This window comes from Nonomuraea sp. B12E4 (assembly GCF_039871825.1).
In the GTDB taxonomy this organism is placed as follows: domain Bacteria; phylum Actinomycetota; class Actinomycetes; order Streptosporangiales; family Streptosporangiaceae; genus Nonomuraea.
Window position 1 is genome coordinate 452440 of record NZ_JBDPME010000002.1, and the last position, 57671, is coordinate 510110.

Below are 57671 nucleotides of genomic sequence, written 5' to 3' on the forward strand. Positions count from 1 at the left end.
AACTGGACCGGCAACGGCGCCGAGGTGCGCAGCACCGCCCAGAACACGCAGCTCTACCAGCTCATCGACGTGGCCGAGGACACCATCACGTTCGAGGCCCGCTACGCCAACGGCGAGCACCACGACGGGTTCCTCATCCGCAAGAACGACAAGGGCGAGCGCACCGTCAACGAGATCCGCACCGCCGAGAACACGGTGGGCGAGCAGGTCACCGTGGACAAGACCTCGGTGCGGCGGATGGAGCAGGTCAAGGTCTCGGCCTTCGGGTACGACCCGGGCGAGAAGGTGGCCGTCTGGTGGCGCGAGCAGGACGACGACGCCCGCCACGGTGGCCAAGGCGGCAGGAACGGCACGCTGATCGGCTACGAGAAGGCCGACGAGCTGGGCCGGATCGAGGAGAGCGTGCGCGTGCCGTCCTCCTCGAAGAGGGGCGACACGTACGTGGTCTACCTGGACAGCCGGCACCAGAAGATCACCAGCCCCGCCATCACCGTCACCAGGTAACCCGCTCACCGCGCCGAACGCCTGCGCAAGCAGCCCGGCGAGCCCGGGTCGGCGATCTGCGCGGTGCCGACGCGCCCTGACGGCGCGACCATGTGATCTGCCCGGGGGAGGCCGTGTCCACCCGCACGGTCTTCCCCGGGCTCTCGTACAGGAGCCACCTCGTGATCCTCCCCGTCATCGCACGCGCGTGCGTGCCCCTCGTCGCCGTCGCGCTGGCCGTCGCACCGGTGTCGGCCGCTGCGGCGCATCCGTTCGGGCCGCCGTCCACGGCCAGGATCGGCGCCGAGGGCTCTCGCGTGACCCTCGCCTGGCTGCCCGCCGAGGACGACTGGGTGTCGCTCGGCCGCTCGGTCGGCGCGTTCGAGAGCCCGGCCGCCGGCGTCGACACCACCCTGACCGGCGAGCAGAAGCTGGCCCGATCCGCCGCCGTACGCGACTACCTGCTGGACCGGATCGGGGTGGCCCAGGCCGGGCGGCCCTGCGCGCCCGAGCTGGAGCCGCTGGAACGGCTGGTCGCCGAGGGCGCCCGGTTCAGCTTCGAGTGCGCGCACCCCGTTATGGAGGTCGATGTCAGGATCGCCGCGCTGACGGACCTGCACGAGGCCTACCGCACCGTGCTCACCGCCGAGACGCCCGCCACGCCCGCGCAGACGGTCCTCACCGCGACGGCCGACACCCGGCGCGTGCGCTTCGACGCCACGGCGGCGGGCGGGGTGTCGCTCGCGGTGCCCGCCATCGCGCTGGTGGCCGCGCTCGGTGCGCTGGCCGCACTCCTGGTACGCCGGCGGCGGCACGCGGGCGCGCGCGGATGAACGGCTTCACCGGACCCGAGAACTACCTGGTCGCGCTGTTCGACGGGGCGGGCGTGTTCTGGCTCGCGCTGGTCGTGGCACTGGGGGTGGGCGCGCTGCACGCGGTCGCGCCGGGCCACGGCAAGAGCGTGACGGCGGCCTATCTGATCGGCATCCACGGCCGTTACCGCGACGCGGTTCGCCTGGGGGTGGTGGTCGCGCTCATGCACACGGTGTCGGTGCTCGCGCTCGCGCTGGCCTGGGTGGGCCTGACCAGCGCCGCCGTGGGCACCCAGGCGGTCACGGCGTGGCTGCAGGTGATCGCGGGCGCGGTCGTGATCGCCGTCGGAGCCCACCTGACCTACCGCCACCTCCGCCTCCACAAACCCCACGGGCACGGCGACAGTCACGGGCACGGGCACGGGCACGGGCATTCCCGTGATCAACCGGCTGATCCGTGGTCGCGGCGCGGGCTCACCGCGCTCGCGCTCTCCGGTGGGTTGGTCCCGTCGCCCTCGGCGTTCATCGTGCTCGTCAGCGGCCTGCTCACCGGGCGGGCGGTGGACGCCGTCGTGCTGGTGCTGGCGTTCGGTCTCGGGATGGCCGTCACCCTGACCGCCGTCGGGGTCGTGACCGTGCGCGGGGCCGCGCTGCTGAGCCGCCGTACCCCGGGGCTCCGGCTGGTGCGTGCGGCGGTGGCCTGGACACCCGCGCTGGCGGGCGTCGCCGTGACCATCGGCGGCTGCCTCTACCTGGCCACCGCCGTCACAGCACTGTCCGCGTGAGGGACGGCCACCTGAACCAGCCGCCCTGAACCAGCCGGCCTGGGCCAGCCCGAAAACAGTCGCCCGGAAACAGTCGCCCGGAAATCAGCCGCCGAAAAGTCGTGGAAAGTCGCGACCGCTGTGTCGATTCCGGCCGGCCCCATTGGCCGTACTCGTGAGGGCGCCGACCTCCGGCGCCCCGGAGAACGGAGGAATCGGGATGCGGAAGCTCATGGTGACCACCTTCCTGTCGCTGGACGGCGTCATGCGGGCCCCGGGCGGCCCCGACGAGGACCGCGACGGCGGGTTCGAGCACGGCGGCTGGAGCGCGCCGCACTTCGACGAGCGGCTCATGAAGGTGATGGAGACCCTGATCGAGCGGGGCGAGGCGCTGCTGCTCGGGCGCCGGACGTACGAGATCTTCGCCGGCTCCTGGCCGAACGCCAAGCCCGGCGACGCGATCGGCGCGAAGCTGAACAGCATGCCGAAGTACGTCGCCTCGCGCACGCTCGACAAGGTGACGTGGCAGAACTCGACGCTGCTCACCGGCGCCGTCCCCGAGGCGGTCGCCGAGCTCAAGCGGGGGGAGGGCGGCGAGATCCAGGTGCGCGGCAGCGGCGCCCTCGTCCAGACGCTCGTCGAGCGCGACCTGGTGGACGAGTTCCACCTGGTGGTCTGCCCGGTGCTGCTCGGCTCTGGCAAGCGGCTCTTCGGCGACGGCACGATCCCGGCCGGGCTGGAGCTCGTCGGCAGCACGGCGACAGGCACCGGAGTCGTCGGCGCGGGCGCGGCCGGCTGAGCCGCCGGGTGCGCGCGGCGACGCGCCCGCCCGTACGAGGGTCGTCGACATTCGCCGGACCGCAGTGTGAGCTGTGACGGTGGAGGTGGGGATGACCATGGGGGACGAAGACGAGAGCGACGTCTTCGACGTGATCGTGATGGGCGGGGGGCCGGTCGGGCTGACCGCCGCAAGGCGGGCCGCGCGCGGCGGGCTGTCGGTGGCATTGGTCGAGGAGCGCCTGACAGGCGGTGAGTGCCAGTACTACGCGTGCGTGCCGAGCAAGGCGCTGCTGCGGCCGGTGGAGCTGGCCGCCGAGGTGAGCCGGATGCCGGGGCTGGAGTAGCTCGCGTCGGTGACGTGCAGCCCGTCCTCCAGCCCGTCATCCCGCCCTCCTTGAGGCAATCTTGCCCAAAGTCGTCCATGTTCGTGATGTTCTGTTGGAAGGTGTCCTGTTTCGTGCTGTAGGCGTTCCGTTGCCCAGGCCCGGCCGCTCGATCTCGCGCTTCTCCCGCAGGCCGAGCGGCCGGTATCGGTCGGCTTGTCCCAGAGGCCGTCGAGCGTGCTGATCGGCACCCCGTTGTGCGAGGCCACGCAGATGCGTTCCAGAAAGGGACTTTCGTCACATTGTGGGATGTTTCGTGTTGTTAGGTGATAAACCGGGCAGCCTCACATGACGGGGGGAACAACATGTGTGGAATCTGCGGATGGGTGGACTTCGATCGGGACCTGCGCGAGGAGAGGGCGACGGCGCAGGCCATGACGGACACGATGGCCTGCCGAGGGCCCGACGACGAAGGGCTCTGGGCGGCGCCGCACGCCGCCATCGGCCATCGCAGGCTCGCCATCATCGACCTGGCGGGCGGCCGGCAGCCGATGATCGCCGATGACGACGGCGGCGGACCGGCCGTGCTGACCTACAGCGGCGAGGTCTACAACTTCCAGGAACTACGCGCGGAGCTGACCGGCCGCGGGCACCGCTTCCGGACCCACAGCGACACGGAGGTCGTCCTGCGCGCCTACGTCGAGTGGGGCGCCGACCTGGCGGAACACCTCAACGGCATGTACGCCTTCGCGATCTGGGACGCAGGCCGCGAGGAGCTGCTGCTGGTCCGCGACCGCATGGGCATCAAGCCGCTCTACTACTACCCGACCCCGCACGGCGTACTGTTCGGCTCGGAGCCCAAGGCGATCCTGGCCAACCCGCTCGCCCGCCGGGTGGTCGACGCCGACGGGCTGCGCGAGCTGCTGGCCTTCGTCAAGACTCCCGAGCACGGGATCTTCAAGGGCATGTACGAGGTCCGTCCCGGTCAGCTCGTCCAGGTCGGCCGTGACGGCATCCGCAAGCGCCGCTACTGGCAGTTGCGGTCCCACGAGCACGAGGACGACGCCGATACCACCGTCAAGACGGTGCGCGGCCTGCTGGACGACATCGTCGCCCGCCAGCTCATCAGCGACGTGCCGCTGTGCTCGCTGCTCTCCGGCGGCCTCGACTCCAGCATGATCACCGCACTGGCGGCCAAAGACCTGCGCGAGCAGCATCTCGGCACGGTCCGCTCGTTCTCCGTGGACTTCGTCGGCTACACCGAGCACTTCAAGCCCGACTTCACGCGTTCGACGCCCGACACGCCGTACGTCCACGACCTGGCCACCCACGTCGGCGCTGACCACAGCGACATCGTGCTCGACTCCAAGGAGCTGATGGACCCGGCCGTGCGCGCCGCCGTGCTACACGCCCGCGACCTGCCGATCGGCATCGGTGACATGGACAGCTCGCTTTACCTGCTGTTCAAGGCGATCAGGGAGCACTCCACGGTGGCGCTGTCCGGGGAGTCGGCCGACGAGGTCTTCGGCGGCTACCGGTGGTTCCACGACCCTGAGGCGGTCTCGGCCGACACGTTCCCGTGGCTCGTCGGCGAGAACTTCGCCGACCACACCGGGGCGGAGCTGCTGTTCACGGACGACGCCCAGCGCATGCTGGACATGTCCGGCTACCGGGGCCAGAGCTACCGCCAGGCGCTGGCCGAGGTGCCCACACTGGCCGGCGAGACGGGGCACCAGCGGCGCATGCGGGCGATCAGCTACTTCCACCTGACCCGGTTCGTGCAGATCCTGCTCGACCGCAAGGACCGGATGAGCATGGCCGTCGGGCTGGAGGTCCGGGTGCCGTTCTGCGACCACCGGCTGGTGGAGTACGTCTTCAACGCCCCCTGGGCGCTCAAGACCTTCGACGGGCGGGAGAAGAGCCTGCTGCGCGGGGCCGCCGCGGACCTGCTGCCCGACTCCGTCCTGCACCGGCTCAAGAGCCCGTACCCCTCCACCCAGGACCCGCTGTACGAGCAGGCCCTGCAAGCCGAGGCGCGCAAGCTGCTGGACAGCGGCGAGGCACCCTGCGCCGGTCTGATCGACCCGGCGCGGGCCCGCGCGGTGGTCGATCAACCGGTGGGCGCCACCAGCGCCCTGGCCTCCCGGGCCGCGCTGGAGCGGATGCTGCAACTCGACGCCTGGTTCCGGGATTACGGCGTGCAACTGGCCGCCTGACAGGGCTGGTTCGACCCTGGTCCGGTTGGCCCCCTGGCCGGGGTGGTCGCCCCAGTGTGCCGCCGTCGGAGGTCATGACATGATCCTGGACCGCTTCCAGCTCACCGGTGCCACCGCCACCGGCACGGCGGCCACCACGTAGGAGCGGCTCTGCCGTTCCAGCACCACGCAGGCGACGCCGGCCTGCCGGAGCAGGTTGGCCAGGGTCAGGCCGGCGGGGCCAGCAGCGGCAGCGGGCGGGCGTGCTGGAACACGCCGCCGCCCGCGCCTTCGCCGACCTGATGGCGGGCGGCTGAGCGGCCCGTACTTGCGGCACGCGCGCCGTCGTATGGATGTTGCTCATGCAGTCTTCCCCGGGCGATCAACTGTCGGATATGTCTTAGTCGTCCTGTTTCTCCACTCTTTTCGGTTGTTCCGGGCGGTCCACGTTCGGAGAAACGGCACAACCGAAACAGGGGCGGACGGACAGATGCGTACATGGCACAAGGTCGCGGTGATCGCGACGCTGGGTGGCGTGATCGCCGCGGCACAGGGAACGGCCACGGCGGAAGCCGGCCGCAACCAGGACCACGGCCGCAACCAGGACCACGGTCACGGTGGTGGCAAGCGGACCCTTGACCTGCAGGCCCATCGCGGCGGTATCGGGCTGACGGTGGAGTCCACGATCCCGGCCTTCACCAGGGCGCTCGAACTCGGCGTGAACACCCTGGAGCTGGACATCCAGATCACCGAGGACGGCCAGGCGGTCGTCACCCACGACCGGCAGATCGACGGCCACAAGTGCAAGGACACGGCCCCCGCCGTCGCCGGCGACCCCGAGTACCCCTACGTGGGCAAGTTCATCAACACGCTGAGCGTCAAGCAGATCAGGACCATGGACTGCGGCTCCCAGACGCTCCCGGAGTTCCCGCGCCAGCAGGCCGCCCCGGGCGCCCGCATGCCGCTGCTGACCGAGGTCTTCGACCTGGTCAAGCGTTCCCACGCGAACGACGTGATGATGAACATCGAGACCAAGGTCGAGGCGGGCGCGCCGCAGGAGACCGCGCCGCGCGAGCAGTTCGTGCAGGTCGCGGCCAAGGAGATCCGCAAGGCGGGGATGCTGCGGCAGGTCACCATCCAGAGCTTCGACTGGGGCGCCCTCATGCGGATGCACGAGGTCGAGCCCCGGCTGCCGCTGGTGGCGCTGACCAACCCGCAGTACGACGGCGTCCCGGGCACCGAGGTGTGGCTCGGCGGCCTCGACCTCGACGACTTCGGCGGCGACCCGCTGAAGGCGATCAAGTCCTTCGGTGCCAGCGCGTTCTCCCCGACGCCGGGAACCCCCGAGGCCGCCGGGGTGAACGACCCCGGCTACCGCCCGTACGTGACCAAGCAGCTCGTGGACGAGGCGCACAGCCTGGGCATCAAGGTCATTCCGTGGACCGCTGACGACGCGCCGACGATGAACGCGATGATCGACGCGGGCGTGGACGGCATCATCACCAACTACCCTGACGTGCTGCGCCAGGTCATGGACGCGCGCGGCTACCGGCTGCCCAAGCCCCACCACGTCAAGGGCGGCGGTCACGCCTGACGCCCGGCAGGCGCTGATCCCGGGTCACGTCTGACGCCCGCCGCAGGGCGCTGATCACGGGTCTCGCTGCCCCGCCACCAGGGCCTCGCCGGTCTCCGTGCGCCAGTAGAGCACGGAGCGGCCGGCCCGCCGGCGGCGTACGAGACCGGCGTCGAGCAGCACCTTGAGGTGCCGGCCCACCGACCCCAGCCCTTGACCGGTCAGCGCCACCAACTGGGTCGTGCTCATCGGGCTGTCCAGCAGAACGAGCACGGCCGCCCGGCCGCCCTGGCCCAGCTTCTCCGTCCTGGCGACGATGTCGGCCTCCAGGATCCGGCGGCGCCGCGGCCAGGTGGGCAGCACGGTCTCCCGCCACACCCAGTCGAGCAGGTCGGCGGCGCGTCCGGCCAGGTCGGGGCGGTCCAGCTCGGCGGGGAGCGGCCCGCCGAGGGAGACCTCCAGGTCGGCGTGGACGGTCTCCGGCGGCGTCGCGCGCACGTGCCGCAGCTCCTCCTCGAACGTCGTCTCGGCCGACGGCGCCGGGACGAGGAAGTCGGCGATCCAGTGCCCCGGCAGCGCGGCCCGGACGAGCCGGGTGGTGATCGGGTCGCCGGCCAGCCGCGCGCGGAAGGCGGGCAGGTGGGCGTCGAGCCAGGTCTGCTCGCCGGGATGGGCGGCGCTGCCCCTGCCGAGCAGCAGCAGGCCGGCGGTGGCCTCGGCGAGCGCGGAGATCGTGAAGCGGCCGCGGGCGAGCGTGTCCGCGTTGACCTGCCAGTAGCCCATGGTTTCGCCCCCGCGCGAAACTTTAACAGCCCGCCGCCGGGGCGGGTGAGACTCCCTCGCATGCGCACTTACGGGGATCTTTTCCGCACGCCGGAGTTCACGCCGCTGTTCGCCGTCGCCGCCGTCCAGACGACGGCCTCGACGGTGAGCGGGCTGGCCCTGGGCACGCTCGTCTATTCCGTGACGAACTCGCCGTTCCTGTCGGCGCTGAGCATGTTCGGGCCGTCCGTCGCGCAGATGGTCGGCGCGACGGCGCTGCTGTCGGCGGCCGACCGGCTGCCGCCCCGCGCCGCGCTGACCGTCCTGGGGCTGGCCTTCGCGATCGGCACGGTGGTGCTGGTGATCCCCGGGCTGCCCGGGTGGGCGGTCGTCGCCGTCCTGCTCGGCCTGGGGCTGCTCGCCTCGCTGGGCGGCGGGGTGCGTTTGGGGCTGCTCAACGAGATCCTCCCGGAGCAGGGGTACGTGCTCGGCCGCTCCGTGCTCAACATGTCGACCGGCATCACGCAGATCGCCGGGTTCGCCGCCGGCGGCCTGCTGGTGAACGCCCTCTCGCCGCTGCGCCTGCTGCTCGCGATGCCGTACCTGGTGTTCGCCCTGGATCCCGGGCTGCCGGTCGCGGCGGCGGCCGTCGTCCTCTCCTCGATCGGGTACGCCGCGGGTCTCCCGCTCCAGGAGAGGCTGGTCGCCCTCACCCCGGCCGACGTGCGCGGACACGCCCTGGGACTGCACTCGTCCGGCATGATGACCATGCAGGGGGTGGGGGCGGCGCTGGCCGGTGCCGTGGCCCAGTACACCTCGCCCGCGATGGCGATGGCCGTGATGGCGGTGGCGTCGGTCGCGGTCACGCTGGGCCTGGCGCCGGGGCTGCGGGAGCCGGTCGAAACGGTTCCTGCGTGAATGCTGAGAAGAGTGAGCTGGAGAAATGCCCGTTCCGTGATGGTAAGGGAGGGCGAATTCCCAGGAAAATGGCGTACTGTGGGTCGCCGCCGTCAACCCACGTGTTCGAGGAGCGCGAGCCTCCATGTCAGAAACAGTGCCCTGCGATGGGGGTGAGGTGCGGCGGGTGCGGGGCAACGACTACCGCGTGCTGCAGCCGCTGGAGCAGTTCACCCCGGAGCTGCGGGTCAGCGTGATCATTCCCGCCTACGGGGCCCAGGACAAGCTGGACCTGGTGCTGCAAGGGCTGGCGCGGCAGACGTACCCGCCCGAGCTGACCGAGATCATCGTCGTGGACAACGGCAGCTCGCCTCCGCTCCGGCTGCCCGAGGGCACGACGGCGCGGCTGGTGGTGTGCGAGCGGCCGGGCCGGGCCAGTGCCCGCAACGCCGGGCTCGCCGAGGCCACCGGCGACGTCATCCACTGGCTCGACTCCGACGTGGTGCTGACCCCGGGCGCGGTCGAGGCGCACATGCGCTGGCACCATGCCGCCCCGTACCTCTCCGTCACCGGCTACATGCGCTTCACCGAGGCGCCGCCGCCGGCCGTGCTGCCCGAGGACATGGAGGCGGCGTTCGAGCCCGCCGAGCCGCACGCCTGGCTGGTCGGGCTGGTCGAACGGACCGACGGGCTCACCGTCGACTCGCCGCGCCCGTTCAGCCTGCACGTCGGTGGCTGCACCTCCGTCAGCGCCCGCCTCGTCGAGGCCGCGGGGCCGATGGACGACGACCTGATCCTCGGTCAGGACACCGAGATGGGCTTCCGCCTTTACCAGGCCGGGGCGGTGTTCGTGCCCGAGGAGCGCGCCCGCGCCTACCATCTCGGCCCGACCATGCGCATGCGGGAGCAGAAGCGCATCGACCGGGTCAGCCACGCCTTCGTCGCCGACCGCATCCCCGCCTACCAGTGGCTGCGCACCCACCCGACGCGGCAGTGGAAGGTGCCCAACGTGACCGCCGTCATCGACGGCAGGGCGGGGTACGAGGCGGTGCGCGCCAGCGTGGACGCGCTGCTCGCCGCGACGGTGGTGGACCTGTCCGTGGTCCTGGTCGGCCCGTGGGACACCCTCGACCGCGACCGCCGCGCCCCGCTGAAGGACCCGAACCTCGACCTGGTGCTGACCCAGGGCCACTACGAGTACGAGCCCCGGGTACGCCTGGCGACCACGGAGGAGGTGCACCCGTCGGTGCCGTTCGTGCTGCGGCTGCCGGCGGGCTGGGTACCCGGCGAGGACTCCGTGGCCCGGCTGCTGAACCTGGCCAAGAACGAGGGTCTCGGCCTCATCGGGGTGCTGCTCGACGAGTCGTCCGAGGGGGTGGTGGCGGCCCGGCTCGAACGTGTGTCGTCCTTCGCCCGCGCCCGGCTCGTCGCCCGGCCCGGCGAGGACCTCGACGACGCGGTGGACGACGTCTCGGGGGTGCGGTGGGTCGACGCCGAGACCTACGGCTTCACCGCCGAGCCGGTGGAGCTGATGAGCCGGCGCAGCGCTTACAAGGCCAGGACCGAGGCCTCGGCCGAGGCGTACCGGCTGGCCAGGGAGGCCGAGCGGCTGCGCGGCCAGGTGACCAAGTGGCGCGATGAGGCGGCGCGCTGGCGCAAGAGCGCCGTGGAGCTGCGCCGCGAGGTCGGTACGCTGCGCCGCCAGTTGCACGCCGCCCGCCGGGCCCAGCGGGGCATGCGCGACGTCCTGGCCAGCACCGTGAAGCGCGCTCTGGGCAAGAAACCGTCCGGCTGAGGGCGATGTGTTGTCGCACAGATGATATGTGCGGCGGGGGTATCGTGGCCGTATGACCAGTCAGGCGGCCGCAGGACGACGTGACGAGCAGCCGGTGCGCACCGAGGGCGACTTCGGCTGGCAGCTCGGGGTGCTCCTGAGCACCTATCACAACGCGGTCACGCCCCTGCTCGAATCCGTGCCGCACGGCATGCGCGGCTACCAGGTCCTGTCCACGGCCGTCCACGGCGACCAGCCCACGCAGAGCGCCCTGGCCGCCTTCCTGGGCATCGACCGGACGGTGATGACCTACCTGATCGACGACCTCGTCGAGGCGGAGCTGGTGGAGCGCCGGCAGAGCACCGTCGACCGGCGGGCCCGCAAGATCGTCGTCACGCCGGCGGGCCGGCGGGCGCTCGCCGCGCTGGAGCGGCAGGTGGGCGAGGCTGAGGACGCCCTTCTGGGCGCGCTGGATCCCGCGCAGCGTGCGGTCTTCCGTGACCTGCTGCGAACGGTGGCCTGCCGCGCGCGCAGCATCGAGCCGTCGACCGACCCGTGCATCGCCGCCGAACACCTCCTGGGCGACCCCACCACCCGCTGACCACCCCACCTGAGAACCATCCCGTCCGGGACGAACGACCCCGGGACGAACCATTCCGGGACGAACCATCCCCGTCCGGGGACCGTCATGCCCGGCGTCGAAGGCCGTCCCGTGCGTGCGCGCGGCCCGTGGCAGCGGTGCGGGAATACGCCCCGAATATACGTGGTTTGACAACACATCTCATCTCCATACAGTTTGTGGGACCGCACATTTGAGGGGATCACATGCCTGACTATGGCCACGATCTGCTGTTCGGGTCGTTCATCACCCCCGCCAACGCCGCTCCCGAGCGCGTTCTCGACCTGGCACAGGTGTCCGAGGACGCGGGTCTGGACCTGGTGACCTTCCAGGACCATCCCTACCAGCCGGCCTTCCTGGACACCTGGACGCTGCTGAGCTACGTGGCCGCTCGGACCGAGCGGATCCGCCTGTCCGGCAACGTGATCAACCTCCCGCTGCGCCCGCCCGCCGTGCTCGCCCGCGCGGCGGCCAGCCTGGACCTGCTCAGCGGCGGCCGGTTCGAGCTGGGACTGGGCGCCGGCGGATTCTGGGACGCCATCGAGGCGATGGGCGGGCGCCGCCTGAGCCCCGGGCAGGGCGTCGACGCGCTGAGCGAGGCCATCGACATCATCCGCGGGGTGTGGGACGCCGGCAACAAGCAGCGCCTCCGCCTCGACGGCACGTACTACCAGGTCAACGGGGCCAAGCGGGGCCCCGCCCCGGCGCACGACATCGGCATCTGGCTGGGCGCGTACAAGCCCCGCATGCTCCGCCTGATCGGCGCCAAGGCCGACGGCTGGCTGCCCTCGCTGCCGTACTTCAAGGGCCTGGACCAGTTCGCCGAGGGCAACGCGATCATCGACGCGGCCGCCGCCGAGGCGGGCAGGCCGCCCGCCGCGGTGCGGCGGCTGGCCAACATCAACGGCAGCTTCGGCCCGCCCAGCGACCGGTTGCTGTCCGGCCCGCCGGAGCAGTGGGCCGAGCAGCTCGCCGCGATCACGCTGGAGTACGGCGTCAGCGGCTACATCCTCATGGACGACGACCCGGCGGCCGTGGAGCTCTTCGGCCAGGAGGTCGCCCCGGCGACGCGTGAGCTCGTCGCCGCCGAGCGAAGGAGCAGGTGACGATGGACTACGCGCACCCGCTGCGGTTCGGCGTCCACGTGGTGGCGCGGTCGCCGGAGGAGGCGGTCGAGCGGGCCCGGCTGGCCGAGGAGCTGGGGCTGGACCTGGTGACCGTCTCCGGGCGGGAAGCCGACACCTGGACGCTGATGAGCTGGGTCGCCGCCCGTACCGGCAGGATCGGCCTGGCGCCGCACCTGCTCGACGCGGCGGAGCGGCCGCGCGCCTTCGTCCGGGCCCACCGGCACCCGGGCATCGACTACCAGGCCGTACCCGCTCACCTGACCGCGATCGAGCCCGGCGACGCCGGTTACGCCCGCGTACGCTCGACCTACATGCGCGGCGGGTCGCCCGGCCTGGTGCTGCGGCCCGGCACGCCCGCCGAGGTCGCCGACGCCCTGGCCTACGCCCGCGGCCAGCGGGTGCCGCTGGCCGTCCGCAGCGGCGGGCACGGCATCAGCGGTCGCTCCACCAACCACGGCGGCATCGTCATCGACGTCTCCCGGCTGAACGCCATCGAGGTGCTCGACAAGGAGACCCGCCGCGTCCGCGTCGGGCCGGGCGCCCGCTGGAGCGACGTCGCCGCCGCGCTGGCGCCGCACGGGTGGGCGCTCAGCTCCGGTGACTACGGCGGCGTGGGCGTCGGCGGGCTGGCCACCGCGGGCGGCATCGGCTGGCTGGTCCGCGAGCACGGCCTGACCCTCGACCACCTGCGCGCGGTCGAGCTGGTCCTCGCCGACGGCTCGCTCGTGCGGGCCGACGAGACGGAGCACGCCGACCTGTTCTGGGCCGTACGTGGCGCCGGAGGGAACTTCGGCATCGTCACCTCCTTCGAGTTCGAGGTGGACGAGGTGGGCGAGGTCGGCTTCGCGCGGTTCATCATGGACGCCAGCGACACGGCCGGATTCCTCCGGCGTTGGGGAGCGGCGATCGAGGCCGCGCCCCGGGACCTCACCAGCCAGCTGATCATCGGCCGTCCCCGTCCGGGGCAACCGGTGATCGCCCAGGTCATGGCCGTGGTCGACGCCGACGATCCCGACACGGTGATCGACCGGCTGCAGCCTCTCGCCGCCACCGCGCCGTTGCTCGACCACGCCATCCAGATCCTGCCGTACGCGGCGATCATGGACGTGCCGCCCGCCCAGCACGACGGGCAGGGCGACCCGGTGGCCCGCTCCGCCCTGGCCGACCACCTCACGGCCGACCTCGCCGCGGCGGCCGCCCGCCTGATCATGAGTGGCGAGGCGCACTTCTTCCAGATCCGCTCGGTCGGCGGGGCGGCGTCCGACGTCCCCGCGGACGCCACCGCCTACGCCGGCCGCTCCGCGAACTTCCAGCTCGTCGCCTTCGGACCCAGCCGCGCCCGGCTGGACGCGATCTGGGACCCCATGCGCCCGCACTTCTCCGGCATCTACCTCAACTTCGAGACCGACCTGCGCCCCGAGCGCCTCGACGACGCCTTCCCCGGCGAGACCCTGCGGCGGCTCCGCGAGCTCAAAGGCCGCTACGACCCCGCCAACGTCTTCCGCGACAACTTCAACATCACCCCTGAGGAGAGACGGTAAAGCCGCCGATCAAGCCCGCACCCTGCCCGCCCGCCTGGCCACGGGAGCCCAGCGCTCCGGCCTGGAGAAAAGTCGCGGCGACGCTCCAGCCGGGACCGCCTCCAGGTGACGGGCGCCTCGGGGCGGTTACGGCCGCGTACCGACGGCCCCATCACGGCAGAAGGGCTGAAGTCCGGGTAGGCCAGGTGCCGCAGCCTCGACAGCGCCTGCTCCTGCGGTAGCGGCGCTGCTACTGCCAGATGGCGGCGTACACGCCGTTCTCGGCATTGACCTGGACGGGGCGGAGCCCCTTGGCCTTCAGGTCGTTGAAGCGCTTCTGGAAGCCGGAGGCGCTCATGCCCACGTACTGTGCCCAGTTCTTCACGCCGTCCTTGCGCCACACCGCGCTGTAGGTGCCATCGGGCGCCACGGCCACCTTGACCGGCCGGAAGCCCTTGGCCTTCTTAGCATAGAACTCCTTCTCGTGCTGCTGCTGGGTCTTGCCGTAGGTGTAGTACCAGGTGCCGCCGGGGTTGGGGGTCCACACGCCGACGTAGCGGATGTCGCCCGGGGTGCCGTACGCGTCCACGGAGCTCAGCGCGAAGCCCTTCGCGGCCTGCTGCCTGTTGATCTCGCCGAACCTGGCCGGAGTCAGCCCCGACTTGGTGAGAAACGCGCCGCTCTTCTTCTCGAAGACGGCGGCGAACTCGGGCGAGCCGGCCGGCCCGGTGGCGGAGACGGAGACGGGCTGCCCGCCCTGCTTCAGCGCTGCGTCGAACCGCTTCTGATACCCGCTGGCCGACATGCCCACCAAGAAGCCCCAGTTGCGGGGGGAGCCGCCCTTGAGCCAGACGGCCGCGTATCGCTGGCCGCCTGAAACGTTCACCGTAATCGGCCGATAGCCCTGCTTCGTGAGCTGGTTGGACTTGGCGAGGGTCTTGGACAGGCTCAGCCCGTGGTAGGCGTACCAGGCCGCAGACGTCGTCGCCCGCGCGTTCGCGGCGGGGGCCGCCACCGCGGCCGAGGCCACCGCCCCGGCCAGCGCTGTTGTGATGATCGCGAACTTGCTTGACGTTCGCATGACCCTCCTTTGGGCGAATATTTACCTCAGTGTGAGGCTCGACCTTAACAGCCTTGACGGTGGGCCATGTGGGTATCACCCGGTGCAGCTTGCGTAGGTTGATTTGCACCTTTCGCATGACGACCTGAGGAGCTCCGCGTGCATCGGGAGAGACCGGCAGCGGTGCGCCAGAGCCCTGGGAACGCCTGCTGCCGCCCGCTATCTGCTCACCCCGGGCCGGGCGAGCAGGCGTTTGCCGAGGCGCTGGGCGGGGGTCTCGATGAGGTGGTAGGTCAGCAGGCTGAGCGGGATCAGGGCGAGCAGGAACGGCGTCAGCCCCGGGACCACGTGCAGCAGGAGTGGATGCAGCAGGTAGACGGAGAAGCTGATCATGCCGAGCCGGGACAGCGGGCGCGGGAACGCGCGCCCGCGCAGCGCGTACGCCAGCGCGAAGGCGCCGAAGGCCAGCAGGACCGCCGGTGCCCAGCCGGAGTCGTCCTTGGCGGGGAGCCCGCACGCGAGCACGGCCGCCACCGCGGCCCCGGCCGTGCGCCACGAGATGGTCCCCTGCTCGGCCCGGTAGACCGCCGTCCCGGCGAACATCGTGGCCAGGATGATCACACCCTGCCAGGTGCCGGCCCGGCTGCCCAGGAACACCAGCGCCAACCCGAGCAGCCCGCCCGCGACCGCGGCCACCGTCCGCGTCCTGCCGTGCCCGAGCATGGTCACCGCGACGGCCGCGACCACCGCGAGGTCGAGCAGCGCGGCGACCAGATCGGCCCCGCCGCCGATGGTGGCCCCCGGCAGCAGCAGGCCCACCGGCACGGCCAGCACCGCCAGCCCGGCGGCGATGCCCGCCGACCTGCGCGCCTGCCCGGTCGCGAACAGCGCGACGCTCAGCAGGTAGAACGCCATCTCATACGAGAGCGTCCACGTCACGTTGATGACCGGCGGCAGGTTGAGCAACTCCTGCAGCATCGTCAGGTTGCCGAGCACGACCACGGGCAGCGGGCGCTCGCTGAGCCCGGGTTCGAGGGGCAGCACGCCCTGGTGGGCGAGCAGCAGCGCCAGGCCGCAGGCCGCCAGCAGCAGCGGGAGCAGGCGGAAGGCCCGGCCGGCCCAGAAGGCGCGCAGGTCGCCGCGCCGCTCCAGGGAGGCCGGGATGATGTATCCGCTGACCAGGAAGAACACGAACACGCCCCACGTGCCCAGGTCGATGCGGCGGTCCACCGCGGCCCACAGACCAGGCAGGAACGTCCAGCCGGCGTGGTGCACGGTGACGGCCAGCGCAGCCGGTCCCCGCAGGGCGTCCAGCCAGGCCAGCCGGGCGGGGGCTACGGACATCTGTCGGATTGTAGGCCATCAGAGGTGCCGTCCCCCGGGGGGCCGGGAGCGGGCGATCAGGAGGTCAGCACGCGTTGGTGCAGCTCGGTGACCGTCTTGCGGGCGGATTCCAGCGCGCCCGCCTGCCAGGCGATCATGTAGCTGAGCCAGTCGCCGGCGAAGTGGACGTGCCCGGCCGGCCGGTTCAGCAGTTGGTAGGCGCCGGTGCGCGAGGGCCAGCCGACCCAGGCGCCCTCGATGTGCGGCTGGAGTTTCCACGCCACGGACACCGAGGAGACCAGCTCGTCGCGGTACTTCGCGCCGTGGATCTTCATGCCCTGCTCGATCGCGCGCCTCTCCCGCTCGCGGTGGGACAGGGCGGCGTAGGCGTCGGCCTGGGCGCCGGTGTTGTAGTAGCCGACGACCAGGCCGCGCCTCCCGCCGTAGCCGTAGGAGGGATACCAGACGGCGGACAGGTCCAGGTCGGTGTTGGTGATGCCGCCGTAGATGTCCTCCTCGGTCTCCCACCAGCGGCGGCGGTACTCCAGGCCGATCTTGCCCGCCGAGTTGACGGTCGGTGTGGCCAGTGCGGCCTGCACGTCGGGGCCGAGGTTGTGCGGGGTCCTGGCCAGGATGTGCGGCGGCATCGTGGCCACGCAGAAGTCCGCGGACAGGCGCCGGGTACGGCCGTTCCCGTCCCGGTACTCGATCTCGACGCCGTCCGGCAGGTCGGTGATCCCGGTGACCCGGGAGTTGAGCCGGATCCTGTGTTCACCGAGCGCGGCGGCGAACGCCCTGGGGATGGCGTCCATGCCGCCGACCGGCTGGAACATGAGCATCGCCTGCTCGTAACCGAGTTCGAACGAGAAGCGCCGGCCGACGCCGCTGGCGAACACGTCCGCCATCGAGGGGACCGGGCCCAGCTCCACGCCCGGCTGCTCGCCCGCGCCCGGATCGACGGTGTACCCCCGGCGCTCGCCGCCCTCGTACGCGAAGCCCTGGGTCTTGTCGCCGATCGAGCCGAAGCCGCGCAGGAAGTCGATGAGCCGTTCCTTGTCCGCGGTGGTGAGCCTGGTGTCCAGGGCTCCGCTGTCGGTGGCCGTGGCGAGCAGTTCGGAGACGTACCCGAAGACGTCCGCCTTCGCCGTGCGCCAGCGGACCGGCGCGGTCATCCCGGCGCCCGCGTTGTAGATGTAGGCGTTGGCGTTGGCGTTGGTGAACACCTCCAGGGGCACGCCCAGCTCGCGGGCGTAGTCCACGGTGACCATCCACTGTGCGAGCCGGCCCGGTCCGGCGTTGAAGTAGACGCCGTCGGAGAAGCGGGCGATCTGGGTGGAGCCGTCGAGCTCGGTGAGGCGGTCGCCGCCCCTGATGGTCCAGTTGCGGCCGCCGACCCGGTCCAGCGCCTCCAGGATGACGCACTCGTAGCCGGCCTTGCCCAGTTCGTACGCGGTAGCCAGGCCCGCGACGCCCGCGCCGAGCACGACCACCTTCTTGGCGGCCCGCCCGGTGAGGGTGAAGTCGGACGGCTGGGGCGGGACGAAGGCGGTGCGGGCCGCCGCCTCGGCGGTGGGTGCGAGGCCGAGCGCGCCCATCGTGGCGAAGAGCGCGCCCGCGCCGCCCGTCGTGCCCACCGCTGTCAAGAAACCACGCCTGCTGTAGCTCACGCGGCACCTCCAAGATCTCTGGAGGTGAGTGTGCGCGCGATCTGTTGCGGCGGATCGGTGATCAGGTTTCTCTCATGTTTCCCCTTTGTCCTGTATGTCGGAGCCGTGGCTCAGGGAGCGATGCCCACGTCGCCGCGCCGGGCCAGGGCCCGTTCCCGCGCGGCGGAGAGCGCGGGCCAGTGGCGGGCGCCCGGGCGCGGCAGCACCCGCGAGGCGTAGTCGGCGGGCGCGAAGCCGGGGTCGTAGAAGCAGCCGGTGCCGTAGACGGCGTCGAAGTCCGGGCAGGACGCGGCCAGCGCGGCGGCGGTGGGCTTGGCGCCGGTCCGCACCCACGTGGCCAGCGCCGACATCGCGGTGGCGTACTCGGAGGCGCTCAGTTCGCTGTGCTCGCTCTCCCGGGTGAAGCTCTGCACGAGGTGGCCGGCGGAGCGGGCGCCCTCCAGGCTGGCGCGGTAGGCCGCCTCGTGCTCGACGAACGCCGTGGGGTCGTCGATCGCGTGCAGGGTGAGCACGGGCAGGGAGACCGCCCCGGTGACGTCACTGTCGAAGGACAGGTCCCGAACGGCCCTCGGGTCGGCCGAGAACCGCTCGACCCCGGCGTTCAGCGCCTTGTCATCATGGGAGCCGGAGTAGCGCACGGTCCGGTTGCCGAACGGGTTCCGGCCGCCGAGCCTGTTGTGCACGATGTCGCGGAAGGTGAAGGTGGCGAACCTCAGATGAGACTCCAGCGTACGCTCGGGGATCTTCGTCACCGCCAGGATGTCGTCCAGGTTGCGTTGCTGGAGGGGCGTGCGTTCGGCGGGCTGGAGGTCGAAGCCGGTGCACTCGCTCAGCCGGGCGCGCAGGCCGGCCGTCGTCATCGTCGAGTCCGCGCGCAGTCCCATCCACAGGGGATACTGCGGCTCGGTGGGGCGGGGGTGGTTGCGGCAGTAGTACTGGTAGACCACCCGCAGGTCCACCCGGTAGTCGTAGCCGCGCGAGCCGCCCGCCAGCACGCCGCTGGTCAGCAGCACCCCGTCGTACGGGGAGCCCGGACGGCGCCCGTAGATCTCGGCGACCTTGGCGGCGACGTTGCCGCCCCAGGACTGGCCGTGCACGTAGGTCCGCCGCGGCCGGCCGAACTCCTCGACGAACAACCGCCGCAGGTTCTCGGTGTCCTCGGCCGCCATCCGGGTGCCGTAGCCGCCCCGGCGGTAGGCCGAGCCCGCCCAGGCGTAGCCCTCGCGCACCATGACCGACCAGCGGGCCAGGTCCTCGGGGCTGCGCTCGGGGTCGGACTGCTCGGTCAGGTCGGGCCCGCCGTGGGCGTGCATGACCAGCGACCCGTTCCAGTCCGCCGGGATGGCGATCATGTAGTGGGCGCCGTTCCGGTCCTGCCCGCCGTAACAGGTCGCCTGCCCCGCGAGCACCTCCGGGCAGGGCGCGGGGGCGGGCTCAGCGGTCGCGGCCGCCCCGGCCCCGGCTGCGGTCGTCGTCGTGGTCGCGGCCGCGGGCGAGCCGGGCCCGGCCAGTAGCGGTACGGCGAGCAGGCCGGTCAGCACGGCACGCAGGCGCCGGCGGGGTCGGGTTCGGGAGGGTATCTGGGGGGTGCGCACGAAAGTGGTCCTCCTTCGTCGGCCCCGCGCCACAGCGCGGCACGGGACCTCCGATGCTAGGAAGAAGGATCTTTCCTGCAAACGTTTCGTCAATTGTGTTCGTGATCGCCTGCTCGGCCCCGATCGGCCCGCCCTCCCTGGTACGGCGCCACACCGCGTTGGCCACCGTCTCCATCGGCCGCAGCGAGGAGACGAACGAGTCGCTGGACAGCACCGGGCGCAGCCCCGCGTCCAGTTCCTCGCACATCGGCTGCAGGCGGTGTGCCCGGCGCTCGCCGATCGCCCGCCGGGCGGCGGTCAGACGAGGTGGCCGTCCACCGGCAGGATCGGGGCGTCCACCGGGACGGTCTGCGGATACTTGATGCCGGCTCCGGTGTTCAGCACCACCACCTCCTCGTCCGCGCCGATCCAGCCCGAGGCGCGCAGCTTGCGGGCCGCGGCGAAGGCCGCCGCGCCCTCCGGGCAGACGTAGGCGCCCTCCAGGGCCGCGACCTCGCGCAACTCGGCCAGCAGCTCGGCGTCGGTGACGGTGACCGCCGTTCCCGAGGTCTCGGCCAGCGCCTCCAGGATGAGGAAGTCGCCCAGCGGCTTGGGCACGTTGATGCCGAAGGCCACCGTGCGGGAGTCGGCCCAGTACTGGCTCTCCCGCTCCCCTAGCTCGAACGCCCGTACGATCGGCGCGCAGCCCTCGGCCTGCACCGCGACCAGCCGCGGCGACGGGCCCGAGATCCAGCCGAGCTCGCGCAGCTCGTTCAGCGCCTTGTGGATGCCGATCAGGCCCACCCCGCCGCCGGTCGGATAGAGGATCACGTCGGGGGTGCGCCAGCCGAGCTGCTCGGCGATCTCGATGCCCATGGTCTTCTTGCCCTCGATGCGGTACGGCTCCTTGAGCGTCGAGGCGTCGAAGACCCGGCCGTCCGAGGCCGCGACCAGCTCGCCCACGATCCGCCCGGCATCGCTGATCAGCCCGTCCACCAGGTGCAGGTCCGTACCCGAGGCCACGCACTCGCGCCGGGTGATCTCGGGCGCGTCCACCGGCATGACGACCGTGGCGGTCAGCCCGGCGCGGGCCCCGTAGAGTGCCCAGGCGGCGCCGGCGTTGCCGTTCGTGGGCATCGCCAGCCGCTCGATGCCCAGCTCGGCCGCGCGTGACACGCCGACCGCGGCGCCGCGGGCCTTGAACGAGCCGGTGGGGATCAGGCCCTCGTCCTTCATCAGCAGCCGCGGCAGGCCGATGCGCTCGCCGTAGCGGGCCATCGGCAGCAGCGGCGTCATCCCCTCGCCGAGGCTGGTCACCGACTTCGGGTCCCGGACCGGCAGCAGCTCGTGGTAGCGCCACAGGTCCGGCGTGCGTCCCGCGATGTCCGCCGGGCTCACGGAGGAGCCGACGGCGGCCAGGTCGTAGCGGGCCAGCAGCGGCGAAGAGCACTTCGTGCACAGGTTCTGCGGGCGCTCGCTGTCATGGACGGCTCCGCAGCGGCCGCATTCCAGGTGGGACAGATGGCTGAAAGTCACACAAGCTCCCTCAACGCTCGGGCGGCCGCACGAGCGCCGGGCGAGGGGGCGTGGCGCCTCCCCGGAGCGGCGGCATCTCGGTCGAGCCGGACATACCATTAAAAACCGTCCCCATCGTAGGGGAATTGCCGTCCGGAACCCCAGCCCCCGGCCCGCGGTCATATGAGCAGGTTGAGGATGACGGTCAGCAGGATCGAGCACGATCGACACGATGATCATCGTCAGGCATCCGGCCCAGCCCCCGAGCGGCCGGACCTCCCAGTTCCCGAAGCGCATGACCGGCGGCTACCCCCGGGCGGGGCACAGCGCCCTGCCGCCCTCCTATCCCGGCTGGGTGCAGGACGGGGCCCACCCCACCAGGCTGCCGATTCCCGACGTGCGAACTCAGCGGGCGGGGCCGTAGCGGGCGAAGCGGGAGCCCGTGACGAAGGCCCAGTAGCGGTCGCCGTAGGACCAGTGCCACCACTCGGTGGGGTAGTTGACGAATCCGGCGGACGTCATGGCGGTGCCGAGGATGTCGCGGTTGCGGCGGGCCTCGGCGGAGATGCCGGGATAGGCGGTGTAGCAAGCCTCGTCGCTTTCCGGCGGGGTGGCGTTGACCTGGGTGCCCATCGGCAGCTCGGCGCCGGAGACGGTGCACAGGGTCAGGTCCACCGCGCCGCCGCTGACGTGCGGGGCCACCTCGGGCGGGGAGACGTACCGGCTGGCTTCGAGGTGGGCCCGGTGCTCGTCCCAGCCGGGATGCGCCGCGCGGTGCGCGGACACGGACGCGGCGAAGTAGCGGTGCTGCAGGGCCGCCGGGCGGAACCCCTCCACCACCAGCAGGCGCAGCCTGCGCGGCAGCCCGGTCTGCGCGGCGATCAGACGGTCGGCCACGCTCAGCCGTACGTGCGCGAACGCGCCCTCGCTGTCGGCCAGCCGCCGGTCGATCCGGACGGCCTCCAGCGAGCGCAGGTCTACGAGCGGTTCGCCACACTCCTTCACCAGCACCTCGGCGATCCGCGGGTCAGACAGGAGCACGATATCCGGCAAGGAAGCCTCCACGATCATCCAGGGACGCTCCACTTGAGACGCCGAGATCATGATGCGGCGGGCCGCTTCAAGAACGCTGTAACGTCGCTCAACCCCCGAGCTCGCCGAACTCCCTGGCCTCGTGCAGCCGGAAGATCTCCATGGCCTCGGCCAGGGTCGTCTTGGCGGCGGTGTCATCGCCCAGCGCCTCGTGCACGAGGGCCAGGTCGCGCAGGGTGCGCGCGCGGAACAGGACGGTGCGCAGCGTCTCCCACAGCGCCAGCGACTCCTCCAGGCGGCTCTTGGCCTGGTAGAGCCGCCCCTCGGCCAGGTCGAGCTCGCCGAGCACGCGCAGCGTGCACGCCTCACCCCAGCGGTCGTTGAGCGCCTTGATCGCGGCGAGCGCGTCCTCCAGGTCCCGGCGGGGCGCGTCGAACCGGCCGAGCCGGATCCGGGTCTTGGCCAGGGAACGCATGCAGTACGCCTCCATCAGCCGGTCGCCCAGGTCGCGGAAGATGGCCAGCGCCTGTCCCGACAGCTCCTCCGAGCGCGCCAGCTCGTCCCTGGCGCGGTGGTACAGGGCCATGCTGCGCAGCGTCAGCCCCTCGCCGCGGCGGTTGCCCGCCTCCTGGTAGAGGGACAGGGCGGCGGCCAGGTCGCCCCACGCAGCCGGGTAGTCCCCGCGCTCCACGTGCACGCTGCCGGACAGCCGCTTGACGTGCGCGAGCGCCGCGGGGTCGGCCAGGTCGGTCCACAACCGGCTCGCCCGGTCCAGGAAGTGCAGCGACTCCGGCAGGTAACCCTGCTCGCGGCAGGCGGCGCCGAGGGCGGCGAGGGTGGTGGCCTCACCCCGGGCGTCCCGCGCGGAGCGGAACAGGGACAACGCCTGGCTGAGGTACTCGCGGGACTCGGCGAAGCGGTCGCGCGAGTAGTAGAGGTGGCCGAGGCCGGCCAGCAGGGTCGCCTCGCCCAGGGCGTTGTCCGTCCGCCGTGCCACGGCCAGGGCCGCCTCGTGGGTGCGGTGCCAGGCCGCGAAGGGGTTGTCGAAGACGTACTGGCTGCCTTCGAAGGCTACGGAGGACAGCGCGGCGGCCAGCTCCACCGCGATGTCGTCGAGATCGAGCGACGCCGCCAGCTCCACCGCGACGATCAGCGCCTCCTCTTCGCGGCGGAACCAGTCGTGCGGGTCGGCGAGCGCCATTCGCGCCACCTCCTCCGCCACCGGCCGGGCCAGGCCGAGGGAGGCGCGCATCGGGATGGCCCCGTTGGGCATGGCCTGGCTGATCCGCTCGACCAGCCATAACCACCCGCCGAGCACCCTGCGCACCATCGCCGTACGGGCCTCCTCCGGCTCCTCCGCGTGCGCCCGCTCCCGGGCGAACAGCCGGATCAGGTCGTGCAGCCGGTAGCGGGTACGGCCGGCCGCGTCCGTGTCCACCACGCTCGCCAGGGAGGCGTCCACGAGGTGGTCCAGCACCTCCTCCGCCTCGTCCAGCCCGGTCTCCGTGGCGGCCGCCACCACCCACACCGGGAAGTACGGCAGGCCGAGCAGGCCCAGGCGGCGCAGCGCGGTCCTGGCCTCGGGCGGCAGCAGGTCGTAACTGAGGGCGATGCCGGCCCGCACCTCCTGGTCCCCGGCGGCCAGCTCGTCCAGCCGGCGCTGCTCGTCGGCCAGCCGGTCGGCCAGCCGGGCCACCGACCACTGGCGGCGCGAGGCCAGCCGCGCCCCGCAGATGCGCAGGGCGAGCGGCAGGCCGCCGCACTGCCGGACGACCCGCAGCGCCGCGTCCTGGTCGGCGGCGATCCGCTCAGGACCGGCGACCTGCTCCAGCAGCCGCAGGGCGGCCTGGTCCGGCAGCAGGCCCAGGTCGAGCACCGTGGCACCGGCCAGGCCGGACAGCCGGTTGCGGGAGGTGACGATCACCCCGCAGCCCGGGGCGCCCGGCAGCAGCGGCCGTACCTGGCGCTCGGCGGCGGCGTCCTCCAGGACGACCAGCTTGCGCCGGTCGGCCAGCAGCGTGCGGTAGCGGGCGGCGCATTCCTCCAGTGTGCCGGGCGGCGACGCGCCGGGCTCCAGCTCGCGCAGCAGCCGGCCGAGCACCTCCGGCGGGGTGGCCGGGGCCTCCGTGGTGCCGCGCAGCTCGACGTGGAGCTGGCCGTCGGGGTAGAGGTGCGCGATCTCGTGCGCCGCGCGCAGCGCCAGGGCCGACTTGCCCACGCCGCCCGGCCCGAACACCACGCAGACCGGCATGGCGTCCGGCCTGGTGAGGCGGTCGCGTAACTCCGCGATCTCCGCCTCGCGGGCGGTGAAGTCGGGCGGTGGGGAGGGCAGTTGCCGTGGCGGGGGAGCCTTGACCGGCGGTTGCCGGAGCGGGGGAGTCCTGGCCACGCCCAGCAGCGCGGGGTCGGAGCGCAGGATCGATTCGTGCGCCTGCCGCAGCTCGGGACCGGGATCCACGCCCAGTTCCTCGATCAGCACCTGCCTGCCCTGCTGGTAGGCGGCGAGCGCGTCCGCCTGCCGGCCGGCCCGGTAGAGGGCCACCATGAGGTCACGGCGCAGCAACTCGCGGGTCGGGTGCGTCGCGACCAGCCCGGTGAGCTCGTCGATCAGGCCCTCGTCCCGGCCCGCCGCCAGGTCGGCCGTGATCCGCTCCTCCATCACCGCCAGCCGCAGCTCCTCCAGCCGGGCCGCCTCCGCGCGCAGGAAGGTGTCGCCGATGCCGCCCAGGGCCGGGCCCCGCCACAGCTCCAGGGCCGTCAGGAAGCGGTCCGCCGCCTCCTGGTGGTCGCCGTCCCGGGCCGCCCGCCGGCCGCGGTCCACGAGCCGCTCGAAGACGTCCTTGTCCAGGCAGTCCGGCGGGACCTCGGCGGTGTAGCCCATCCGGTGCGAGACGATGATCCCCGGCAGGCCCGCGCCGGTGAACGCGCGGCGCAGCGAGGCGACGTACGTCTGCAGCACCCCGCGCGCGGTCGGCGGCGGATCCTCCTGCCAGATCGCCTCCATCAGCCGCTCGGCGGTGACCACCCGACCCGCGTCCAGCAACAAGGCGGCGAGCAGGGCCCGTGGCTTGCTGCCCCCGAGGCGGACCTGCCGCCCGCCGCTCCACACCTCAACCGGACCCAGGAGCCGTAACTCCATCGGTTTCCCCCAAAGGCTCTGCCGACCCCCTCCCAAAACCCTAGGGTTTGCCGGCGCGGTATACCAGAGTTGAGGAATATGCATAAATACCGCTTCGCACGAAGGGCTCCGGGGCACTCCCGGGGCCCTTCGCCTTTCCGGGTTTCAGCCGGAGTGGCGGGGTTGGGCGGACCCGAGGGTCCGCCGTCGCCGGGTTGTGGTCGAGGTAGCGGTGCATCGACAGCCGGAGGCCGCCGCTGCCCGTCGGGGACTCGTGGGCACGCGCGGCGTCGCCGAGCCGGTTGTCCGCCGGGATTCTGCAAAGCCGCTCCAACCCGCACTTTCCCGCTCCCGGCCGCACTTCAGGGACCGATTCCCCGCACCTGTTAACGGAACTGCCGACCCTTTTCCCGGCCCTTCGGCTGGAGGCGAATTGCAGCGGAGCTAAGGAGCGGCTGGCAGCTTCGTGGCGACCGGCAGTGGCCGGGTCAAACGAGAAGGGAAAGGGTTCATGACGAAATTCCGCGCGCTCCGCCGCTCCGTCTCCCGCTACCTCGACGGCGACGCGCACGACGGTAACGGCGCCGATGTGGCCGGGCTCGGCACCGTCGATGACGGTGGTTGGACGCAGGCTCCCTTGCCCACCCAACCCGCCACCGTCACCGCCGGCTGACAACGCTCACATCGGTGGCCGTGCTTCACCCCGAAGCACGGCCACCGCCGTCTCCGGAGCTAGGCCGGGGTCTTCGCGCGGCGCGACGTGACGGCGTACGCCACGCTGAGGATCACGAAGAACGGGATGCCCGCCCACCAGGCCGGCCGCAGGTCCTCGATGAACAGTGTCGAGATCAGCACCGCGGCGAGGAAGAGCATCACCACGACCGAGGTGACGGGCGCGCCCCAGAGCCGGACCGGGGACGGCGGCAGGCCCTGCGCGGCGCGGGTGCGCCGGAAGGCGTGGTGCGTCACCATGATCAGCAGCCACACCACCAGGGCGCCGAACACCGACACCCCGAACAGCGCCAGGTACGCCCCGCTCTCGCTGGCCGCCGAGATGATCGCGGCCAGCGCCAGGCCGAGCGCCGACAGGGTGAGCGCGTTGCGCGGCACCCCGGACGAGCTGAGCCGCCCGGTCCAGGCGGGCGCGTACCCGTTGGCGGCGAGGGAGTGCATCATCCTGGTGGTCAGGTAGAGGTTCGTGTTGGCGCTGGACAACGCGGCGGTCAGCACGACGAAGTTCATGATGGTGGCCGCGGCCGGGATGCCGGCGGCCGAGAACACGGTGACGAACGGGCTCTCGGTGACCGTGCCACCCTGGGCGGTGACGGTCCACGGCACCACGATGAGCACGATCGCGATGGCGAGCACGTAGAAGAGCGACAGCCGGGTGACCATGCGGCGGGCGGCACGCGGGATGTCGCGCTCGGGGTTCTCCGACTCGGCGGCGGTCATCGAGACGGCCTCGGTGCCGATGTAGCTGAACAGCACGAACACCATGGCCAGGAACAGCCCGCTCATCCCGTTGGGCAGGAAGCCGTCGTGCGCCGTGAGGTTCGAGACCCCGGTGGCCTCGGCACCGGGCAGGCCGACGGTGATGAGCACCACGCCGAGCAGGATGAACACGATGATGGCCACCACCTTGACCATCGCGAACCAGTACTCGACCTCGCCGAACAGCTTGACCGCGGCGGCGTTCACGGCCAGCACGACGACCGAGAAGACGGTGACGGGCACCCACAGCGGCAGCGACGGCCACCAGAACTGCACGTAGATCCCGGCCGCGATGACCTCGCCGCCGATCGCGATGACCTGGATCGTCCAGTACGTCCACCGGACCACGAACCCGGCCCACGGACCCAGGTACCGGTGCGCGATGACCCCGAAGGCGCCCGCTTCCGGGTGGACCACGACCATCTCGGCCAGCGACCAGCCGATCACCAGCGCCACGCCCGCGCAGATGAGGTAGGCGAGGATGGTCGCCGGACCGGCCTGGGAGATCGCGAGGCTGGAGCCGAGGAAGAGTCCGGTGCCGATCGCGCCGCCCAGCCCGATCATGGTGAGCTGGCGCCCTGTCAGTCTGCGCTGCAGGCCGGATTCGTTGTCCACGTGGAACCCTTTCGAGGGGTGATCAGCTCCTGCGGCAGGCGCTGATGGCTTCGACGGCCGCGTCCACGTCGGAGCGGTCGTTGTAGTAGTGGAAGGACAGCCGCAGCAGGTCCCCCCGCGGCGCGGTCCAGATGCGGCGCTCGGCCAGCCGGGCGGCCAGCGCGTCGGGGGCGTCGTCGGCGATGGCCACCTGCGGGCCGCGCGCCCCGGCCGGGCTCGCCACCCGCTCGCCGGCCTCCGTCAGCCGCTCCGCCAGCTCCTCGACCAGGGCGGACACATGCTGCTGTACGGCGTGCAGGTCGATCCGCTCGATGAGGTCGAAGCCGGCGTTGGCCGCGTACGCGGACGGGATGGGCGGCGTGCCGGTCTCGAAGCGCCGGGCGTCACCGGGGAAGTCGAGCAGCCGGGGATCGAACGCGAACGGCTGCGTACGGCCGAACCAGCCGGTCAGCTCGGGGTCGCGCTGCTGCTCCAGGCCGTCGCGGACGTACAGGAACGCGATGCCGGGCAGGCCGAGCAGGTATTTGAGTGATCCGGAGACCAGGTAGTCGCAGTCCAGGCGCTTGACGTCGATCGGGGTGACGCCGGCGGCCTGGTAGGCGTCCACGAACACCCGCGCGCCCTGGGCGTGCGCCAGCCGTACGACGTCCTCGACCGGGAGGCGGGCGCCGTTGCGGTAGGTGTGCAGCGGCACGGACACCAGGTTGACGGTCTCGTCGATGACCGCCTCATACGCCTCGGCGGCGACGTTCTCGCCGGTGTCGGCGGCCACCCGGACCTTGGCGCCGCGCTGGCCCTGGGCCAGCCACACGTGCGCGATCGACGGGAACTCCAGATCGTTGGTCACGATGCCGGGGCGGCCCGACCAGTCGAGCGACGCGGCGGCCTGGAAGGCGGCCTCCGACGCGCACGACAGCACGGCCACCTCGTCCGGCTCGGCGCCGATGAGCCGGGCGAACCGCTCCCTGGCCCGGCCGACCTGCCCCATCCACAGCTCCCAGGGGGCGCCCTTGTCCCGCAGCGAGTAACCGACCTCCTGCAGCGCGTACGCCAGCCGCGACGACAGGGCACCCTGGCTGCAGCTCGCCAGATGCACGGAGTCGACCAAGGGCGGGAATTCGGCGCGGAACTGGGTGGGGTTCAACATGTACGACATTTCGGGCACACTATCGGGCGGGTTTTAACCAGGTCAATACGCCTTTAATGGGATTGATGGCGGGGTAGGATCGCCGGGTGATTGGCGCCAGGATCCGGGAGCTCCGTACCGAGCGCGGGCTGACCCTCGCCCGGCTCGCCGCGGCGGCGGGAGTGTCCAGCGGGCTGATCAGCCAGGTCGAGCGCGACCTGGCCGATCCCAGCCTGGAGACGCTCAGGAAGATCGCGAAAGCCCTGGACCTGCCGCTGTTCAGCCTGTTCCGGGAGCCCGACGCGGCCGCCGTGGCCGTGGTCCGGCGGGAGGCGCGGATGCAGGTCAAGTCCCCGGTCGGCGGTGTCGTCTACACCCGCGTGTCACCCGGGAACGGGCGGCTGGAGATGCTGCAGGGGCACCTCGTGCCCGGCGGATGGTCGGCCGCCGAGCCCTGGTCGCATCCGTCGGAGGAGTGCGTGCTCGTGCTGCGCGGACGGCTCGTGGTGGAGGTCTCCGGGGTCGAGCACACCCTGGAGGCGGGTGACAGTTGCTACTTCGACTCCTCGCTCCCGCACCGCTACCTGAACCCCGGCACCGAACCGGCCGACTTCCTGATCGCCGCCACCCCGCCCAGCTACTGAGGCGGCCCGCCACCCACCCCCGGAGCGCAGCCGACGCTCGCCGGATACGGATGCTTCGGCGACACGCAGCTCTACGTGACGAAGGGGGCCGGCTTCTGGGGACCGCCGGTGCGGGTCGGCGCGCCGCCCGACATCACGATCGTCCGGCTCATGGCCTGAAGCATCGGGCCAGGGTACGGTGAATCGCTGCGGGCATCCGCCGTACCCTGGCCCGGCCGAGGCGGTCAGGCGGTGTCGGCGACGACGTGGATGAGGTTGCGGCCCTGCCCGACGATGGCCAGCCGCCAGGCGTCGAACGTGGCGTCGCTCGGGTCGAAGTCCGTCTCGAAGTGCTGCATGTCGGGCGTGTGGATGTGACCGGCGGGGATGTCCAGGCCCATCCGGTCGCGCAGGAGCGTGTTGCGGTAGGCGCTCTCGTTCGACAGGTAGTTGCCGCCGCCACCGCTGTAGGCACACGATCCGGCACTCGGCGGGACGGGAGCCGTCGGCGGCGGATACTCGGTGGGCGGCGGGTTGTTCCGCGTCACGCGAGCCGTCGAGGCGCAGTCCGGGAACTCGGTGTAGTTGGTGTGCCAGACGACGCCGAAGGCGACCGCGGGGTCCGGCCACGTGTCACCGGGCGGCCGGGGGATCGAGGCCCCCGTGTCGGCCCGGATCATCTCGGCGATCGGCAGCGTGGCGCTGGTCCACTGGGGCGGGTCGGTCAGGCTGAACTCCTCCGGTCCGCCCCAGCGCTCCACCACGGTGGCGTTGCACCCGTGGTTGTCCACCGCGAGCTGCGGCACGCCGTTGACCGCCGCACACGGGCGGAAGTTGTCGTTACCGAGGGAAACGCCGTGGTAGCGCCCGTTCCACTGCTCCAGGTTGAACACCGCGCCGCCCGCCTGGCTCACGGTGATCGACGCGTCCACCCGCCTGGGCCCGGGACGCATGAAGGGCCCGACGGTGTCCTCCAGGTAGCCGCGCTGGAATTCGGGATAGCTGACGGGAAGCGTGTAGGCCTCGATCCGCGCGAGCTTGCCGCTCTTCGTCCGGTACGTGGTGCCGTCGAGGGCGAGCGCGGTCGCGCCGGAGGGGTTGCCGTGCCGGATGTTGTTGCCCACCGTCCCTGGAGCGGTGCCGGTCGTGCCGCCGTCGAGCGTGTAGGGGTCGAAGCCGCTGACGATGACGCGCTTGACCCCCTTGCCGCTCGGCAGGTCGATGTCGAACATGCCGCGGGAGGCCCGGTCGAACGTGGTGATCAGCTCGGTCCGGTCCGTGTCGGACAGGTCGAATCCGGGGGTCCACTGGCGCAGCGCGGCGGTCGACTCCAGGCGGGTCCAGTAGAGCGGCCGGTCGTCGCTGTACGGCAGGTCGCCCTGGACGCGGTCCCGGCGTTGCGCCCGTCGTACGGCGTCCTTCCAGAGCGCCTCGCCCTTCTGGCGGACCAGCGCCGTGGCGGCCTTGAGACCGCGCGTCCGGCAGAGGTCGCGGGTCAGGGCCGGGGCGAAGCCCTGGAAGCCACCGCCCTCGATCATCTGCCGCGCGAACGGCCGCGACTGCGGCGTGGCCGGGTCGGCGTTGTCGGGGAGGGTGGATCCCAGCCGGTTCTCCTCCACGGAGAGTGGCACGCCGGGATCGAGGCAGCCGGAACCGCGGTCGTCCCGCGCCGCGGCCGGTCCGGCCGTGACGAGGGCGAACGCGGTCACGACCGCCATGGTCAGCACGCTGGTCGCGGCGGACTCAGGTCGTAGGTACTTCATGGTGAGGGCTTCCTCCTCATGGGCTTCCGCTCCCTCGAAGGGAGGTCTGCAGCCGAGGTGAACTCCACAACGCCGGACCGTTCCGCGGTGGGCGTCCGGGTTCAATGGGGTGTCGGGACGGAGGGCGGCTTCTTCGGCGGCGCGTGGTGCTCGCGACGCCGTGGACGGCGGTGGTATGCGGACCCGGGTGCGGATTCGTGGAACAAAGCGGGCGCTTCTTGCCATAAAGCCCGAAGACGGCCCGACTTTATAAAATCGTTCAACAATCCGTCAAGGCAACAACACATTACCGCCCGGAATAAAAGCCGCCCTCCGTCCGGCAGGCCGAGCCGCCTGGGCTCACAGTCGCCCCAAGCGCCTGCCTGCCCTCAGCCTTCGAAGGCGCTGAACGTCGCGTCGGGGCGATCCGCGTGGAGCTGCCCGAGGAACCGCGGGGCGACCAGGGGCGCGAGCTCGTGGCGGCCGCCCACCAGGTGTGCCCGTACTCGAACGCGACCCGCGGCAACATCCCGGTCAACCTGGTCGTCGAAGAGGGCTCCGCGGGCCGGTCACCTGTGCCGCGCCATCTCGGCGAAGGCGTCCACCCAGAAACGCTGCTTGTCCTCGGGCTGGCCGACCAGGTAGGTCGCGCGCAGCTTCGGGGGCAGGTGGCGCAGCAGCCGGGCCACGACCTCGATGTGCTCGCGGAGCTGCGACACCTCCGCGTTGGCGAAGATCTGGTGCACCGTGTCGGAGTCGGCGGTCCCCTCGTGCGAGCTCGACACCGCGGCCGCCAGCCGCGTCTCCCAGGCGTCCACCTCGGCGGCGAGCTCGCGGATGCCGATCGACTTGCGCCCCGACAGCCGCTCCTGCAGCCCGGCCAGCGGGATCGGCGCGTATTCACCCTCGCCCAGATAGATCAGGCCGGTCTCCAGCGGCTCGCCGACCTGGTGCAGCTTGATCAGCCGCTCCAGGGTGCGCTTGGTGACCCACTCGCGGCCCTCGTCGTCGATGTCGTTCTTCCACCAGTCCAGCACCACCTCGGCGACCTCGCCGTAGGTGTCGATGAGCCACTGGTTGGCCGGGATGTCGGCGGGGCGCACCTCGTAGCTCACCGTGAACCGGCTCGCCTGGGCCACGTTGTTGGAGCTGACCAGCAGCTTGCGGCCCAGATGGTAGGGCGGGTTCTGCAGCGCGATCTGGGCCCGCAGGTTACGGATCGGCCGCCCGGCGAGCGACCACTCCTGGGTGACCTCCATCAGCTTGGCGAAGGTCGACTTGTCCTTGGGCCGGTTGTACTCGTCCCACACCAGCACCTTGGGGCCGGGGTCGGCCAGTGCCCGGGTCAGCAGTACGTCCAGCGAGCCGTCCGGGGCGGGGATCGGCACGCACAGGTCCTCCACATTGGTGACCGGCAGCGAGAAGTAGACCGGAGGTCGCCCGAGCTCCTCGGTGACGACCTGCTTGGTGATCTCCGTCTTGCCGCAGCCGGGAGGTCCCTGCAGCAGCACCGCCCACCGGTTGCGCACGGCCGCCCGCAGGATGCGCCGCACCGGGTCGGCGACGCTGCGGGGGTTGGCCGCGCCGACCGCCTTCGCGATCCGGTTGAGGATCTCGTCGGTGCGGTCCTTGCCCGGTGACCCGTCCTTGTCGGGCTCGGCCAGCGCGACGCGGGCGCCGTTGAGCAGCGGCAGCCCCCAGCGCAGCGGGAAACCCTCGCGGGCGCAGTCGAGGACGTGCTCAAGGGTGCGCGGGGACATCAGGTGACGCAGGTGAGGGCTGAGCCCGGCCCAGATCCGGAACACCTCGGTGAGGTCCCAGCCGGCGTGGCGGGCGGCCAGGTGTCGCCGCCAGCCGGTGTCGTTGGCGGTGATGCGGATGGTCACCATGCGGTCGAGGACGGCCAGGTCGCTGCGGCGCGCGCTCGTCTCCTCCGCCGACTCGTTGTCGGTGAGGAACACCCCGACGCATCCCAGCTCGCGCAGGTCGTGCTCGCCCAGCGTCCAGTTGCAGGCGACCTGCATCAACTGCGCCTGGATCGTGTCACCGGCCTGCAGCGAGTCGTCGATCAGCAGCACGAACGGCCGCCCGGGCCGCAACTGGCGCATGATCAGCTGGCGGAGCGCGAGCTCGCCGCTGCGCTCGTCACGCACGGGCGCGTTGACCAGCAGGTCGTCGGGGGTCAGGTTGGCGGCCGGGACCAGCACGACCTCGGTGCCCGGGTGGGCCCTGGGGATGTAGGACAGGAACGTCGAGGTCTTGCCGATGCCGTGCTCCCCGAAGACCTGCCCGGTCTGCCCCATGGCCAGCATGGCGTCGATGAACCGCTCCAGCCGCGCGCGGGTGCCCTCCTGCGGCGGCTCGGGATAGGTGGCGTTGGTCCGCCGACCGGGGATCGCGGGGGCGGTGCTCGGCTCGGTGATGGTCACGCGCGGTTTCCCTCTGTCTCGTACGTCGGGCAGGGCAATGGTGGCGGCGGGGGTCAGCGGTCGCCGGTGGTGACCCGGTGGCAGGCCATCGGCGGCCGGTGGGCGTCCGGCCAGGTGTCGCCGCCTTCGGTGATCAGCCAGATCCACCGGTCGGGGTCGGCCGGGGTGACATGCGGGGCGTAGCCGTCGGTCACCATGATCACCGCGTCGGCACGCTCGTCGAACGCCTCTCCGTTGATCTTCAGGCGGCCCTCGGCGTAGTCGACGACGTTCTGGAAGTTGGTGCCGCCGCCGCCCCGCACCCGCTCACCCGGGACGAACGGCATGACCTCGCCGTCGAAGCTCAGCCAGTGGGTCTGCACGCCCTCGGTCTGGCCGACGAGCGTGGTCAGCCAGTCCACCACGTCCTGGGACATGGACCCCGAGGTGTCGATGGCCACCAGCACCACCTTGGTGCGCTCGGGGCCGCGCCGCGACAGCATCGGGTCGTGTCCCAGCGCCAGCATCACCGCCCCCAGCTTCTTGGGGTAGACCAGGCGCTCGCCCTCGCGCAGCTTGGAGGCGAGCGTGTCGGCCAGCCACCTCTTCCACCACTCGACCCTGCGGGTGCGCGGGGTCTCACCGCGCAACGCCGCCAGGCCCAGATCGCCCCACATGCGCTCCAGGCGGTCGCCGCCGCCGTCGGTGCGACCAGCCAGGTCGAGCAGCTCGGCCCGGGCCTGTTCGTTGCCGCCGAGCGCCTGGCGCATGACCTCGGCCAGCACCTCCTTGGAGACCCGCGCCACGGTCTCCGGGTCCATCGGGAGAGCTGCCGGGTCGCCGCCGCCCGCGTCGCCGCCCTCCATGTGGATGCACAGCGGCAGCACCACCGGAGGCTCGGCCATCCGCTTGAGCTCTCCGTAGACCGACAGGTCGGTCGCGACGAACTCCTCGTAGGACAGCGGGGTCAGGCCCTGGCCCCGCAGGTCCGCGGTGTAGCGCCGGTGCACCTCCCGCGGGTCCACGCCGATCCTCTCGTCGTCCCCCGGGGTCGACCGGACCGGCCGGGGCAGCCCGCCGAGGCCCAGCCGGGTGAGCACCACGTGGTTGATGGAGACCTCGGTGGCCAGGGTGAACACCGGATCGGCGCGCAGCGCCTCGTCCACGTAGAGGTGGCGCTGGATGAGGTGCCGCGCCTCGTGGTAGAGCACGAACTTGACGCCGTGCAGGCCCAGGGAGACGAAGAAGCCGGGGTTGTAGAGCAGCAGGCAGGTGCCGTCACCCGAGGCGAGGACCGCCGCCGTGGGGACGGCGGTCGTCGGGATCTGGTGGTGGCACTTGGAGTAGAGCCACGAGGCCACGGCGCTGTCCTTGATGCCGAAGTCCAGCAGCGCGGTCTCCTTGAGCCGGTGGGCCTGCTCGACGACGTCGGGGTCGGCCGGGTCGTGGTCGGCCAGGGCGCGCCGGTCGGTGAGGTCGATGACGCGTCGCCGGTCGGCTTGCCATTGTCCGAGCGCGGTGCCCACTTCTCCCCCTTTGAGCCTTACGTTGGCAGTGGCATCGTAGTGATCGGCACCGACAATCCCTTGCCGATGTCAGCCCATCGCCACCCCGGCGGTGCGCAGCAGCTCGGCCACCGATCCGGTGAACCCGGGCAGCATGCTCACGGCCAGCAGCCAGGCGTCCGGATTGTCCTTGAGGGTGTCGCGCACGAGCGCCGTCAGGGCGTCGTACCCGCCGTTGCTCCGGCCGGACTGGGCGATCCGCCTGAGCACCATGTCGGCGGGGTGGCCGTGCTCCAGCGCCTGCTCCCAGGTGAGGTGGCCCTTGGCCACGGCCGTGGCCAGCCACTGGAAATTGGCGTCGACCTCGAACTCGGCCAGGACCTTCTCGGCCGGGACACCCGCCATCAGTCGCCCGTGCACCTTGCACTCCCAGCTCAGCAGCACGGTGTCGGCCTCGCGGCGGAGCTCCTCCGGGCAGTCGGGCACGCGGCGCAGCAGACCGATGACGTCATGGTGGAACGGCTCACGGTGGTGCTCGGCCAGCAGCTCCGGCCAGTGCCAGGCGTAGGTCTCCTTCATCATCGCGGCCCGGTCCCTGCGGTTGCGCCACATCGCGATCTGGGCCTCGGCGGTCGAGATCCCGGCTGTCTCCGCCTCGAGCTTCGCCAGCACCTCCTGCTGGTCCGCGCGGCCCAGCAGCTCTCTGATCTCCCTGCGCGTCCCGTCGTAGGGGGAGTAGGTGACCGGAGTGGTATCGAGCATCGCGGCGACCTCCTCGGCTCCCCACGTCCGCCAGACATGCAGGAACATCCGCAACTGCGGGAGGCGCCCCAGGACGTACACGCTGTTGAGGATCCGCCGGAAGAGCTCGAGATCGGTGCAGGCGTAAAGGTCGGCCAGCCGCCAGTCGGCGGAGAGCCCGGCCGGCGGCGCCATCTCGCGCAGCCGCTCCGACTCGGTGGACAGGATCCGGACGCGCTGGTCGTCGGTGCCGCCCTCGTGCCAGAACAGCCTGGTGAGCACCTCGGGATCCGCGACGCTCATCAGCCGCTCGATGTCCTGCGCCGCCAGGCCGGGCCGGCCGGCCAGGATCCACACCGGGGAGACCGCGCCGCCGGGGGCGCTCGCCAGTGCCTGCTCGGTCCAGGCCGGCCGCCAGGCGCAGAAACGGTAGAGATCGTGCAAGGTCCGCACGTCGAGATGGGGTGTCAGGGCGCCGTGGACGCCCTCGCCGGCCGCGTCCAGCAGCGTCACGAACGCGGCTCGGGCCCCGGTGAGCGAGGAGGGGGCCGAGGACTCGGGGTAGTCGGCCGCCTCGGGCCACGGTCCGGTGGCGGGGCCGGCCGCGGCCTCGCTGAGCAGCTCCGGGATGGTGCCGGGGAAGTCGGGCAGCAGGGCGCGGGCCGATCGCCAGGCGCCGGCATCGGCTCCCAGGTGCTGCTCGACCAGGACCGCCAGCCGCCCGGCGAACTGCTCCCACTCCCGGCGCGCGGGCCCCTCCTCCTCGGGGGACGCGCGCATCATCTCCAGGACCGCGACGGCCGGGGCGGCCTCGGTGGCCAGGGCGGCGGCGCCGATCCCCTGGCCCAGTCCGCGCCGGACCAGGGTCCGCACCGCCTTGGGCCGGCTGCGCCGGGGACAGGCGACCTTGACCAGGTCCGCGTCGGGGTGCGCGGTGTGCTCGGCGACCACCACGGCATGCTTGACGTAGAGCAGATCACGCAGGTCGCGGGGGCAGCCGGGGTGGGCGGTCACGGCCGCGGCGGCCTTCTTGCCGAACGGCTTCTCCCGGGCGGCAACGGTCAGCGCCGTCCAGTCCAGCGGCTCGCGCCACTCCAGGGACCTGCGGTGATCGCCGGGCGTCTTCTCGTCGTACAGCTCGGTGAGCAGGCCCTCGGTGCCCTCGGCGCGTTCGGCCGCCGCGCGCAGGATCTCGCCGTCGCCGGCTTCGAGGACGGCCCGCAGCACGTCGGCGACCTCCGGCCGCAGTCGCTCGGCGTCGACCCGGGCGAGCCGCTCCAGGCCCTTCGTGTGGTCGTGGAAGGCGAGCAGGGCGTTCAGCTGCTCGGCGACCAGCATCAGCTCGGGTTTCTTGGCTTCGAGGGCCTGCTGGGCGGCATTGAGCAGCCGATCCACATGCCCGCCGCCGGCGGCGACCGCCTTGCGACGCAGCTTCCATGACCACGGCGCACCACAGGCCTCCTTGAGGACCTTGGGATGTCCGGTCTCGGTCAGCCGTTCGCGCACGCCGGCGTGGCCCAGGATGGCTGATTCCCGCAGCAGGAGCTCGGCGAACGGCTCGATGTCGCCGGCCAGCACCAGCTCGAGGATCCGGTCCAGCGTGCGGGGGTCGTCGACGAGCCGCTTGTTCCCCAGCACGGCGGCGAGGAACCGGGGATCGCGCAGCGCCAGCGCGTCCCTCAGCAGGCCGTCCGGGACGCGTGGGCTGTGCCTGAGCACGTCCTCGAGGGCGTCGGCCGCCCCGGCCAGCGGCCGGGTCCAGTCCTCGATCGTGGGGGTCTCGACCAGCGCCTGGATGTCGTTCCAGAAGTACAAACGGGGCATCTGCTCGCTACTTCGTCTCGGTGTGCGGGCGGGGGGCGACGCCGGTGGCGGCGGCGGCGGTGCGTGCCAGCTCGGCCACCGACCCGGTGAAGCCGGGCAGCATGCGCAGGGCGAGCACCCAGGCCTCCGGGCTGGGGTCGAGATTGTCGCGCACCAGCCGCGTCAGCGGGGACCGCAGGCGCTCACCGCCCCAGACGGTCAGGACCTGTCGCGCCGGATGCCCGTACTCCAGAACGTCGTCCCAGGTCAGCCCCCCGTACTTGATGGCCTGGCGCACCCAGGTGCCGAGGTCGTGGGAGACTGCCCGGGCACGCAGGATCTCCTGCGGCGTTCTGCCCTCCTCCAGCCACAGCAGGACCTCCCCGGGCGTGTCGTAGTCGCCGAGTTCCGCGGACTCCGCCCGCAGCTCCTCCGGGCACTCGGGGATCCGGCTCAACCCCGCCAGCACCAGCGGAGGCAGCGGGTCACGGGCATGCTCGGCCAGCAGCTCCTCCCAGTGCCAGGGATGGGCCTCCCGGAACAGCTCCGCCCCCGAGAAGTGCTGCCCGCGCAGCTCCGTGATCTGCCACTCCGCCGTCTCACCCGCGACGACCTGCGCCCGGAGCTCGGCGAGGGCGGCGTCGCGGTCCTTGCCCGCCAGCAGCCTCCGCATGGTGCCGCGAACCTCCCGGCGGATGACCCTGCGGGTGTGGGAGACCGCCGGCGGCTCGTTGTCCAGCAGGTCGATCACCTTCGCCACGCCGTGGCGCTCCCACAGGTTCAGCAGCATCCGCGACTGCGGGACGATCCCACGGACCCGGACGTGACTCAGGATGTGCCGTTGCAGCTCAGGGTCGGCGCAGTTCACCGCGTCGCGGGCACGCCAGCCCGAGGTGCGCCCCATCAGCTCTTTCACCAGTTCCGCGGGCAGCGGCAACGGCTCGGTGGCGTCCTCCCGCACGGGACGTCCCGACAGCAGGCGTTCGCGTTGCGGGCCGGTGGCGCCGGTTCTCCGGAACAGCCGGCCGTTGACGACGGGGTCGTCCAGCCGCATCAGCAGCTCGATGGCCTCGGCGCCGAGGGAGCCGCGGTTGGCCAGCACCCGCACGTGGCGGGTGTCCCGCGTGGCCATCACGAGGTCGATCCACTCCGGCCGCCAGCGCCCGTGGCCGAACAGGTCGCAGACGGTCCGGTCGTCGAGCTGCGCCAGCAGCGCGGCGTGCGTGGCGGCGGGTGCGGCGTCCAGCAGGGTGAGGAAGGCCGCCCGGGCGCCGGTGACCGACGCGGAACGCTCCCCGGCGGGCATGGCGGCCGCGCCCGGCCAGCCGCCGCTCTTGGGCTTCGGCCCCGCCGCGGCTCGGGCGGCGGCCTCGTCGAGCAGTTCGGGGACGGTCCCGCCGAACCGGGAGAGCAGAGCGCGCACCGCCCGCCAGGCCTCGACGTCCGCTCCCAGCCGGTCGCGTACCAGGTCGGCCAGCCGGGAGGCGAGGTCGTTCCAGGCGCCGCCGCCTCCGGGCGGCTGCCGGACGGCCTCCAGCACCGCGGCGGCGGGCCGGGCCGACTCCAGCACCTGAGCGGCGGTGAACCCGCTGTCCAGCCCGCGGCGGACCAGCAGGCCCACCGCCCTGGCGGCCCGCGGCCCGCCCGGCGTCAAGGCGAGCAGCCCCGGGTCCAGGCGCGCCGAGTGGGTCGCCACCGCCACGCCGCGCACCTGGTACCAGGCCGCACGGAGCTCGTCGGGGCAGTCCGGGCGGGCGGCCAGCAGCGCGGTGGCGGTCTCGTCGAAGGGCCGGTCCGCGTCCGCGGCGGCGATGGCGTCCCAGTCCACGAGGTCGCGCAGCGCCAGGTGCTCCTCGCGCTGCGGCAACCTGTCGTCGTAGAGCTCCTCGATCAGCCCGTCGGTGCCCTCGGCGAGCTCGACCGCCTTGCGCAGGGCACCGGCGTCGGCCTCCCGTACGGTCTCGATGACCTCCGGGCGCAGCCCGGGGACCTCGCCCAGCAAGGCCAGGGCCGCGGCCGCGCCCTCGTGGTCGTGGACGGTGAGCAGGGCGCGTAGCTGCTCGGCCCGGGTGAGCGCGCGGCCGGCCCGCTTCAGCGCGGTGCGCGCGGCCTCCGGCAGCGGGCACACGACGGCGGCGCGCAACCGCTCGGGCTCGGAGGCCTTCAGCAGCCCGGTGAGCACGCCCTGGCTCCCCTGCCAGCCGGAGCCGCGGGCGGCCGCAAGGACGCTCCGGCGGGCCCGCAGCGGCCAGGCTTTCTGACCGCTCCGGTGCCACGGGATCGCCACCCGCGCCACCTCCGCGTAGCCGGTCGCCGCGAGCACGTCGCGGAGCCCCGGCCTGGCGGCGATGAGCGCCTCGCTCCTGGCCAGCACGCCCAGCGCCTCGGGACGGCCGGCGTCGAGCACGGCGTCGAGCACGGCGTCGAGGAGCGGGCCGGGAAGCGCGGCACCGGCCAGGGCGGGTTCGAGCACATCCAGGGACGAGGCGACGGGATGGCGCCAGTCGCGCAGCTCGGAGACGTTCAGCAGGAAGAACAGCCGCTCGCTTTCGAACGGCGTGATCCGACGGGTCCAGCTGTCGATGGGAGGCTCCTGTGGTGTCGTGGGCGAGGGCGGCGCACAGGCGTGGGAGTGTAGTTGATCAAGGGTGCGACTTGTGCCACGATCACCGTTTTGCGCACCGTTCGCCCGCGCTCCTTCCGCGCTCCTTCCGCGCCCCCGCTTTCCGCGCCCCGCTTCGCGTGCACCCCCATCGCGTGCACCGCTTCGCGCGTTACGAGAGGAGGTGGGTGGCCGCGACGAAGCCGAGCGCGCCGGACGGCATCCCCCTGCGGTCGTCCGCGCGCGACCAGTGCAGGCTGACCTCGTCGAAGCCCAGGTCACGCAGGCGGCCGGCGAAGTCGGCATAGCGGTCAGCGCTGTCGAACGGCCAGGTCATGTCCAGCGGCACCTGCGCGATCCGGCGCAGTGCGGCCGGTGCCCGGCCCGCCGCTCCGAGCGCCTCGGTGAGCGCCCGGCCCTGCTGGTCGAGGCCCGCGTACCAGGCTTCGGGGTCCTCCTCCCGCCGGTAGGGGCCGTAGCTGATCCACGCCTGGCCGTGCCGCGCGGCCAGGCGCAGCGCCCGCGGGCCGGTCGCGGCCACGGTCAGCGGGACGCGCGGGCGCTGGAGGCAGCCGGGCGTCTGGCGCGCCTCGACGGCGCTGTAGAGCTGCCCGCGCACCGTGCTGATCTCGTGCGTGAGCAGGTGGTCCAGCAGGCCGAGCCACTCCTCGAAACGCTCGGCGCGCTCGCGCGGCGAGCGCGGCGGGTCGCCGAGCACGGCCGCGTCCGGGCCCTCTGCCCCGGCCCCCACGCCGATCTCCAAGCGGCCGCCGCTCAGGTGGTCGAGCGTCATGATCTCCTTGGCGAACGCCACGGGATGGCGGTAGTTGGGCGTGGCCACCTGCGTGCCGAGGCGCACCCGGGAGGTGGCCACGGCGGCGGCCGCCAGCATCGGCACCGCGGCGTGCCACGGGTGGTCCTTGAGCCCGCCCCAGGTCAGGTGGTCATAGGTCCACACCGTGCGTACGCCGGTGTCCTCGGCGTGCCGCACGTCGGCGACGAAGGCGGCGGGATCGCGGTCGGTGAGCACGAGGACGGACAGGTCGAGCAAGGGAAGTCCTAAAAGGTAGGGAGAGGGACGGCGTGGCGGGTGAGAACGTACCGTCCGGAGGTCATGCGGTCGGGCGGGCGGGTTCGCCACGCGCGGCGAGCTCGTCTCCGCAGGTGCCGGCATGTACGGCAGTAGTACAATGTCACACTGTAATCGATCCGGTCAGCGTCCTCGACCCCGGCCGGGAACGATCGCCGGTGGGCGCCCCGGGGCCGTAGCCTTGGGTGATGCGATTAGGGGTACTGGGGCCGCTGGCCGTGTGGACCGACCATGGCGAGCCGGTCAGGATTCCCGGCCGCATGGTGCGGGCCCTGCTGGCCGATCTGCTGGTCCACGAGGGGCGTCCGGTGTCGGTGGACCGGCTGGTCGAGGACCTGTGGGGCGAGGGGGGTCCGGCCGATCCGGTGGCCGCCCTCCACGTACGGGTCTCGCAACTGCGCCGGGCGCTGGCCGGCGCCGAGCCGGACGGCCGGGAGCTGGTCGCCTCCCAGGCCCCCGGATACGCGCTGCGCGCCGCGCCGGACGCGGTGGACGCGGCCAGGTTCGCGACCCTGACCGGGCAGGCGCAGGCCGCCGGCGACCCGCGCACCCGGGCCGGGCTGCTGGCCGAGGCGCTGGGCCTGTGGCGGGGACCGGCGCTGGCCGACTTCGCCGACGAGGAGTTCGCCCGTGCCGCCGTGGCCCGGTGGGAGGAGCAGCGGCTGGCCGCCGTCGAGGCGTACGCCGAGGCCCGGTTGGAGCTGGGCGAGCACCGCGAGCTGATCGGCGAGCTGTCGCAGGAGGTGGCCCGGCACCCCTACCGGGAGCGGCTGAGGGCGGCCCACATCCGCGCCCTGCACCGGGCCGGCCGCGCGGGCGAGGCCCTGGAGAGCTTCCAGGAGCTGCGGCACCTGCTCGCCGACGAGCTGGGCCTGGACCCCGGTCCCGAGCTGGTCGCGCTGCAGCGGGCCGTGCTGGCCGGCGACCCGGCCGAGGACGCCCCGGCGGCCCCGCGGCCGGTCAAGCCCACCACCAACCTGCCGGCTCCGGTGGCCGAGCTGATCGGCCGCGACCACGCCGTCCAGCGGGTACGCGAGCTGCTGGGCACCGGCCGGCTCGTCACGATCACGGGCCCGGGCGGAGTGGGCAAGACCAGCGTGGCGCTCGCGGTCGCGCGGTCCCAGACCGGCACATACCCGCAGGGCGTCTGGCTGGTCGATCTGACGAGCTGGGACGGGCAGGGCGACCCGGCCGAGCCGGTGCTGTCGGTGCTGTCCATCCCGGACGCGCCGGGCGCCGCCGAGCCGCCGGGGGAGCGGCTGGCGGCGGCCCTGCGGGAGCGGCGGACACTGCTGGTGCTGGACAACTGCGAGCACGTGATCGAGCCGGTGGCCGGGCTGGTCGGGGCGCTGCTGCCGGCCGTGCCCGAGCTGCGGGTGCTGGCCACCAGCCGGGAGCCGCTGCGGCTGCGCGGCGAGGCCCGCTGGGAGCTGCCGCCGCTGGACATCCCCGACACCGACGACCCGGACCGGCTGGCCCGCTCCGCCGCCGTGCGGTTGTTCCTGGACCGCGCCGGGATGACGGCGGAGCCCGCGGCCGTGGCAGGCGTCGCGGAGGTGTGCCGGCGGCTGGACGGCATCCCGCTGGCGCTGGAGCTGGCCGCCACCCGGGTGCCCGTGCTGGGTGTGCCCGAGCTGGCGGCCCGGCTGAGGGTGCCCACCGACCGGTTCGGGCTGCTGGGCAGCGGGCCGCGCGACGCGCCGGCCCGGCAGCGCACCCTGGCCGCGGTGATCGACTGGAGCTGGCGGCTGCTGACCGGACCCGAGCGGGCCGTGCTGAGCCGGCTGGCCGTGCACGCGGGCGGGTGCACGCTGGCCGCCGCCGAGGAGGTGTGCGCCGGGGACGGGGTGGCCGCCGGCGAGGTGCTCGACCTGCTGGCCGGGCTGGTGGACCGCTCCCTCGTCGTACGCGGTGACGGTCCCCGGTTCCGGCTGCTGGAGTCGGTGTCCGCGTACTGCCTGGACCGGCTGCAGGAGAGCGGCGAGGAGGCGGTGCTGCGGCGCCGGCACGCCGAGCACTACCTGGCCCTGGCCGAACGCGCCGAGCCGCGGCTGCGTGGCCGGGACCAGCGGGAGTGGCTGGGCCGGCTGGACGCCGAGGCGGCGAACCTGCGGGCGGCACTGGACACGTTCCGCCGCGAGGGCGCGGCCGAGCGGGCGTTGCGGCTGGCCGTGGCCCTGGTCTGGTACTGGTACCTGCGCGGCCGGCTCGCCGAGGCGCGCCGGGCGCTGGCCGGGGCGCTGGAGGTGACGGGCGAGGCGCCCGCCGCCGTCCGTGCCGCAGCCGGGGCCTGGTACGCGGGCCTGGCGATCCGGCAGGGACAGGCCGGCCCCGAGCGGGTGGCGGAGGTGCTGGCGGAGTACGAGAAGGTGGCCGACCCGGTCGGGCGGGCCCGGGCCGAATGGTTCCTGGCCGCGGCGACCATCGACTTCGGCGACGCGGCGGCCACCGGGAAGCTGCTGGAGCGGGCCCTGGAGACGTTCCGGGCGGCCGGGGACCGGTGGGGCGAGGCGGCGGCGCTGAGCAGCCGCGCCATGCTCGCCCACATGCGCAACGACCCGGCCGCGCTGGAGCTCGACGCCCGGCGGGCCGCCGAGCTGTTCGGCGAGCTGGGCGACGACTGGGGGGTGCTACAGGCCACGGACTGGCTGATCGGCCTGGCGGACCTCACCGGCGACCAGGCGGAGGCGGCCCGGCTGAGCAGGGCCGACCTGCGGACGGCCGAGGAACTCGGGCTGTGGACGGACGTGGCCGGTCGGCTGGGCTGGCTGGCGTGGCTCTCGGTGCAGGCCGGTGAGCACCTGCCGGCCCTGGAATACGCCGAGCAGGCCAGGGCGCTGGCCGCCGAGCGGGGGGATCGGGCCGGGACGGTGTTCGCCGCCATCGGCCTGGCCTTCGCCGCCCGCCGGGCAGGCAAACTCGACCTGGCCGAGGAGCAGTTGCGGTGGCTGCTGGACATCGCCCGGCGGCAGCAGGGCGACGGCGGCCGGCCACCGTACCTGCCGATGGTGGCGAGCGAGCTGGGGCTGCTGGCCCTGCAGCGCGACGATCCGGCGGCGGCGCTGCCCTGGCTCCGGGAGGCCTTCGACGGCCACCGGGACCAGGGCTCGACGCAGGGCATGGCCTCGGCGCTGGCGGGCATGGCCGCCGCGGTGGCGCCGGACGGGCGGCCCGGCCTGGCCGCGCGGCTGCTCGGCGCGGCCGAGGCCGCCCTGCGCGCGGCCGGGCAGTCGCTGCCCGCCGCCGAGCGGGAGGAGCTGGACCGGGTCACGGCCACGGTCCGGGCGGCCGAGCCCGGCTTCGACGGCCTGTACGCCCGAGGCGGCGAGCTCACGCCGGAGCAGGCCCGGCACCTGGTGGACGGGTGATTTACTTGGGCACGTAGACGTGGACGACGACCCCGGAGCCGAACTGGTTCACCTCGGCCAGCTTCAGGTGGGTGGTGTCGAACCCGGCGCCCTCGAACAGGTGCTTCCCGGCCCCGACGATGACCGGGAAATACCAGAAGTGGAACTCGTCGACCAGGCCGTGCTCCACCAGGGTGCGGTCCAGCTCGCCGGTGCCCCACTTCACGATGGTGCCCCCCGGCCGCTCCTTGATCCTGGCGACCTCCTCGGCCACGTCGCCCTTCAGGAGGGTGGCGTTCCAGGTGGTCTCGGTCAGGGTCCGCGAGGCCACGTATTTCGGCATCTTGTTCATGGCGTCGGCCTCCTCGCCCTCGCGCCCCGACCACGCCTCCGCGAAGCCCTCGTACGTCACCCGCCCGAGCAGCAGGGCGTCCGCCGAGGCGATCATGTTCCCGGAGTAGGCGCCGTGGTCCTCGTCCCAGTACGGGTGGCCCCAGTGCTGCGGCTCCGCCCGGGACGCCGTGGACGGGCGGGTGTCGTCGATGATGCCGTCCAGCGACACGAACGTCGACTCGATGAGCTTGCGCATGGTCGTTCCCTCCGGTCTGTGCCGGCGGCCCCGCGCCGCCTGCCCGATGACCAAAGCGTGCCGGGAGACCCTTACCGTTTCCTTCCCGCGCCCCTACCGCCGTCCTGCCGCGCCGCCGCCGGGCCCCTGCCGAACGGCCTGCCGAGCCCTCTCCCGGCCCTTGACGAGTGCGAAGAGATCGTTAACACTCGCGAAATATGGGCTCGGAACAGCCGACGCCCTGCCATCTCACCTGCGGTGGACCGGCGCGGAACGCACCACGCCGGTTGCTCGACGACCGAAATGTTAGCGCTACCATCCCGCCCCCCAGCGCGGAACGCATCGCATCCCGAGCAACGAACAGGACAGTGACATGACAGACATGATGCCCAGGCGCGAGGCGCTCCGCCTGGCGGTCTTAGCCGCCGCCACCCCGTCCGCGCTGGCCGTCGCCACCACCGCCGGTGCCGGAACGGCCCAGGCCGCGGCGGCGCCCCCGCTGCCGCACCACGAACCCCCGGTGCCCGGTGGCTGGATCGTGAAGCCGTTCGCCAACAGCCAGGTCACGCTGGGCGAGAGCCTGTTCAGCGCCAACCGGGACCGGATCCTGAGCTTCCTGCGCGCCTACCCGGCCGACCGTATGCTGGCCAACTTCCGGGCCAACGCCGGGCTGGACACGCTGGGCGCCCAGCCGCCCGGCGGCTGGGACGACGCCACCGGCAACCTGCGCGGTCACTACAGCGGGCACTTCCTCAGCGCCCTCGCCCTGGCGTACGCGGGCTCCGGCGACGCCTTCCACAAGGACAAGGTCGACTACATGGTCACCGCGCTGGGCCAGTGCCAGGACGCGCTGGCCGCCCGGGTGGGGCAACCCGGCGGGCCGAGCCATCCCGGCTTCCTGGCCGCCTACCCCGAGACGCAGTTCATCCTGCTGGAGCAGTACACGACCTATCCCACCATCTGGGCGCCCTACTACACCTGCCACATGATCATGAGAGGGCTGCTCGACGCCTACGAACACGCCGGCAACGAGCAGGCTCTCGACATCGTGCTGAAGATGGGCGACTGGGTCCACAGCAGGCTGGGTCACCTGCCCCGGGCGCAACTCGACCGCATGTGGAGCATCTACATCGCCGGTGAGTACAACGGCATGAACGCCGTCATGGCCGAGCTCCACGCCCTCAGCGGCAAGGAGGAGTATCTCGCCACGGCCAAGTGCTTCGACAACACCGCGCTCCTCACGGCCACCGCCGCCAACCAGGACCAGCTCAACAGGCGGCACGCCAACCAGCACATCCCGCAGTTCCTCGGCTACCTGTCCATCTTCGAGCGTGACAAGGAACGCCACTACTACGACGCCGCCGTGAACTTCTGGGACATGGTGGTGCCCTACCGGATCTTCACCGACGGCGGCCTGGCCGGTCCGACCGACAACGGCGAGCTCTTCGGCGAGCGCGGCGTCATCGTGGGCACGCTGGGCACCAACAACGCCGAGACGTGCTGCGACTACAACATGCTCAAGCTGAGCCGGGCCCTGTTCTTCCACACCGCTAACCCGAAGTACATGCAGTACTACGAGCGGGCCCTCTACGGCCAGATCCTCGCCTCCCGCCAGCACGCCGACAGCACCACGAACCCGCTGCTGACCTACTTCATCCCGATGCGGCCGGGCGCCTCGCGGAGCTACGGCAACCTCGGCACCTGCTGCGGCGGCACGGGGCTGGAGAGCCACACCAAGTTCCAGGACTCGATCTACTTCCGGTCGGCGGACGACTCGGCCCTGTACGTCAACCTCTACCTGGCTTCGGAGCTCAACTGGCCGGAGAAGGGCTTCGTGATCAGGCAGGCCACGGACTACCCGGCCGACCCCGCCGGGGTGACGACCCTGACGCTCACGGGCAACGGCCGGCTCGTGGTGAAGCTGCGGGTGCCGTACTGGGTGGAGAAGGGTTTCACGGTCCGGGTCAACGGGGCCGAGCAGCGGCTCCACGCCAAGCCCGGCGAGTACGTCACGCTCGACCGGCACTGGAGGAGCGGCGACACGATCAAGATCTCGATGCCCTTCACCCTGCGCATCGAGAAGGCCCTGGACATCCCGACCACCCAGAGCATCGCCTACGGCCCCGTCCCGATGGTCGCCAAGAGCACCGAGACCACCTTCCGCGAGTTCTCCCTCTACAAGGACTTCACCCTGTCCGGCGACCTCACCCGGGCCGTCACCCAGACCGCGCCGATGAACTTCACGGTCAACGGCCTCCCGCTGGTCCCCCTCTACGTCAACAACACGGACCGCTACCACGCCTACTTCCACCGGGTCGAGCCGAGCATCGTCTTCGGCGGCGTCGACTCCGGCGTGCCGAACACCGCGCGCGCCGACTCGGTGACGTTCCTGGACGCGCTCTGGGCTGAGGCCCCCTTCGGGAACCAGGGCCGGTTCATCGCCACGGTCGGCCGCACCGCCGACGACTGGGTCCGGGCCGGCCTGATGACCCGCGCCCAGAAGGTCGCGGTCATCTCGGCCGCCACCCGGGCCCGCCTCCCACACGACTGACCCGCCGTTCCGCCGTCCCGCCGCCGCGTGGGGCGGCGGTGCCACGCGAGGCGCGAGTGAAGCGTGGCTGCATTGCATGGTCATGCACTCCTGTGTATATACTTCTGTTCGTGTCCAAAGTACTCAGCTCTCTTCCTGTCGGCGAACGTGTCGGGATCGCCTTCTCCGGTGGCCTAGACACCTCGGTCGCGGTCGCGTGGATGCGCGAGAGGGGTGCCGTGCCGTGCACCTACACCGCCGACATCGGCCAGTACGACGAGCCCGACATCGCCTCAGTGCCCGGTCGCGCCACGACGTACGGCGCGGAGGTCGCCCGGCTGGTCGACTGCCGGGCCGCCCTAGTGGAAGAGGGCCTCGCGGCCCTGGCCTGCGGCGCGTTCCACATCCGGTCCGGCGGCCGGGCCTACTTCAACACCACTCCGCTCGGGCGGGCCGTCACCGGCACCCTGCTGGTGCGCGCGATGCTCGAGGACGACGTGCAGATCTGGGGCGACGGCTCCACCTTCAAGGGCAACGACATCGAGCGGTTCTACCGTTACGGGCTGCTCGCCAACCCCGCCCTGCGGATCTACAAGCCGTGGCTGGACGCCGACTTCGTCAGCGAGCTCGGCGGCCGCAAGGAGATGTCCGAGTGGCTGGTCGCCCACGGCCTGCCCTACCGGGACAGCACGGAGAAGGCCTACTCCACCGACGCGAACATCTGGGGCGCCACCCACGAGGCCAAGGCGCTGGAGCATCTCGACGCGGGCATCGAGGTCGTCGAGCCGATCATGGGCGTGCGGTTCTGGGACCCGTCCGTCGAGATTCCCGCCGAGGACGTGACGATCGGCTTCGAGCAGGGACGGCCGGTGACCATCAACGGCAAGGAGTTCCCCTCCGCCGTCGACCTGGTGCTGGAGGCCAACGCCATCGGCGGCCGGCACGGCCTGGGCATGTCCGACCAGATCGAGAACCGGGTCATCGAGGCCAAGAGCCGGGGCATCTACGAGGCGCCGGGGATGGCGCTGCTGTTCGCGGCGTACGAGCGGCTGATCAACGCGATCCACAACGAGGACACCGTGGCCGCCTACCACAGCGAGGGGCGGCGCCTGGGCAGGCTGCTCTACGAGGGCCGCTGGCTGGACCCGCAGTCGCTGATGCTGCGCGAGTCGCTGCAGCGCTGGGTCGGCACGGCCGTCACCGGTGAGGTGACGCTGCGGCTGCGGCGCGGTGAGGACTACTCGATCCTGGACACCTCGGGGCCGGCCTTCAGCTACCACCCGGACAAGCTCTCCATGGAGCGGACCGAGGACTCGGCCTTCGGGCCGGTCGACCGCATCGGCCAGCTCACCATGCGCAACCTCGACATCGCCGACTCGCGCGCCAAGCTGGAGCAGTACGCCGGGCTCGGCCTGGTCGGCAGCCCGCACCCGGCGCTGATCCCGCAGGCGGCCCCGACCGGGCTGATCGGCGACATGCCCGAGGGCGGGGCCGAGGCCATCGCCTCCCGGGGCGAGGTCCCGGAGGACGACGAGCAGTTGCTCGACCTCGCCGCGATGGAGTCGGGCACCGACTAGACCGTCGAGGACCGGCCTGCCCTCCCGGCCGGCGTGCCGGCGGCAGGCGAACCCCGCCTCGCCCGTGAGGCTGGCGCCGCTCACTGACTACCCGCGGCGTGGAGGCCCCCGTCCTTCGGGACGTGGGAGGAAACGCGGAACGGTGGGTCATGAGGGTCCCAGGGTCTGCCCGAACAGTCACCGGTCCCGAGGTCGTACGCGCTGTGCGGGTTTGGCTGCGGTGTCGTCCCTCAGCCGGGCTGCTGTGTTGTCCCTCAGCCGGGCTGCGGTGTCGTCCCTCGGCGGAGCCTACGACTCCAGGGTGAGGACCACCCAGGACTGGCCCTGAGCCAGGCCGGCCAGCTCGCGGCCGCATTCCTTCAGCAGCAGCGGGCCCGAGGTGATGTGCGCGGTGCCGGCCTGGACGTCCCGGAACAGCCGCTGGAACAGCCCGTCACGCAGCGCCGAGGTGCCGCCCGAGGCGTAGACGAACTGGGCCACCTCGGCGACCGTCCAGGTGATGTGGTTGAGCGCGAGCCGCACCATCGTCTCCTCGCGTACGTCGAGGTGGCGGCCGGAGTCCAGCGTGTGTTCCGTGTCGGCCCACGTCTGGTGCACCAGGGCCTTGGCCGCGCGGAACTTCGCCTCGGCACGGGCGAAGTCGGCGTGGAAGGCGTCGCTGCCGGCGATCTGGCCCGGCCGCCCGGCCCGCGCCCCGACGTAGCGGATCAGCTCGTCGAGCAGCCGCCGGCCGACGCCGAGCGCCCAGCCGGAGTGGCAGATCAGCGCCTGGTCGAGCACACCGAGCCGGAAGATGGCGCCGCCGCGCAGCGGCTCGTCCTCGGTGAAGACGTGCGTCTGCGACTCCGGTACGAAGACGCCGTTGATCGCGTAGTCGATGCTGCCGGTCGCGCGCAGGCCGAGGACGTCCCAGTTGCCGATCATCTCGACGTCCTCCATCGGGGTGATGAAGATCCGGACCTCGTCGGTGCCCTCGATGGCGGCCAGGCTGTGCGCGTACTGGGCGTGCAGCATGGCCGAGGCGAAGCTCCACTGCCCGCTGAGGCGGAAGCCGCCGTTCTCACGTACGGCGGTGCCCGGCCGGGTGCCCTGGCCCGCGAAGAGGGGCATGCGCGGGCCCTTGAAGATCCGCTCGATGGCGTCGTCGCCCAGGTAGGCGCCGGCCGTGCCGTTCTCCAGTGTGGTGGCCATGGTGACCCAGCCTGTCGAGGGGTCGGCGTAGGAGAGCTCCTCGAAGACGTCGAGCAGCTCCCTGGGGGACAGCTCGGCGCCCCCGAGCGGCGCCGGCACCCAGATGCTGAAAAGTCCTGCTTCGTGCAGGGCCTCCACGACGGGGGTGGTGAGCCTGCCCTGTGCCTCGGCCGCGGCCGCCTCGCGCTCGATCAGCGGGCGCAGGCCACGGGCTCGGTCCAGCATGGCGGTGCCGGCGGTGTGCAGTCGCGGGGTGACATACATGTCCTGTTGCTCCTGTTCGTGATCGTCGGCGCTCTGCTTCCGTCAGATCACGTCAGGGGCGACTTGTCCAGGGCAATGACCCGGTCATCACGGCAAATTAGCGGCGGCCCGTTCCCTGAGGTGCGCCTCGTGGGCGGGGTCGGTGCACAGGGTCACGGTGAGTCCGGCCCCGGCGGCGACGGCGAGGACGTCCAGCAACGTGGCGAGTTGCTCGGGAGGTTCCTCGCCGAGCAGGTCCTCGGCGTGCGCCACCACCAGGGCGACCGGGCCGGTGTCGCGCAGGGAGTCGGTGAGCGCGTCCCAGTTGCGGCCGAAGTGGCCGGGGAGGCGCAGGGCCCGCGCCACCTCCTCGAAGAAGGCGGCGCGGGTCCGGCAGGCCCGCCCGTCCAGCACCGCGGGCGCCGGGCCGGTGGACACCGTCAGCCAGTGCGGCAGCGGACGTGCGGCGGAGGTCATCGGGGTCCTAGAGGCGGTAGAAGTCGGTGTAGTGGTTGGGCGAGAACCACGTCACGCCGCTGCTGCGGTTGACGACGATCCGGTACGCGTCACGCGCGGCACCGCGGGCCCGGGAATAGACGTCGTACTCATAGTAGGTGGCACCGCTGGGGAGCTGGCCCTCGCGGTTGTAGAAGCGTCCGCCGGTGTAGTTGTACAGGCCGTCCGGCCAGGAGTACCAGCCGGCGGAGGTGGGGAAGCCCTTGGACGACCAAATCGTTCTGGCGGCGCGGGCGTCGGCGCAGCTCGAGATGGTGCAGGAGCTGTAGACCGAGGCGGTGGCCGGGGCGATGCCGACCAGGCTGATGAGGGAGATGACGGCGGTGAGGACGACGGTGAGCCTGGCCGGCCAGGACGGTCCAGGGCGTTGCGGAGTGTGCACGGAGCCTCCTCGTGGGGGTGCGACGGACACCGCAATGATCACCGTCACCTCTGACCAATAACGCCAGCAGGTGTCAAAGGGACGGTGAACACTTTAAGGACAGCTCCATCTTGTTGGGATTTATCCTCGCAATTGGGCCACTTTGCGGCACGCGGAGGTGACGCCCTGTGGGGCGCCACCTCCGCGTGTACGTGCCCCGCTTGTCAGCGGGTCCGGAGGAGGTGCACCTCCTGGGTCACGTCGCGCTGGGTACGGGTGGCCGAGCGGTCGGTGGTGAAGACGACCACGCCCCGGTCGGTGGCGGGCCAGGTGTTGTTGCCTGGTGTGGTGAGCTGTTCGGCGGCGGTCCAGCCGGTGCTCTCGCGCCGGGAGGTGAAGACCTTCCACCGCCAGTCGGCCGAGCGGGAGTCGTACCAGACGGCGCGTACCGTCTTGTCGGGGTCCTGACTGAGGCGCGGGCGCTGGCTCATCGCGTCGGGGGAGAGGGCGACCTGCTCCGGCGGGGACCAGGTGCGGCCGCCGTCGGCCGAGCGGGCGGCACGTAGCGCGAGGTTGGCGCCGGAGCTGCGCAGCGGCCTGGTCTCCCAGATGGCCACGAACCCGCCCTCGCCGTCGGCCGCGACGCTCGGGTGCCGGTCGGCCGCGTCGGTGGCCGCGCTCACCTGCACCGGCTCGGTCCAGGCCGCCTCCTCCCCGCCGCCCCGGACCGAGGCCAGGATCTGCCAGTTGTCCGGGTCGGTGCCGCCGGGCTGCTCGCCCGGCGCGGGGGTGTGCCCGGTCCACAGCGGGTCCGGGTCGAAACGGTTGTCCTGCCAGGTGACGATGGCCTGCCCGGCCTCCCCGGCCGCGACCGACGGGAACAGCGACGCGGGGAAGCGCGGCGAGCGCGCGTCCTGCGGCGTGCCGACGGAGACGTCCTTGCCCGCCGAGGAGAGGTTGACCGGGGCCCTGTCCACGCCGACGACCTGCGCGTACACGTCGAAGGGCCCGCGCGCGTTGTCCGCCCACACCACCACGGGGCGCCGGGGCTCCAGCAGGGCGATGCCGGGGTGGACGGCCCGGCCCGATCCGCTCGACAGGCGTACGGCGGGCTCGAACGAACGGCCGCCGTCGCGGCTGTGGCGCAGCAGGATCACCGGCCGGTGCGGCTGCTCCCGGCCGAGTTCGTCCTGCCAGACGACCCAGACGTCATCCCCGGAGGCCGCTACCTGGGGGAAGCGCGCGGTGGGCGAGTCCCCGGAGAGGGTCACGACGTGGGGCCGGTCCAGCCGCCGGTACACCACGGAGGTACGTGAGCCGTCGTGGACCTCGGCGACCACGTGCACGGTGTTCTCGCGCCCGCCCTCGCCCTTGTCACCGTCACCGCCGCTGCTGCTGCCTCCGTCCCCGTTCCTGTCCCCGTTCCCGTCCCCGTTTCCGTTGACGGCCACGTCGGCGAAGCCGGTGAACCGGCCGGTGCCGCCGATCGCCAGGCTCGCCCGGTCGCCGCCGTGCTGCCCCGGCGGCAGGGCGATCTCGGGGGCGGGCTCGGCGGGCGACCCTACGGAGATGAAGACGGGGGAGGTCGCGCCGCGCAACTGGTCGGGCAGGTTCGGGTCGGCGTCGCGGCCGGACAGGTCGCCCGGCGCCCGGACCTCCACGCGGTACCAGGTGTGCGCGCCCTTCAGGGAGACGGGCAGGTGGTAGGTCTCGTCGTCCGAGCCCGCCGTGTACGTGGCCACCGGCCCGGCCGAGCGGCCCGGCGAGGCGTACACGAGCACTCGGGCACCGGCCGCCTGCCGGACGCGGACCCGCAGGGAGGCCTTCTTCGGCAGCCGGGCGTGCCGCAGGACGACCTCGTCACCGCCGAGCGCCTCGTACCTGCCGTCACCGTCGAGGTCGGCCTCGACTGTCGCGAAGGGGCCGGTCCGGCGGTAGGAGACCGACGTGCGGCCGGCCCGCAGCCCGTCCAGGATGCCGCGCACCGAGCGCTCGGCCGCGAACACCCACGTCGTGGGCTGGCCGGGGCCGGCGGTGCCCCACAGCTCCCTGAAGTGGCAGTCGCTCGCGGCGACCGCACCGAACCGGAACCCGGCGTTCCACCGGTTCTCCGCGTAGTCGATCTGGGCGTCCGGGTCGGAGGCGACGTTCCACACCTCGACGGTGTTCATGCCCTGGACGCTGGCGTTGTCGTTCGGCCCGTCCTCGGGGGTGTATTCGCCGTCGTCGGGGTGGGCCGTGGACCAGATGGCGTCCTGGGCGTGGGCGTCCCAGATCGACTGCTGCACGTGCCGGAACGCGGGCGAGCCGGGCGGGTTCGCCCCGTCCACCACCGTGTCCACCGCGCCGAGCACGATGGCGTGCGGTGATCCGTTCGCCTCCTCGCCGGGCACGAGCAGCAGCTTGGAGGACTGCCACTGCGGATCCCAGTGCTGGTCGTAGGTGCGGTGGTCGGTGAGCGGCAGGAAGTCCAGCCCGGTGCGCTCCGCCTCGCCGATCTGGTCGGCGACCGGCAGGTTCCCCGGCAGGGTCTGCTTCGACTGCTGGCGGGGCAGGCTGCCGTCCGCGGAGTGGTCGTTGTGCACGTGCGTGTCACCGGCCAGCCACTGGCCCTGGGGCGTCTTCGCGTCGGCCAGGGCAGGCGTTGCCGCCACCCCGCCGGCCGCGACCGCCGCGCCGCCCGCGACCGTCACGAAGTGCCTGCGGCTCAATTCCATCTGGTATGCCTCCCTGTGCCGGTTCTGATCGGCGCTGACCTTAGGGAGGTATCAGCACAAACGAGTAAATATCGTACGAATCACCCATGCCATGCGGTCGAACCTTCGGGCGCCCCGCCGGGGGCGGAGCAGGGGGATGACGGCTCCGATCTTGTCGGCCCGGCCGGGAGGCGGGGCGGGGGATGACGGCTTCGATCTTGTCGGCCCGGCCGCAACGGAAGATTATTTCGGGGTAAACGTCCGCATATATGAGGAGTTAGGCGTGTCCCTCGACAGGCGCACCCTCCTGCAGACCGCCGGCCTTACCGCCGGCCTGATCGCCCTCACCCCCTCTCCCGCCGACGCCGATGTCCTGACCGCCGCCGACCCCACCCCCGCCCGCGGCAAGAACGAGGGCAACGGTCCCTTCAGGAAGCTCGTGATCCGCGGTGTCAATGTGATCGTCGGCGCCCGGGGCGAGATCGTCGGTCCCGTCGACATCGTCATCAAACGCAACCGCATCGACGAACTCATCCCCATCGACCCGAACGCTCCCAAGCGGCGCAAGCCGCACGACGCAGACCACGAGATCGACGCCACCGGCATGTGGGTCATGCCGGGCCTGGTGGACGAGCACACCCATACCGGCACCGGCAACACCCCCCGCACCTACGCGTACAAGCTGTGGCTGGCCCACGGGGTCACCACGGTCCGCGGGGTGACCGTGGCCGCGCACGCCGACGCCGTACGCGACCGGGAGGCCAGCGAGCGCAACGAGATCGTCGCGCCGCGCATCGTGAACTACCAGACCCCGGGCAGCGGCTGGGACGGCGGACAGGTCGACTCCCCGGAGAAGGCCGCCGCCTGGACGACCTGGGCGGCCGCGAACGGGGTGGACGGCATCAAGTTCTTCGGCGACCGCGTGTACGGCCGCGCGGAGATCGAGGTCATGATCGCCGAGGCCAGGAAGCGGGGACTCGGCACGATCATGCACCACTCGCCGCCGATCTACAAAGAGCTCAACGCGGTCGAGTCCGGCAGGCTCGGCCTGGGCACGGTCACCCACTTCTACGGCCACTTCGAGTCGCTGCTCAAGGAGGGCCGCGAGCATCCCAAGCCGCCGGGCTACGACTACGGCAACGAGGCCTCCCGCTGGCGGGCGGTCGCCACGGTGATCGACTACACGTTCCCGCCGGGGTCGCCGCAGTGGCGGGCCTACCTGGAGGAGCAGCTGGAGAACAAGGTCAACTTCGGCCCCACCTTCGGCGTCTACCTGGCCGGGCGTGACCTGGCCAGGGTGCGCGGGCTCGACTGGCACCCGCGCTTCGCGCTGCCCTCCATCTGGGATTTCTGGGAGCCGAGCCCGCAGGCGCACGGCTCGTTCTACTACGACTGGACCAGCGAGGACGAGGCGAGCTGGAAGCGGTTCTACCAGCAGTACTTCCAGCTCATCCACGACTACAAGGAACTGGGCGGGCGCATCGTCGGCGGCACCGACCCGGGTTTCATCTACAACCTGTACGGCTTCGCCAACATCACCGAGTTGGAGATGCTCAGGGAGGCGGGGCTCAGCGCGCTGGAGGCCATCGAGGCCATGTCTGGAAATGTCGCCCAGACCCTAGCGGACCCGCGCGGCGACCAGCCCGAGTACGGCACGGTCAAACCCGGTATGTACGCCGACCTCGCCGTGGTCCCGTACAACCCGCTGCAGGACCTCAAGACCCTCTACGGCACCGGCACCACCCGGCTGGACTCGACCGGCGACGTCAAGCGCATCGGCGGCGTGCAGTGGGCGATCCGCAACGGCGTCGTCTACGACGCCAAGAAGCTGCTCGCCGACGTGGCCGACATGGTGAAGGCGCAGAAGGCGGCCGGCGCCTGCCGCGACATCGACCCCGACTGGAGCACCTACGGCCCCTGCGGCGGCAGCGCGGGAGCCGACATCCCACCACCAGCCAAACCAGCCGCACGCCCCACCCCACCGCCCCGCACCTGACGGCCGCACCCCACCCTCCGACCCGGATTCAGCGTCAGCACTCCCACCCTCCGACCCGGGTTCGACGACAGGACCCCATCCCGCCGAGCCCGGGTTCGACGGTCGCGACCCACTCCGCCGAGCCTTCATTGTCTGGACGGCGCGCATGCGGCAGCACGAGCACCGCGCGTGCACTCGCCGCCTGCACGGGCCGACTGCGGCGGCCGCCTGCATGCTGCTCGACCGTCCGGTGACACGGCCGTTTGTGATCACATGCGTAGATCGCTACCAGAATGTGGGCCAGTGCTCCGGCCTTCAGGCCGGGGGTGAAGGCCCACGCGGGAAGGCCCCTGGAGCCTGAGCGTGCCCTGACCGGGACGGTTTTGCTGTTCGATGTACTGGCGCAGGACGCTGAGCGGTGCGCCGCCCACCGGCCCGGCGAAGTAGGAGCCCGGCCACAGCTTGTTCGCCCGGTAGTAGTGGTGGCGGGCCGGCTCGGGGAACTCCTGACGCATCCTGCGTGAGGACACGCCCTTCAACGAGTTGACGAGTGTGGACAGGGCGATCTTGGGGGGAGTTCACCGGCAGGTGGACGTGAATTGTTCTCGCCGTTGAACTCGCGCGGCTCGGTCTCGAAGTCGGCGCACACGTCCCGCATGATCTCCTCCATCCGGTTCAGGCGGGTGTCGGTGAACACCTTGTGCCGGAACCTGGTCACGAAGACCAAATGCGCGTGCAGGGCGGAAACGCAGTGCCTGCCGGTTCTGATGCCTTCATGCCCGGCCATAAACCAATGATATGATCAGTGGGTGCAGCTTCGTTACAACTACCGGGTGTATCCCGACGCCGGCCAGCGGGCCGCGCTGGCGCGGGCGTTCGGGTCCGCCCGCGTGGTGTTCAACGATGGGCTGCGCATGAGGCAGGAAGCCCGGATGCGGGGCTTGCCGTACATCTCGGATGGGGACCTGTCCAAGCGGGTCATCACGCAGGCCAAGGCATCGCCGGAACGCTCCTGGCTGGGCGAGGTCTCGGCCGTGGTGCTGCAGCAGGCGCTCGCCGATCTGAACACCGCCTGCCGCGACTTCTTCTCCTCCCTGTCGGGGAAACGGAAGAGCCGGAAAGGCCGGAAGGCCGCCACGCCCCGGTTCCGGTCGCGGAAGGACTCGCGGCAGGCGGTCCGGTTCACGAAGAACGCCCGATTCAAGGTCACCGAGTCGGGCCGCCTGCGGTTGCCGAAGATCGGGGACGTGCCGGTCCGCTGGTCGCGGTCGCTGCCGTCCGATCCATCGTCGGTGACGGTGATCAAGGATTCGGCGGGCAGGTATTTCGCGTCGTTCGTGGTCGAGACCTCGGACGAGCCGTTGCCCGAGACGGACTCCGTGGTCGGGATCGACCTGGGGTTGACGCACTTCGCGACCCTGTCGAACGGGACGAAGATCGACAACCCGCGCATCCTGCGCCGGGCGGCCAAGAAGCTCCGCAAGGCGCAGAAAGCGCTGAGCCGCAAGGAGAAAGGCTCCGCCAACCGCAAGAAGGCCAAGCAGGTGGTCGCCAAGGCCTACGCCAAGGTCACCGGCACACGCCGAGACTGGGCACACAAGCTCTCCACACGGATCATCCGCGACAACCAAGCGGTGTACGTGGAAGACCTTGCCGTGTCCGGCCTGGCGCGTACCAAGCTGGCCAAGTCCGTGCACGACGCGGGCTGGTCGCAGTTCGTGAGCATGCTGGAGTACAAGGCCGCTCGGTATGGCAGGCACTTCGGGAAGATCGACCGCTGGTTCCCCAGCTCGAAGCTGTGCTCGTCGTGCGGCGCCATCGCCGAGTCGATGCCGTTGAACGTCCGGTCGTGGACGTGCGGATGTGGTATCACCCACGACCGGGACATCAACGCAGCGGTCAACATTCTCGCCGCCGGGCTGGCGGAGAGACGAAACGACTGTGGAGCGCGGGTAAGACCGGGACCTGTTCCGGCACCGCGCGAAGAAGCAGTAACCCGCCGG

General features: G+C 72.0%; 40 protein-coding genes and 3 pseudogenes (2 of these 43 only partly in view). 20 read left to right on the plus strand and 23 right to left on the minus strand.

The annotated features are described in order from the left end of the window. The 7 genes from ABGB18_RS07885 to ABGB18_RS07915 all read left to right on the plus strand — a co-directional run. On the plus strand, positions 1-504 hold the final stretch of the coding sequence (locus ABGB18_RS07885; protein ID WP_347694702.1) for a metallophosphoesterase family protein. It extends 1176 nt beyond the left edge of the window; 504 of the gene's 1680 nt are visible here — the last part of the coding sequence; its start codon lies beyond the left edge, outside the window; it ends in the stop codon at positions 502-504. Positions 505-665: 161 nt separating this feature from the next. Beyond that, on the plus strand, positions 666-1316 hold the full coding sequence (locus tag ABGB18_RS07890; RefSeq protein WP_347694703.1) for a hypothetical protein: 651 nt from the start codon (positions 666-668) through the stop codon (positions 1314-1316). Then, positions 1313-2080, plus strand: coding sequence for a sulfite exporter TauE/SafE family protein (locus ABGB18_RS07895; protein ID WP_347694704.1), 768 nt, complete (start codon positions 1313-1315; stop codon positions 2078-2080). The genes ABGB18_RS07890 and ABGB18_RS07895 overlap by 4 nt, the downstream gene beginning before the upstream one ends. A gap of 199 nt (positions 2081-2279) precedes the next feature. Continuing rightward, entirely contained in the window at positions 2280-2858 is a 579-nt protein-coding gene (locus tag ABGB18_RS07900; protein ID WP_347694705.1) for a dihydrofolate reductase family protein, read from the plus strand. Between the two features lie 91 nt (positions 2859-2949). Further along, a complete protein-coding gene (locus ABGB18_RS07905; RefSeq protein WP_347694706.1) occupies positions 2950-3183 on the plus strand; it encodes an FAD-dependent oxidoreductase in 234 nt (77 codons plus the stop codon). 344 nt (positions 3184-3527) lie between these two features. Next, positions 3528-5378 (plus strand): asparagine synthase (glutamine-hydrolyzing), encoded by a 1851-nt coding sequence (gene asnB, locus ABGB18_RS07910; protein WP_347694707.1) that lies wholly within the window; start codon positions 3528-3530, stop codon positions 5376-5378. Positions 5379-5847: 469 nt separating this feature from the next. After that, positions 5848-6951 (plus strand): glycerophosphodiester phosphodiesterase family protein, encoded by a 1104-nt coding sequence (locus tag ABGB18_RS07915; protein ID WP_347694708.1) that lies wholly within the window; start codon positions 5848-5850, stop codon positions 6949-6951. A gap of 54 nt (positions 6952-7005) precedes the next feature. On the opposite strand, the gene ABGB18_RS07920 is transcribed toward ABGB18_RS07915, so the two are convergent. Further along, entirely contained in the window at positions 7006-7713 is a 708-nt protein-coding gene (locus ABGB18_RS07920; RefSeq protein WP_347694709.1) for a helix-turn-helix domain-containing protein, read from the minus strand. A gap of 60 nt (positions 7714-7773) precedes the next feature. On the opposite strand from ABGB18_RS07920, the gene ABGB18_RS07925 reads away from it, so the two are divergent. The 5 genes and pseudogenes from ABGB18_RS07925 (at position 7774) to ABGB18_RS07945 (ending at position 13650) form a co-directional block, all read left to right on the plus strand. After that, positions 7774-8610, plus strand: coding sequence for a hypothetical protein (locus ABGB18_RS07925; protein WP_347694710.1), 837 nt, complete (start codon positions 7774-7776; stop codon positions 8608-8610). Between the two features lie 124 nt (positions 8611-8734). Further along, complete coding sequence (locus tag ABGB18_RS07930) at positions 8735-10384, plus strand: glycosyltransferase (protein ID WP_347694711.1); 1650 nt, start codon at positions 8735-8737, stop codon at positions 10382-10384. A gap of 52 nt (positions 10385-10436) precedes the next feature. Further along, entirely contained in the window at positions 10437-10964 is a 528-nt protein-coding gene (locus ABGB18_RS07935; RefSeq protein ID WP_347694712.1) for a MarR family winged helix-turn-helix transcriptional regulator, read from the plus strand. Between the two features lie 224 nt (positions 10965-11188). Further along, a pseudogene (locus ABGB18_RS07940) lies at positions 11189-12076 on the plus strand (LLM class flavin-dependent oxidoreductase); the annotation flags it as partial. Positions 12077-12090: 14 nt separating this feature from the next. Continuing rightward, complete coding sequence (locus ABGB18_RS07945) at positions 12091-13650, plus strand: LLM class flavin-dependent oxidoreductase (RefSeq protein WP_347694713.1); 1560 nt, start codon at positions 12091-12093, stop codon at positions 13648-13650. 229 nt (positions 13651-13879) lie between these two features. Here ABGB18_RS07945 and ABGB18_RS07950 read toward each other — a convergent pair whose 3' ends face one another. The 6 genes and pseudogenes from ABGB18_RS07950 to ABGB18_RS07975 form a co-directional block, all read right to left on the minus strand. Next, positions 13880-14710 (minus strand): hypothetical protein, encoded by an 831-nt coding sequence (locus ABGB18_RS07950; protein ID WP_347694714.1) that lies wholly within the window; start codon positions 14708-14710, stop codon positions 13880-13882. Positions 14711-14908: 198 nt separating this feature from the next. Continuing rightward, the gene (locus ABGB18_RS07955; protein WP_347694715.1) at positions 14909-16033 is read right to left on the minus strand and encodes an acyltransferase family protein; all 1125 of its coding nucleotides are present in this window, start codon (positions 16031-16033) and stop codon (positions 14909-14911) included. Positions 16034-16089: 56 nt separating this feature from the next. Beyond that, positions 16090-17679 (minus strand): FAD-dependent oxidoreductase, encoded by a 1590-nt coding sequence (locus ABGB18_RS07960; protein ID WP_347694716.1) that lies wholly within the window; start codon positions 17677-17679, stop codon positions 16090-16092. A gap of 110 nt (positions 17680-17789) precedes the next feature. Continuing rightward, entirely contained in the window at positions 17790-19274 is a 1485-nt protein-coding gene (locus ABGB18_RS07965; protein WP_347694717.1) for a hypothetical protein, read from the minus strand. 100 nt (positions 19275-19374) lie between these two features. Beyond that, positions 19375-19554 (minus strand): annotated as a pseudogene (locus tag ABGB18_RS07970) (amidohydrolase); the annotation flags it as partial. 17 nt (positions 19555-19571) lie between these two features. Further along, positions 19572-20789: a threonine synthase gene (locus ABGB18_RS07975; RefSeq protein ID WP_347694718.1), complete on the minus strand. Its 1218-nt coding sequence runs from the start codon at positions 20787-20789 to the stop codon at positions 19572-19574. Positions 20790-21000: 211 nt separating this feature from the next. Here ABGB18_RS07975 and ABGB18_RS07980 point away from each other — a divergent pair, with 211 nt between their 5' ends. Next, positions 21001-21192 carry a hypothetical protein gene (locus ABGB18_RS07980; RefSeq protein ID WP_347694719.1) on the plus strand — a complete coding sequence of 64 codons (192 nt, stop codon included), beginning with the start codon at positions 21001-21003 and terminating at the stop codon, positions 21190-21192. On the opposite strand, the gene ABGB18_RS07985 is transcribed toward ABGB18_RS07980, so the two are convergent. Together ABGB18_RS07985 and ABGB18_RS07990 are read right to left on the minus strand one after the other, a co-directional pair. After that, positions 21174-21821: a M15 family metallopeptidase gene (locus ABGB18_RS07985; protein ID WP_347694720.1), complete on the minus strand. Its 648-nt coding sequence runs from the start codon at positions 21819-21821 to the stop codon at positions 21174-21176. The two genes, ABGB18_RS07980 and ABGB18_RS07985, sit on opposite strands and share 19 nt — an antisense overlap. Positions 21822-21909: 88 nt before the next feature. Next, positions 21910-24939, minus strand: coding sequence for a BTAD domain-containing putative transcriptional regulator (locus ABGB18_RS07990; RefSeq protein WP_347694721.1), 3030 nt, complete (start codon positions 24937-24939; stop codon positions 21910-21912). 490 nt (positions 24940-25429) lie between these two features. On the opposite strand from ABGB18_RS07990, the gene ABGB18_RS07995 reads away from it, so the two are divergent. Next, complete coding sequence (locus ABGB18_RS07995) at positions 25430-25591, plus strand: hypothetical protein (protein ID WP_347694722.1); 162 nt, start codon at positions 25430-25432, stop codon at positions 25589-25591. A gap of 59 nt (positions 25592-25650) precedes the next feature. Here the strand turns inward: ABGB18_RS07995 and ABGB18_RS08000 are convergent, their stop codons facing one another. Beyond that, entirely contained in the window at positions 25651-27024 is a 1374-nt protein-coding gene (locus ABGB18_RS08000) for an amino acid permease (protein WP_347694723.1), read from the minus strand. 22 nt (positions 27025-27046) lie between these two features. Next, positions 27047-28180: an aminotransferase class V-fold PLP-dependent enzyme gene (locus ABGB18_RS08005; RefSeq protein WP_347694724.1), complete on the minus strand. Its 1134-nt coding sequence runs from the start codon at positions 28178-28180 to the stop codon at positions 27047-27049. Between the two features lie 77 nt (positions 28181-28257). Here ABGB18_RS08005 and ABGB18_RS08010 point away from each other — a divergent pair, with 77 nt between their 5' ends. Continuing rightward, positions 28258-28794, plus strand: a complete 537-nt coding sequence (locus ABGB18_RS08010; protein WP_347694725.1) for an XRE family transcriptional regulator — start codon at positions 28258-28260, stop codon at positions 28792-28794. Between the two features lie 224 nt (positions 28795-29018). Here ABGB18_RS08010 and ABGB18_RS08015 read toward each other — a convergent pair whose 3' ends face one another. From ABGB18_RS08015 to ABGB18_RS08040, 6 genes are all read right to left on the minus strand, one after another. Next, on the minus strand, positions 29019-30536 hold the full coding sequence (locus tag ABGB18_RS08015) for a hypothetical protein (RefSeq protein ID WP_347694726.1): 1518 nt from the start codon (positions 30534-30536) through the stop codon (positions 29019-29021). 548 nt (positions 30537-31084) lie between these two features. Next, positions 31085-32944, minus strand: coding sequence for an AAA family ATPase (locus ABGB18_RS08020; RefSeq protein WP_347694727.1), 1860 nt, complete (start codon positions 32942-32944; stop codon positions 31085-31087). A gap of 53 nt (positions 32945-32997) precedes the next feature. After that, entirely contained in the window at positions 32998-34449 is a 1452-nt protein-coding gene (locus ABGB18_RS08025) for a hypothetical protein (protein ID WP_347694728.1), read from the minus strand. A 69-nt stretch (positions 34450-34518) separates the two neighbouring features. Continuing rightward, positions 34519-36993, minus strand: coding sequence for a hypothetical protein (locus ABGB18_RS08030; RefSeq protein ID WP_347694729.1), 2475 nt, complete (start codon positions 36991-36993; stop codon positions 34519-34521). A 7-nt stretch (positions 36994-37000) separates the two neighbouring features. Next, a complete protein-coding gene (locus ABGB18_RS08035) occupies positions 37001-39445 on the minus strand; it encodes a hypothetical protein (protein ID WP_347694730.1) in 2445 nt (814 codons plus the stop codon). Positions 39446-39746: 301 nt separating this feature from the next. After that, positions 39747-40625, minus strand: a complete 879-nt coding sequence (locus tag ABGB18_RS08040) for an LLM class flavin-dependent oxidoreductase (protein ID WP_347694731.1) — start codon at positions 40623-40625, stop codon at positions 39747-39749. 227 nt (positions 40626-40852) lie between these two features. Here ABGB18_RS08040 and ABGB18_RS08045 point away from each other — a divergent pair, with 227 nt between their 5' ends. Then, a complete protein-coding gene (locus ABGB18_RS08045) occupies positions 40853-44032 on the plus strand; it encodes a BTAD domain-containing putative transcriptional regulator (protein ID WP_347694732.1) in 3180 nt (1059 codons plus the stop codon). Between the two features lies 1 nt (position 44033). On the opposite strand, the gene ABGB18_RS08050 is transcribed toward ABGB18_RS08045, so the two are convergent. After that, positions 44034-44600: a dihydrofolate reductase family protein gene (locus tag ABGB18_RS08050; RefSeq protein WP_347694733.1), complete on the minus strand. Its 567-nt coding sequence runs from the start codon at positions 44598-44600 to the stop codon at positions 44034-44036. 352 nt (positions 44601-44952) lie between these two features. Between ABGB18_RS08050 and ABGB18_RS08055 the strand changes: the two genes are divergently transcribed. After that, positions 44953-47130 (plus strand): beta-L-arabinofuranosidase domain-containing protein, encoded by a 2178-nt coding sequence (locus ABGB18_RS08055; protein ID WP_347694734.1) that lies wholly within the window; start codon positions 44953-44955, stop codon positions 47128-47130. A 110-nt stretch (positions 47131-47240) separates the two neighbouring features. Further along, positions 47241-48686 (plus strand): argininosuccinate synthase, encoded by a 1446-nt coding sequence (gene argG / locus ABGB18_RS08060; RefSeq protein ID WP_347694735.1) that lies wholly within the window; start codon positions 47241-47243, stop codon positions 48684-48686. A 288-nt stretch (positions 48687-48974) separates the two neighbouring features. On the opposite strand, the gene ABGB18_RS08065 is transcribed toward argG, so the two are convergent. From ABGB18_RS08065 to ABGB18_RS08080, 4 genes are all read right to left on the minus strand, one after another. Then, positions 48975-50141 (minus strand): acyl-CoA dehydrogenase family protein, encoded by a 1167-nt coding sequence (locus ABGB18_RS08065; protein WP_347694736.1) that lies wholly within the window; start codon positions 50139-50141, stop codon positions 48975-48977. 87 nt (positions 50142-50228) lie between these two features. Next, positions 50229-50597: a barstar family protein gene (locus tag ABGB18_RS08070; RefSeq protein ID WP_347694737.1), complete on the minus strand. Its 369-nt coding sequence runs from the start codon at positions 50595-50597 to the stop codon at positions 50229-50231. Between the two features lie 7 nt (positions 50598-50604). Beyond that, positions 50605-51018, minus strand: a complete 414-nt coding sequence (locus ABGB18_RS08075) for a ribonuclease domain-containing protein (protein WP_347694738.1) — start codon at positions 51016-51018, stop codon at positions 50605-50607. Positions 51019-51221: 203 nt separating this feature from the next. Next, positions 51222-53714 carry a CehA/McbA family metallohydrolase gene (locus ABGB18_RS08080; protein WP_347694739.1) on the minus strand — a complete coding sequence of 831 codons (2493 nt, stop codon included), beginning with the start codon at positions 53712-53714 and terminating at the stop codon, positions 51222-51224. Positions 53715-53976: 262 nt separating this feature from the next. Between ABGB18_RS08080 and ABGB18_RS08085 the strand changes: the two genes are divergently transcribed. Then, positions 53977-55689, plus strand: coding sequence for a hypothetical protein (locus ABGB18_RS08085; RefSeq protein ID WP_347694740.1), 1713 nt, complete (start codon positions 53977-53979; stop codon positions 55687-55689). Between the two features lie 353 nt (positions 55690-56042). On the opposite strand, the pseudogene tnpA reads toward ABGB18_RS08085, so the two are convergent. Beyond that, positions 56043-56455: pseudogene (gene tnpA / locus ABGB18_RS08090) on the minus strand (IS200/IS605 family transposase); the annotation flags it as partial. Between the two features lie 22 nt (positions 56456-56477). Between tnpA and ABGB18_RS08095 the strand changes: the two are divergent. Then, positions 56478-57671, plus strand: the 5' portion of a protein-coding gene (locus tag ABGB18_RS08095) for a transposase (RefSeq protein WP_347694741.1). Its footprint extends 39 nt past the window's final position; only the first 1194 of its 1233 coding nucleotides appear in the window; it begins with the start codon at positions 56478-56480; its stop codon lies off the right edge, out of view.

What these genes read in the sequence shown, in the direction of transcription:
- ABGB18_RS07895 (WP_347694704.1), top strand. Translation starts at nt 1,313, where the DNA reads ATGAACGGCTTCACCGGACCCGAGAACTACCTGGTCGCGCTGTTCGAC.
- ABGB18_RS07900 (WP_347694705.1), top strand. Translation starts at nt 2,280, where the DNA reads ATGCGGAAGCTCATGGTGACCACCTTCCTGTCGCTGGACGGCGTCATG.
- ABGB18_RS07905 (WP_347694706.1), top strand. Translation starts at nt 2,950, where the DNA reads ATGACCATGGGGGACGAAGACGAGAGCGACGTCTTCGACGTGATCGTG.
- asnB (WP_347694707.1), top strand. Translation starts at nt 3,528, where the DNA reads ATGTGTGGAATCTGCGGATGGGTGGACTTCGATCGGGACCTGCGCGAG.
- ABGB18_RS07915 (WP_347694708.1), top strand. Translation starts at nt 5,848, where the DNA reads ATGCGTACATGGCACAAGGTCGCGGTGATCGCGACGCTGGGTGGCGTG.
- ABGB18_RS07920 (WP_347694709.1), bottom strand. Translation starts at nt 7,713, where the DNA reads ATGGGCTACTGGCAGGTCAACGCGGACACGCTCGCCCGCGGCCGCTTC.
- ABGB18_RS07925 (WP_347694710.1), top strand. Translation starts at nt 7,774, where the DNA reads ATGCGCACTTACGGGGATCTTTTCCGCACGCCGGAGTTCACGCCGCTG.
- ABGB18_RS07930 (WP_347694711.1), top strand. Translation starts at nt 8,735, where the DNA reads ATGTCAGAAACAGTGCCCTGCGATGGGGGTGAGGTGCGGCGGGTGCGG.
- ABGB18_RS07935 (WP_347694712.1), top strand. Translation starts at nt 10,437, where the DNA reads ATGACCAGTCAGGCGGCCGCAGGACGACGTGACGAGCAGCCGGTGCGC.
- ABGB18_RS07945 (WP_347694713.1), top strand. Translation starts at nt 12,091, where the DNA reads ATGGACTACGCGCACCCGCTGCGGTTCGGCGTCCACGTGGTGGCGCGG.
- ABGB18_RS07950 (WP_347694714.1), bottom strand. Translation starts at nt 14,710, where the DNA reads ATGCGAACGTCAAGCAAGTTCGCGATCATCACAACAGCGCTGGCCGGG.
- ABGB18_RS07955 (WP_347694715.1), bottom strand. Translation starts at nt 16,033, where the DNA reads ATGTCCGTAGCCCCCGCCCGGCTGGCCTGGCTGGACGCCCTGCGGGGA.
- ABGB18_RS07980 (WP_347694719.1), top strand. Translation starts at nt 21,001, where the DNA reads ATGATCATCGTCAGGCATCCGGCCCAGCCCCCGAGCGGCCGGACCTCC.
- ABGB18_RS07990 (WP_347694721.1), bottom strand. Translation starts at nt 24,939, where the DNA reads ATGGAGTTACGGCTCCTGGGTCCGGTTGAGGTGTGGAGCGGCGGGCGG.
- ABGB18_RS07995 (WP_347694722.1), top strand. Translation starts at nt 25,430, where the DNA reads ATGACGAAATTCCGCGCGCTCCGCCGCTCCGTCTCCCGCTACCTCGAC.
- ABGB18_RS08005 (WP_347694724.1), bottom strand. Translation starts at nt 28,180, where the DNA reads ATGTCGTACATGTTGAACCCCACCCAGTTCCGCGCCGAATTCCCGCCC.
- ABGB18_RS08015 (WP_347694726.1), bottom strand. Translation starts at nt 30,536, where the DNA reads ATGAAGTACCTACGACCTGAGTCCGCCGCGACCAGCGTGCTGACCATG.
- ABGB18_RS08030 (WP_347694729.1), bottom strand. Translation starts at nt 36,993, where the DNA reads ATGCCCCGTTTGTACTTCTGGAACGACATCCAGGCGCTGGTCGAGACC.
- ABGB18_RS08045 (WP_347694732.1), top strand. Translation starts at nt 40,853, where the DNA reads ATGCGATTAGGGGTACTGGGGCCGCTGGCCGTGTGGACCGACCATGGC.
- ABGB18_RS08050 (WP_347694733.1), bottom strand. Translation starts at nt 44,600, where the DNA reads ATGCGCAAGCTCATCGAGTCGACGTTCGTGTCGCTGGACGGCATCATC.
- ABGB18_RS08055 (WP_347694734.1), top strand. Translation starts at nt 44,953, where the DNA reads ATGACAGACATGATGCCCAGGCGCGAGGCGCTCCGCCTGGCGGTCTTA.
- ABGB18_RS08065 (WP_347694736.1), bottom strand. Translation starts at nt 50,141, where the DNA reads ATGTATGTCACCCCGCGACTGCACACCGCCGGCACCGCCATGCTGGAC.
- ABGB18_RS08070 (WP_347694737.1), bottom strand. Translation starts at nt 50,597, where the DNA reads ATGACCTCCGCCGCACGTCCGCTGCCGCACTGGCTGACGGTGTCCACC.
- ABGB18_RS08080 (WP_347694739.1), bottom strand. Translation starts at nt 53,714, where the DNA reads ATGGAATTGAGCCGCAGGCACTTCGTGACGGTCGCGGGCGGCGCGGCG.